Here is a 49429-nt window from a genome sequence, read left to right on the forward strand (position 1 = left end):
AAGCAATAATATAAAAGACCAGCGCCGGGATGATCATATTCGACAGATTGGTAAGCACAAATGCCATATAAAGGCTCCTGATAGGCTGATTCCTTATCAGTATATGCCGGGTTCCTTCAGATCAGCACCGTTCTGGCATCTCCGGTGAGCGGATTTCGTTTCTCATAATCAAACAGCAGGAAGCCCGGCTTCTCCCACCTTTCGCAGATCTTCTCCGGACAGTTCTCCCACACCGGATAAAAGAAAGCTTCCATATGGGTCATTTTCATCACCTGTTTAGCATGATAGCCCTCATATCCCGTAAGGATCTCCGGCTCCTTCTCTTCCTTTTCATAGAAATCCGCCATTTCCCTGTAATAACAGGTCTGATCAGCCGCAAAGGAGGGCCTGCTCTTGGCATTTTCCCGAAGATAATAATCACAGGTCAGAAGCTCTGTATAAAGGTCTGCTTTTTCCGGCTCCCTTTCCATGGCAAAATCAAGAAGCACCTGATAGCGGTAGCTCCTTGCCGGTGTATTAATAAAATAGCCCTTTTCCTCGTAGTAATCTGCGAGCCTGGAATACATCTGAAAGGGTCCTGAAAAAGCCTGTTCCAGCACCAGCAGTGTTTTCCGGAACTGATTGGAATTGTAATAAAGCTCTACCATTTCCTCGATCCGTTTGAGCCGCAGGATCGCGTCAAAGCTGAGCCACTTCGTATAAAGCACCTCATAAGGCGGTGTACTCTGATAGACGATCCCGTACTGCTCCGTCATGTGATACATGGGCGAGCCCTTCAGCACCTTCAGGAATCCAAGCTGAAGCTGCTCCGGCTTCATGGCATAGACCTCATCAAAAGAGCGCCCAAAGCTTTCATAATCTTCATAGGGCAGTCCGGCGATCAGATCCAGATGGATATGGATATTGTAAGGCTCCCGGAGCCTTGCGACCACTCCGGCGATATGTCTCGTATCCGCATACCTGTTGATCTCATGAAGTGTCTTATCATTAGTCGTCTGAATACCGATCTCAAGCTGCACAAGCCCTGGCCGCATCGCAGCAAGTGCTGCAAGCTGCTCTTCATTCATGATATCTGCAGCCACCTCAAAGTGGAAATTTGTGACACCATTGTCATGTTCCCTGATATAATTCCAGATGAAAAGGGCATGCTCCCGGTTACAGTTAAAGGTTCTGTCCACAAACTTTACCTGCGGTACCTTCTTTGCAAGAAAATAAGAAAGCTCCTGCTCCACTTTTTCATGACTCCTGAGGCGCACCTTTCTTTCTATGGAAGAAAGACAGTAGGTACACCGGAACGGACAGCCTCTTGAGGTTTCATAATACAGGATCCTGTTCTCATATTCCTGCAGATCAGTATACAAAAAAGGAAGCTCATCCATCGACAGCTCCCTTCTGCTTCCTGTAAATCCGTCTGGCAGAAGTAATCCCTTTACTCCATGATAATCCTTCTCATCCCTGTAGCAGGAAAGCAGCTCACGGAAGGTTTCCTCTCCTTCTCCTGTCATGATCCCTGTCACATAAGGAAACTGCGCAAGCACTTCATCTCCCTCAAAAGAAACCTCCGGTCCTCCAAGCCAGATATCCCGGCCGGGCAGTACCTTGTGGATCTCCGGTAAAAGCTCCTGCACCATCCTGAAATTCCAGATATAGCAGGAGATGCCGACCGCATCCGGCCTTCTCCTGTAAATATCGGAAAGGATCTGCTCCTTCAGATGATTGATCGTATACTCCGCCAGTTCAACGGTATTTTGATATTCCTCCCCTGCATACAGCTTCAGATAATGAATCGCAGGGTTGGAATGGATATATTTGGAATTAATTCCAACCAGTAAAAATTTCATATTACAGACTCTTGATAAACCGGTCGAATGCCTCCTGTCCCTCTGCAGTCCTCTTATAAACGCCTGCATCCTCAAGAACCTGCATGAACACCAGACCGATTTCCTTTTCTATGACAGTATCGATATTTTCCTCATCTATCTTATCATACTTTGCAGAAAATTCCTCTACCCAGTCTGCATGTTTTGCAAGAACCTCATCCTTACGGATATCCTTTCCTGTCAGCACAGCTTCCTTTAAGGCTTCCATCTCACCCTTCAGCCTTGCCGGAAGTACGGCAACTCCCATCACCTCGATCAGACCAATATTTTCCTTCTTGATGTGATGCAGCTTTGCATGGGGATGATACACACCAAGAGGATGCTCCTCTGTAGTAATGTTATTGCGGAGTACCAGATCCAGCTCATATCTGTCATCTCTCTTTCTGGCAATGGGTGTGATCGTATTGTGCTTCTCTCCGTCTGTCTCTGCAAAGATAAAGGCTGCCTCATCGCTGTAGCCTCTCCAGGCATCCAGGATCTTATCTGCCAGTGCAATGATCCTCTCTGTATCCTCTCCGGAAAGGCGGATCACGGACATGGGCCACTTCACAACGCCTGCTGCCACATCCTCAAAGCCGGGAACACTAAAGCTTCTCTCCACACCAGCTCTTGCCATGGCAAACTCATAATGACCGCCCTGGAAATGGTCATGGCTTAAAATAGAGCCTCCCACGATCGGCAGATCCGCGTTGGAGCCAAGGATATAATGCGGGAACTGCTTCACAAAATCAAACAGCTTGCAGAAGGTATTGTGATCGATCTTCATCGGCACATGCTGTCCGTTAAATACGATGCAGTGCTCATTGTAATATACATAAGGAGAATACTGGAATCCCCACTCACTTCCCTGAATAGTGATCGGGATGATCCTGTGGTTCTGTCTGGCCGGATGGTTCAGTCTGCCTGCATAGCCTTCATTTTCGCGGCAGAGCTGACACTTCGGATAGCTTGACTGCTTCGCATTCCTGGCTGCTGCAATAGCCCTTGGATCCTTCTCCGGCTTGGAGAGGTTGATCGTAATATCCAGATCTCCATATTCTGTAGAGGCGATCCACTTTTTATCTTTCCTGGTACGGTATCTGCGGATATAGTCCGTATCACAGCTGAATTTGTAATAATATTCGGTAGCCTTCTTCGGGTTCTCTGCATAGAGTGCGCGGAAGGTGCGGATCACTTCACTCGGTCTTGCGACCAGCATGCCCATGATCTTCGTATCAAACAGATCCCGGTAAACCACACTGTTTTCTTCCATCAATCCTGCTTCATATGCATAATCCAGCATTTCGGCAAGGATCCCCTCCAGATCTTCTACAGAAACACATACTTCTTCCTCACTGTCATCGATCTCCTGCAGCTGAAAAAGCTCTAACAGTCTGTTGATGGTATAGATTTTGTCCTCCTCCGGCACAAGTCCGGTCAGGATCCCATATGCTGTCAGCTTCCTGATATTGTCAAAAATCTTTTTCTGTTCCATTTCTTATCTCCCCTGCCTTATAAAACTACCGGGCCGTCTCCAATCTCTACTACATAAAAGTCTGCCGCATAGCCGATCTTTGCAAGATAGGCATCACCGACCTGTTTCTTAAAGGTATCGATCGCATCATCCTCTACGATACTTACAGTACAGCCTCCAAAGCCTGCACCCGTCATACGGGATCCGATCACACCGGGCACCTTCCATGCTTCCTCAACCAGTGCATCAAGCTCGATACCGGTTACCTCATAGTCATCACGAAGAGAAACATGAGAAGCATTCATAAGCTGTCCAAACTGTGCGATATCATTGGCCTCCAGTGCCTTTACTGCCTTCAGCGTTCTCTGGTTCTCATAAACTGCGTGCTTTGCCCTTCTGACCCTTGTTTCGTCCTTGATCGCAAACTTATATTCTTCAAACTGCTCTTCACTCAGCTCGCCAAGGCTCTTGATATCTACTACCTTCTGCAGCTCTGCCAGTGCTGTTTCGCACTCGCTTCTTCTTTCATTGTACTTGGAATCCCCAAGTCCTCTCTTCTTGTTGCTGCAGGCGATCACGATCTTCGCATTCTGTAATTTCACCGGCACATAGGCATAGGAAAGATCAGCTGTATCAAGGAAGATCGCATGCTCCTTCTTACCCATGGCGATAGCAAACTGATCCATGATGCCGCAGTTGACACCGTTGAATTTATTCTCAGAGAACTGGCCGATCAGTGCCAGATCCTGATTGCTTACCTGGAAACCGAAGAAATCACGCAGGATTGCTCCTGTCAGCACCTCTACGGATGCAGAGGAAGAAAGTCCGGATCCGTTGGGAATATTACCATTTAACAGAATGTCCATCCCCTGCGGGATCTCAAAGCCTCTCTCCCCGAATGCCCACATAACACCCTTCGGATAGTTGGTCCAGTCTGCCTCCTTCTCCGGCTTCAGACCGTCAAGGGAAGAATCGATCACACCAAGCTGTTCAAAATTCATAGAATAGAAACGGAGTCTTCTGTCATTTCTCACCCTGGCGGCAGCATAGGTTCCGATCGTCAGTGCACAGGGAAAAACATGACCTCCGTTATAGTCTGTATGTTCTCCAATCAGATTTACACGTCCCGGTGCAAAAAACACCTTCACGCCATCTGTATCCCCAAATACTTTTCCAAATTCCTTTAAAACTGTTTCTTTCATTGCCAACCCTCCATTCACCTTTGTACCCTTATGGTAAATTAATACCAATAAAAAAAACAGACAGGTTTGTTATACAAACCTGTCAAAATGTTAACCGTTTATTTTATTGACCTGATTGATAAAATCCTCGATCTGCTTCAGATATTCCTGATTCTTCCTGGTTTCCCCCTTCTGCATCTCCTTACGGTATGCTGAGGGTGACATCTGCTTTAACTGCCGGAATGCCTTGGAAAATACCAGCGGATCCGTATAGCCGCAGGAAAGGGCGATACTTTCTACCGGAAGTGCCGTTACCTGCAGAAGCTCCGCCGCCTTAGTCAGGCGGAATACCGAAAGGAACTGCTGGGGTGACATTCCCATGGCTTTCTTAAATAATGTATAGAGATAGCTCCTGTTAATACAGACGTAATCGGCAACATCCGTGATCTTGATGGGATTGCAGTAATTCCCGACAATAAAAGCAACAGCCCGTTTCACATAGGTATCTGCCTTGTCATCCTCTCCCCTTTCTTCAACCGGTGCACTCTCTGCAATCAGGGAAAGGAATAGCTGAAGCTGTCCATTTCTCCGGAGCTCATTGGATACTCCAAAGGTATTGTGCTCCAGCATATCCTTCACAGACTGATAAATCTCTTTCCCTTTATCTGTCTTAAATACCGGGCTTGTCAGGGACAGTCCCATGGAATTCAGCACATCCTGTGCCAGAGAGCCATAGAATCCCACCCACACGTACGTCCAGGGATCTGCTTCATCCGCCTGGTAAAAAGCAAGCTCCTCTGGTGGGATCAGAAAGCCGTAGCCCTGCTCCAGCGGATATTCCTTGCCGCCAAGCTGAAGCCTTCCCCTGCCACTAACGATATAGTGGATCAGATAATGGGGCTTTAAGGCCGGGCCAAAGCTGTGAAGTGGCTCTGTCCTTGACAATCCGCAGCAATTCACATATAAGCTTCCGCTTTTTTCTCCGGTGAACTCACGCTGATATGCTTTTTCCACACCCGGCTCCTTTCTGTAGCCCTCATTCTGTTCTGCTTCCCTGTTATCTTCTTGCTGCCGCTAGAAGCTCATCCACAGTCGTAAATGCCATACCAGTCACAGTATCTGCACATCCGTAATAGATTGCGATCCTTCCTGTATCTGCATCTGTCAGTGCTGCACAGGGGAAGGTTACGTTCGGCACATCACCAACACACTCATAATATTCGTGAGGCGCCAGAATATATTCTTTGGATCTCGCCAGTACCTTCCATGGCTTCTCCAGATCCAGAAGTGCCACACCCATACGGTAAACAAAGCCATTGCAGGTCGTGATAACTCCATGATAGATCAGAAGCCAGCCCTCATCAGTCTTGATCGGGATAGGCCCAGGTCCTACCTTGGTGCATTGCCATGCAGACTCATCTCCGGGGATCGGCCCCATGATATGTCTGTGATGTCCCCAGAATTCCATGTCCTTACTGAAGCTGACGAAAATATCACCAAAAGGAGTATGTCCTGTATCACTGGGTCTCGAGAGCAGTGCGTACATACCATTGATCTTCTCCGGGAACAACACACCATTCCTGTTATAGGGAAGAAATGCGTTTTCAAGCTGTACGAATTTTTTGAAATCATAGGTATAGGCTACGCCGATCGTCGGTCCATGATAGCCGTTGCACCATGTGATATAATATCTGTCCTCCAGGAAGCAGACCCTCGGATCATAACGGTATTCCCTGTGAAGGATCTCCTCATCCGCTCCCTCGAAATGGATCGGCTCATCCTCGATTTCCCAGTGAATGCCGTCCCTGCTTCTTCCCGCAAAAATATCCATACTGATAGATCTGCTGTCACAGCGGAATACCCCTGCAAAGCCATTCTCAAATGGAACTACCGCACTGTTAAAAACACTGTTGGAAACCTTATTTCCGTTTCTTCCGATGATCGGATTTTCGCTGTAGCGCCATACCGGCATGGTATATCCTTCCGGCTTGTCCTGCCATGGAATATTTGGCAGTGATTTTCCAATAATCTTACTCATACGTATTCCATCCTTTGGTAATTCTTCTGTTTATTCTGTTACCTTAAGTTCTCCCTGCCACAGTTCCCTGTCCTGATCCATTAGGACAATACGGAACATTCCGGGTTCTACTACCTTATTCATATCACAATTATACAATGCAAGCTCATCAAAGGCAATCCGTATTCCTGCCTCTTTTTCTTCTCCCGGTTTCAGGCGGATCTTGGTAAATCCCTTCAGTTCACGGACACGGCGTACTACAGAAGCCTGCAGATCTGTGATATACAGCTGAGGAACGCAGAAGCCTTCCCTGTCCCCTGCATTTTTTACCTTAAACTGCAGTTCCACTCCTGTTTTATGAAGCTGTTCTTCTGTTATTTCCTTTTTCTCCAGCTTTACACCTGTATAGGTATATTCTGTATAATCAAGCCCATATCCAAAGGAAAACAACGGACTCTGCTTCTCATCCAGATAATGCATTGCCTGATAGGAGCTCTTGTAATTATAATAAACCGGCAGCTGTCCGTTTGCTCTCGGAAGGGATACCGGAAGTCTTCCGGACGGATTTACAATACCACGGAGGATCTCCGCAATGGCCTGTCCGCCGCAGGGTCCTGGATAGAAGGATAAAAGAAGAGCATCCGACTCCTTTTCCACTTCATTGATTATCATGGGACGTCCGGCTATAACAACAGTGATCACCTTTTTGCTCTTTGCCCGTACTGCGCGGAACAGCCTCATTTGGGCTTCCGGGATATTCAGCTCTGACCGGTCCATGCCTTCCCCGCAGTCCATATATAAGTGATCAGAAAGTCTGGCTGCACCGTTTGCATCAAAGTCAGCCGCTGTAAAGCGGCTGGATGAAGAACCAAGAACCACAACGCTCACATCACATTTTTCCGCTTTTTCTTCTGCTTCCAGAAGCATTTCCTCTGTAGTTTCTGTCAGGTCACTTCCCTTTGCGAAAAGGATCTCTGCTTCCGGATACTGTTTATGAATTCCCTGATAAACAGTAGTTACCGAGTTTTCCCTGACAGGCGGTGTATAATCACCAAGCTGGCTGTAAATATCATCTGCATTTGGGCCAGTAACCAAAATACTTCCGGCATTTTCAAGAGGCAGGCTGTTTTCCCTGTTTTTCAACAGAATCACAGATTCTCTGGCAAGATTCAATGATTCCGGATACTCCTCATAAGAAAACTCCGGCAGCATATTTTCCTCAACGAATGGATGTTCAAAGATACCCGCTTCAAATTTCAGCTTCAGGACACGGCGTACCGCCTGATTGATCTCATCCTCTGTGATCAGTCCTTTTCCTACCGCCTCTTCCAGATGGCTGTAGGCTTCGTCCAGAAGCCCGACATCTACACCTGCCCGGAGTGCAAGTCCTGCTGAAACGGTTCCATCACCTGTCATTTTATCAAGCTGATCGATTGCCAGTGCATCTGCCATAACAATGCCATCGAATCCGAATTCATTCCGCAGCAGCTCTGTCAGCAGCTTCCTGTTTGCATGACAGTAGATACCATCGATCTCATTATAGGCAGCCATGACACCCCTTACACCGGCTTTTACTGCACCCTGCATGGCCGGCAGATGGATTTCTCTGAGTTCATGCTCTCCAATTCTTGCTGCACTGGCATTTACGCCACCAGTTGATTCTCCCTGTGCAGCAAAATGCTTGGCTACCACCTGTACACCGCCTTCATGGAGTCCCGTGATCGCTGCTGCCGCCAGATTGCTGCTTAAGAAAGGATCCTCACCATAGCATTCCTCAGATCTTCCCCATCTGGGATCCCGGAGCATATCCAACATGGAGCACAGCGCCAGGTGGGCACCCATACCTTTCAGCTGACTGCCACAGACACGATATGCTTTCCGCAAAAGTTCCGGATGAAACGTTGCACCAGCAGCCAGATTAACCGGAAGAAGATATCCGTCCAGCGCCTGATGCCCGTGAGGACATTCCGAGCTCATCATGACCGGAATATGAAGTCTAGAATGCTCCATTACGTACTTTTGGATCTCATTATACAATTTTATGGCCATTTCTCCGCAAAGACCGTTTTCATAATCTCTCTCCGACCAGGGATCCGAACGGTACAGCCCGTACAGGGCTCCAAGTCCTCCGCAGTTCTCCACCTCTTTATAAAATTCATCCTTCAGGGTAACAGTATCACCCTTTCTGTCATAGATCCGGAATCCATAAAGCTTCTGATTCAGCTGTCCTGCTTTTTCTTTCAGTGTCATTTCCGCAAGCAGCAGGTCAGCACGTTCTCCTGCACTTTTACCGGTATCCATCCATGATCTGTTTTCGCTACTATTTCTGTTCATTTTTCTATATCCTGCAGTTCTGCTTCCAGCAGTTCTCTCCTTTTAAATATCTGTTTTTACTTTTTCATCGCCCAGCCTGTTTACCCTTTCACTGCGCCATCTGAAAATCCCTTGTAGATCCATTTCTGTGCAAATATAAATCCTACAAATACAGGTATACTCACCACGATAATTCCTGCTGCGATCACACTCCATTCTGACGAGTAAGGACCAATAAAGCGGTACAGCACTGTTGACATGACACCTTTTTCTGTTGCCGGCAGATACAGAAATGCTGTATAAAAATCATTATAAATATATGTAATTTTAATAATGCAGGCAGTTACAATCGCCGGTTTTAACATCGGGAGCAGAATATTCCAGTAAATCCTGAAGTAGGAACAGCCTTCCATTAATGCAGACTCATCTACAGAAATGGAAATCTGATTCAGATACTGTCTGTAAAGATACAGGCTTACAATATCTACTCCGGAATATAGGATAACAACACTGAACAGATTATTGACAAGACCTACTCTGGCAAAATCCTTGAAAATGATCAGATGTACGATAATGCCTGGCACGAAGGAAGCCATCATATAAAATCTGTCAATAAATCCCTTTCCCTTAAACTGGAAACGGGACAGGCAGAAGGCAACCATTGTACACAATACAGTAGATATGATGCAGGCAAATACTATAATAAAAATAGTATTTGCAAATCCTCTGAGCAAATTTCCCTTTATCATTACAGTTGCATAATTGCTGAAATTCTTAAAGTTTTCTGGAAGCTCCATGCTGCCCGTGGAGAGATATTCAATTTTCGTTTTAAAGGAAGCCAGAAAAACACCGATCAGAGGATAAATGACAACAAATGCCACAAAGATCAATATGATGTATTTCAGGATAGCTATACTGTATTTTTTTACTTTATCACTCATATGTATTCTCATTCTCCTCCTTGAAAACAATATTCTTAAACACCATAACAACAGCTGCTATCACCAGCATACAGATTGCCATGGCACAGGCCTGTCCATATTTGTTATAGCTGAATGCTGTCTCAATAAGTGTTGTGGAAAAAGAGTTCGTTCCATTCTTTCCATTCGTGAGAACATAAGGAATGTCAAATACAGAAATAGAATTCACAATGGAGAAAGTCGCCATCAGTCCGACAATCATTTTGATATTCGGATAAGTAATGGCTTTGAACATTGCCCATGCCCCCGGCTCCGTCAATTGCTGCTGCATCATAATATTCCGAGGAAATAGACTGCATAGTTCCAAGATAGATCAGAAAGCTGTAGCCCACATTTTTCCACAGGAAAATAAATGCCAGTGCAAAATTGCAGGTTTTAGGATCTGAAATCCATACCTTAATATAGTCACCAAAACCTGCCACATTCATCAGCGTATCCAATCCACCACCGATCTGATAGAACATACGGAATGCCATAGCTACCGCTACACCATTCATAATGAACGGGAAGAAAATGATTCCTTTAAAAAAGCCGCTCCCACGCAGCTTCTTGTTCATGATCACTGCGAGAAACAGTGAGAGCACCTGCTGCAGAAGCCCTGCCAGAAGATAATAACCTGCCGTCACAAATACATTTCTGTAGGATTCTGTTGTAAAAATATTTTTGTAATTATAAACGCCCACGAAATCATACGGTGACACAGAACCCTTCCAGTCCGTAAAGCTGTAATAAAACATGGTAATGATAGGATATACTGTAAAATACAGAAGAAAGAGCATCGGAATTGTTAAGAACAGAATCAATATCTTTCTTTTCTGCCATTTTCTTTTGGATCCCAGTTTCCCTTTTTCTTGTTTTGCCAATTGCTGTACCTCCATCCTGTTCCGACTTTCTCACTATTTTTTTGTCTTTTTTATACTATATTGATATCATATAGTATAATGAATGGGAGAGCGTATACCGCCCTCCCATCAGGCTATCATGTGCTGAAGCTGCTTACTGGAAATTCTTTCCCCAGAGCTCATTCAGCTTATCATATTCAGGCTCTCCACCATTCATAACCGGCAGCATAACATAATCAAGAAGATATCCATCGAAAGAGTAAACATCTATCTCAGCAGTTCCTGCCATTTCCTGAATCTTAGGATCCTTTGCAGGAGAAGTATAAGTCTCTACATAATCAAGATCCTGCAGGAACGCAAGATCAGGCTGGTTTTCACCACCGTCAATCATGATTTCATTCATACCAAGTGCCAAGGCCATATTCTCACAGAAGAATGCACAAAATTCCTTTGCAAGCTCAAGGTTTTCAGAATTCTTATTAACACCCATAAACAGATCCTGCGCAATTCTCATTCTGAGCTTATTGTCCGCACTTACATCATTCTTGTAAGGGAAAGGAATAAACCCAATAGAATCAGCGGAAAGACCAAGTTCTTCTGCATGCTCCTGTGCCTGGGATAATGCCCATGTACCTGTAAATATAAATGCAGTTTTCCCTCCGCCAATGGATGTCAGTGAAGAATCCCACTGATCTGCTGTTACAACATCAGCTTCTACATATCCCTTCTTTGCAAAATCAGCCAGAATATCATCAGCTTCTCTTAAAGCACTTCCTTCAGCCCACGGAGTCTGATCTGTCAGAATCTTATTTGCATAATCATCATCACCAGACATGGTGATTGCCAGATTGTCCCAGTAACGCATGGTCCATACAGAACCTGCATTTGTGTAAATACCCGTAATACCATTTTCTTTACACTTTTCGAGATCTGCATACAGCTCATCGAGAGTTTTGGGAACCACGCCATCACAGTATGTATCCAAAACTGTTTTATTGTAAAGAAGTCCTTCGTATACGATACCGATCGGAATGCCATAGCTCTGGCCTTCATACTGCATATAGTCACCATAATAGTATTTTGATGCCATTTCTGTCGCATCTCCTAGAGGTGCAAAATAATTTGGCAGCTCACTTGCCAGCAGAACAGAAGGAACAAGGATTACATCCTCATATTGTCCACCAGTCAGTCTGGTAACCTGCTGTTCATCACTTGCACCTGACAGTGTTGTAAATTTTACTTCTTTTAATTCAGGGTGAAGCTTCTTGAATTCATCCACAACAGGAACAATATTTTCTTCATAGAAATCTTCCGGATAATGGAATGCAAGAGACAAAGTAACATCTCCTGCTGCCGTACTGTCATCTGCTGCCTCTGTTTCCTGTGTTTCTGCTGCAGTGCTGTCAGTTTCTGTTGCTGTACCGGTACTGCTTCCGCATCCGGCAAGTGTTGTCATAACCATTGCTGCAGTCATAATCGCTGCAATCCATTTTTTCTTCATTATGATGCCCTCCCTTTGGTTCATTTTTATTTGGATTGACTTTATTAAACACCATATCAGTCCCTTTTTCCTCTTTCATGTTGACTATGTTTTATGGTATATTGATCTTTCCTTTTTTTGAATTTCCTATTGATAATTTTTATGTGAACACTTATTTTATAGGTAATCTTTTTTATTGAAGGAGAGAATGATTCATGCTACCTATCTTTCTGAAACTTGCAAAAGAAGAATATGATTTTGGTCCCCGTGCCCTGTACCAGACAAGTGTTGCTGATACTTTTCCAGATCATTATCATGATTTTTATGAGGTCTTTCTGGTAACTTATGGCAAAGCTGTTCACAGCATCAATAATTCCCAGCAGCTCCTGTCCCAGGGAAGTCTTGTCTTTATACGCCCTAATGATGTCCACAGCTACGCTGCCATTAACTATTTTGATTTCAAGATCATTAACATCGGGTATTATATAAGTGAAATCGCCCCCGTTCTTTCATACCTTGGCATTTCCCCTTCTGTCATTGACTCTCCTCTGCTTCCTATTCACCTTAAAATAGAAGGAAAACAGTTTGATCATCTGCGTGATATGCTTTTAGAGCTCGCTTCCCTGTACCCCAGTCAAAAATGCCGCCCCTTATTCCGTTCCTTCGCTTCTGAGCTCTATTATCCTCTGCTTGGCGCAGAAACAGAATTTGTCCATACAAGAACTCAGCTGATTCCGGACTGGCTCTACAAGCTGGATATTGAAATGAGCAAACGTCACAATTATATCCAGGGGCTCCAAAGGCTCATGGAATTATGCAACTATTCCCAGGCCCACGTGATCCGCTCCTTTCAGAAGTATTATAAAATGTCTCCCACGGAGTATATCAACAGTAAGCGTATGGTATATGCCTGTGAGCTGATCCTTTCTAATAAGTACAGCATTACTGAGATCTGTTATCAGTGCGGATTTAATAATCTGAGTCATTTCTATAATGTATTTCACTCTATTTATCACTGCACTCCAAAGGATTTTGCCGCAAGGCATATGTAACAGAACTTATCAATACAGCATAATAAAAAGCGCATAGAGTAAAGGTGAATTTTTTACTTCTGTTATACACTGAAATCAGTCTCATTAATCTATTTTTCAGAACTGCAGGATAACAGAATTATATGACAGGAGATCTATACAATGAATAGAAAACATATCCAAGATACCTTTGATTATTTTTTACATTTTACCGAAATTTACCGCACAAATGAGAACAAGTATCTCCGGGAGGCACGCATACTGAAGCTTCAGATTCCGCACATTCTACAGGATTTCCAGAAGGGAGATCTTCTTGCTGGCAGTATTCACCACACCTTTATTGGCTTCAGTCCGCAATATGGCGGCAAATACATTTACTTTTTTGAAGAGGATCAGGCAAGAAAACTTCTTGACGATAATAGGGAATTCCTGTCCCGGATTGATGAAATAGAAGCTGCCATTGCTTACTGGCATACAGAACGTACTCTGTACAAGCTGAATGATCGTTTTGCATCAAAGCATGGTCATCTCGATCCATATCAAAAGGCTGTACACAGACTGGGGGAAGAAGGGCGCCTTGGCGTTTCCAGCATTCCTGATGGCCGTCTTGCCCTCACCATACCCGATCTGGACAAGCTTCTTCAGCTTGGACTTCACCATCTTTATGAGGAAGTTGCACTGAAGGACCAGACAGATCCTTTTATCCAGGCTCTGCTGATCACGATTACTACAGTTGAGGATGCCATTGATTTCTACAAATATCAGCTCTGCAGCCTTTTGGAAAAGGATCCCGATAATACAGAGCTGCGCCGTATTTACGCTGACCTCAGCCGCATCCGTTATCAGAAACCAAATACTTTTTTAGAAGCCCTGCAGCTTTTCTGGATCTATGCTGTGATATCTGACCTGATGAATTATGGCCGTATGGATATTTATCTTGGCGATTTCTATGCTGCAGATCTTCAGCAGGGCATTATTGATGAAGAAACAGCTATCAGCTATCTTACTGATCTTTATGGAAAGATCAGGCGAATCGGCAAGATCCATGACGCCCGCATCATCCTTGGTGGTCTTGGACGAAGAAATCCCCAGAATGCAGATCAGCTTGCTCTTCTCCTTATGGAAACCACCAGGCGGACAAAAGAGGTTATCCCACAATTGACATTACGATGCTACGAGGGTATGAACCAGACTGTTTTTGACAAAGCCCTTCAGGTAAATGCCGAAGGCTGCTCCTTTCCGATCCTGTACAGTGACGATACCAATATTCCCGCTATCCAGAAAGCCTTTCAGGTAAATCTGGACGATGCCATGAGCTATATTCCGGCCGGCTGTGGTGAATATATTCTGGAGGGACGGAGTGTGGGGACTCCAAACAGCTCCCTGAATCTGTTGAAAGCACTGGAGCTTGCCCTTCATCACGGCAGAGATATGTATTATCAGGTACAGGCCGGTCCCGACACTGGTGCTGTAGAGGATTTTGCAACCTTTGAAGATCTCTGGGATGCCTTTACTGCACAGATAGATCCTGAGCTTACTCTTGTAGCCTTTGCAGAAAAAGACTGTTACGATATCATTGCCGAAAATGCCGGGTGTCTTCATCTGAGTCTTTTGATGCACGACTGTCTGGAAAAAGGTAAACCTCTTTTAGAAGGTGGTGTCCGCTATTTTCACGGCATGACTGAAATCATGGGTATGATATCTGCCGCTGACAGTCTTACTGCAATCAAAACCCTTGTTTATGACAGGCAGATCATGAGTTTAAAACAGCTTGTAAGTATACTGGATGCCAATTTTGAAGGCTATGAAAAGGAGCGCAGGCTTATGCAGTCCTGCCCCAAGTACGGAAACGACAATGATGAAGCCGACCGCATGGCAATCCGTGTCTTTAACTATATCGCAAAGGCCAGCCTCGCCCTTACAGATCAGACCGGCCTTGATAAATACATGATGGTCAGTGTCAATAATAGCGAAAGCGCTGTCTGGGGCAATGTCACCATGGCATCTGCCTGTGGAAGGAAAAATGGAGAAGCTCTTGCCAATGCCAACGGGGCTTCTATTGGCTGTGACAGAAGTGGTGCCACCGCACTTTTAAATTCCATGCGCAAATTTGATCACTCACTGCATGCCGGCGTGATTAATAACATCCGTTTTACAAAAGAACTGTTTACAGACCAGTTTGATAAAATGAAACAGCTTATCCAGGCATTTTTCATGAATAATGGCAGTCAGCTGAATCTGATGGTAATTGGAAAGGATGACTTGATCAAAGCCAAGGAGCATCCCGAGAAATATCAGAACCTGATTGTCAGGATCGGTGGCTTCAGTGCCCGCTTTGTAGAACTGGATCCCATTGTACAGGAAGAAATTATCAGACGTACTACGTTTGCTTCCTAGATTGTGAGGAAATATGGGTATTATTTTTGATATACAGAAATTCTGTCTCCACGATGGTCCTGGGATCCGCACCACTGTTTTTCTAAAGGGCTGCAACATTCGCTGTCTCTGGTGTCATAATCCGGAATCGTTCCAAAAGCAGCCGGAACTTTCCTACACAGCTTCCAACTGCATTGGCTGTGAGCGCTGTACTACTGTATGTCCGGTTCATGCACACTCTTTTGATGAAAACGGACATCATATAGACCGTTCTCTGTGTACTGCCTGTGGCACCTGCGTACAGGAATGCCTAACAAATGCCCTGAAGATTTTCGGCATGGAACGCAGTGTACAGGATATCCTTTCAGAAGTGGTAAAGGACCGGCCTTATTTTGAACAGAGCGGTGGCGGCATCACAATCTCTGGCGGAGAACCTACTACGCAGTACGATTTTCTGCTTGAGCTTCTCACCGAAGCAAAGAAAGAAAATCTGCACATCTGTCTGGAAACCAATGGCATCGTTGCACCGGCACGATTTCGGGAGCTTACCCGTTATGTGGATCTGTTCCTGCTGGACTATAAAGCTACTGGTGCTGGACTCCACAGGCGGCTGACAGGTGTTGATAATCACCTCATGCTGGAGAACCTTGCATATATGAATGAGATCCATCATCCTCTCATTCTCCGCTGCCCCATTATTCCCGGCTGTAACGATACAGAAGAGCATTTTTCTGCTATACGTCATTTACAGGAATCCTACTCCTGTATCCAATCCTGTGAGATCATGCCCTATCACTCCCTTGGCAGCTCCAAATGGGAACAGCTTGGCAGGGATTATTCCCTTTCTGACCTTCCTGATGCCAGTATGGAGCAGAAGGCTTTCTGGAACTATGCTGCCAGCAATCCATCTATGTGCTGACAGATTATCATGGACAGTCAGTCACGATCTGGCTGTCCATCAGGTTTATTTTTTCCTCTTGTTATTCTTCTCCTTATTCTTTATACTGTTATTAAAAAGCTTTTCGCAGGAGATTAACAAAATTATTATGAAACATTACTATAAATATTTTCTTCCGTTCTTCCTCATTCTGGCATTCCTTGTTACTTTCCTTACAGGCTGTGCTCCCTCCGCTGAGATGCTTGCGGCCGCACAGGATAAATATACAGAACTTGTACAGATCCATAATGAAGTAGTAGAAGTCCATAAGGAAGTAGATGATACCTCCTATGATGATGCTCTTTCCGTCCTGCAGGATGACCTGAATACCATACAGTCCTATAACCTGAAAGACATGTCAGAGGAGGAGATCACCCTGCTGATGTCCACAATGGATACGCTGATCGCATCCTATCAGGATTATCTTGCACAGCTTGGAAATACAAAAAAAGAAGAGGATGCCGCCGAACTGACAGCTATTCCTCTTTCTCTGACCAATAATACTTCTTTTTCCTTCGATCTGATCTCCCTCTATCAGAAGGACAGTGCAGGAGCCCGTATCAATATCCTCTCCGGACTTGAAAGTCTTTCTCCGACCCAGTCCCTGACAGGACTCCAGATCAAACGAAATGCAGAAAACACACCCTGGATGCTTACACTGGAAACCACAGAAGGGGTTACCTACGATATCGAGCTTCCTGTGGAAACCTACACTGAAGATGGTGTCCACCTTTATCTGGCCTATGATTCCGAAACCGGCAGCATCACCGTCTGACCGGTTTCCTTTTTATCTGCAGCTTATGCCTCTTCATCCGTGGCCGGACTCTGACACCGCCTGTTTCTTCTGCTGTCCTCCACTACACCATGGTCTTCAATAGTTCTACTTCTTTCTTGGTCTCATCCAGCATGTCGCTGATCTGCTTGGTTCCCTGGATCATACCATCTGTCAGGGTTCTTGTATTCTCGATATTTGCCAGCAGCTCTTCACTGAATGCACTTAAGTTCTCCACGTACTGTACGATCTCATGGTTGCTGTCCTTGACCTGACCCATACCGGTAGTCTGTTCTGCCATGTCAGCTGAAACCTGGTCAATGTCCTTTTTGATCCTTGCAAAGGCCTCACCTGTCTTCTCCACAAGCTCTGCCTGCGCCTTATTCGTCTCCACAAGGCTGCCTACACTTCTTCCGGCAGCATCTGCCTGCTCTGTAAGCTGTGCCAAAATGTCCTTGATCTGCTGGGTTGCCTGCTCTGTGCCTGCTGCCAGATTCTTGATCTCATCTGCAACTACCGCAAAGCCCTTGCCAGCTTCGCCTGCATGTGCAGCCTCTATACTTGCGTTGAGCGCAAGAAGCGTGGTCTGTGTCGTGATACCGGCGATCATCTGCAGGATCTTATTGGCTTCCTCGATCTGTTCAAGCAATGTGTTCATGGTCGCACTGACTTCGCCGCCCGCACTCTCTGTCTGAGCTGACGCTGCCCGGAGCTGTCCGATATCCTGATTGCCTTCTTCCGTGATCTTCAGTGTGGTCTGGAATTTCTCACTGATCCTGTCCGAAATCTGTACTGCATTGTCCGTCTGCACACCGATATTTTCTGTCATTTCAAGCTGCTTCTGGATCGTCTGTGCCAGGTCATTGGCTCCGGTCACGATCTCTTCGATCGCATTTTTGCTGTTTTCACCCTGGGACTCCATATCCTTGGACTGCGCATCAATAGCAGTGATCTTTTCGATCAGCTCACCGGTGGTGGAAGTCATATTCTCCAGGATCTCCCCGGTATGCTCTTTTTCCTCAGAAATCTGCGCCATCTTGAAATTGCTGATCCTCTCCAGATTTCTGGAGGATACGATACAGAACACATCCACAAGAAGCACTGCTGCCAGGGCAATTTCATAATTGATGATGGAACTGCTGTCTGCCCTGCCGTTTCCCACTTCTTCCACAATATAAAATACATTGATAGCAACTGACAGTGATCCGGCTCCAAGACTGAACTTTCCATTCTGGAAAAGTGTGATCGCCGTCAGCATGGGAAGAATGTAAACAAATGCGATGATACTGTCTGATGTAAACATTGCATAGGCATACAGGATCAGGTAACCGCCCATTCCTATGTATTTGATCGCTGCACTTTCCTTATTCTTCACAAAATACAGGATCATGCATGCAAGAAACGGGATCATCATAATGGTACAGAATACCGCCAGATAACCAGGTGTCCTGTTACCCTTGATGTACTCCCCGATATACGCCAGAAGCAGAATGCCGATCACGGATCCGTAACATACCAGAAACCTCTGATTTACAAGCTGCTTCTCACTGAATGCATGCTTTTCTTTTAAACTCATTTTTAACCCATCCCCTTTGAAATTTTAGTTATCTCTATTGTAAGAACATCGTACCCTTATGTCAATTTTTCTGTACCTTTTTCCTATAATCTACAATCTTTTATTCAATTTTTTCGTTGACTTTCAGGTTCTTCTGTGGTATGATAACATCTGTTCGTGAGAATTGTAATAACATATCTGATATGCGGGTGTAGTTCAATGGTAGAACACCAGCCTTCCAAGCTGGATACGTGGGTTCGATTCCCATCACCCGCTCTTTGCATGCACTTTTTTATCCTGATACCCATATACATTCAGCAGGTATTCATGGCGCTCCCGGCGCATTTGTTTACTCTGCACCATCCAAAAGAAAGGAAGCATTCCTATGAAACATAATTTACGTGTTACCCTGCCTGTCCTGACAGGCGCTGCAGTTCTTTCTCTGTCAGCCGCTCCTCTGCTTCCGGTAAACGCAGCGCCTGCTGCGCAGACAATATCTGCCGGTGCGGTTTCTCAGATTACAGACTATTCCGCTGTGTTTGACGCTGATTATTACTATCAGACCTATCCGGATCTGCAGGCCTCCATTGGCAATGATCCTGCTGCCCTGCTTTCTCATTTCATCAAAACCGGGATGGCAGAAGGACGGAACGGCAATGCCCAATTCAATCTGAAGGCTTATATGTGTCAGAACCCTGATCTGATGGCCGTTTACGGTACAGATCTTCCCTCTTATTACCGTCATTACATCACAAATGGCAAAGCAGAAAACAGAAAGGCTGTTTTTGATGCCGGTAAAGGCTTAGCAGAAGGTGTTCTTGGCAGCTATACCACGACCTTTGATACCACAGAGGCCCGCGCCACCAATGTTATCCTGTCCGCTTCCCGTATTAATGGACTTGTGATCCCTGCAGGCGGACGTTTCTCCTACAGCACTTCCGTAGGTACGAGAACCACTGCAAACGGTTATGTGGAAGCGCCTTCCTTTGCCAGCGGCAGAGTGGTTACCAGTGTAGGCGGAGGTATCTGTCAGGTATCCTCTACTCTGTATGCAGCCATGGTAGTTGCTGATATCCCGGCTGCTTCCCATTATCTGCATTCCCTTCCTGTTGACTATGTTCCAAGAGGACTGGATGCTGCGATCGTAGAGGGCTACAAGGATCTGTCCTTTGTCAATCCTTACAGCTATCCCATTATGCTGCAGACTTCTTCAGACAACGGAGTTCTGACTGTAAGCATTCTGAAGGCTGGCTGAATTTTTGATTATTAAATAGGAGGTATACCTGTGAAAAAAAATGAGAATCTGAAAAGCCTTTCTTTGAATGAAATAGAATATTATAAGGTACACGGAAGAAATATTTCCGGTCAGTGTCCTCTTCCCCTGTTTTTTAACGGAAGCGGTATTGAGGTCAATGTAACCGGTTCTGAACTGTGGATCGATCTAGAGGTAGACTGTGATTTCCACGAGCCCTGGATCTATACAGCACTGAATAATTCCTTTATGAGCCGCCAGATGCTTCTGCCCGGTTCCTATTCCATCTGTCTGTTCCGCAATATGAGTCCGGACAGTGTCAAAAACATGAAATTCATGCGTGAGCTGCAGTCCATGACAGAAGACGATGACTGCCACATCCTTGTAAAAGGCTTTCAGACAGATGGCTTTTTCCTTCCAACCTCCGAAAAACGTTATAAAATAGAATTTATCGGAGACAGCATCACCTCCGGTGAAGGTACCTATGGTGCCAAAGAGGATACGGACTGGCTTGCCATGTATATGAGCAGCAGCCGGAATTATGCCGTCATGACTGCCAATGCCCTGAATGCTGACTATCATCTCTTTTCCCAGGGTGGCTGGGGAGTTTACTGCGGCTGGGACAATGATACAAGGCACAATATCCCTTCCCGCTATGAAGCCCTGTGTGGTCTATGTGGCGGAGAATTCAACGAATCCCTCGGTGTATCCAAACCCTACGATTTCCGTAGCTGGGTACCGGACGCTATTGTAGTAAATCTGGGTACCAATGATGCCAGTGCTTTTGAACAGCCCCCATTCACCATTCCAGAAACCGGTGAAGTCTGCAAGCAGCGCAAGAATCCAGACGGCACCTATAACAGGGAAGACCTTCTGAAGTTTGAACAGGCTGTCATTGATTTTCTGAAGATACTCAGAAAGCACAATGAATCTTCGCATATCGTATGGGCTTACGGCATGCTTGGTTATGATCTGACTCTTGCTATCACAGAAGCTATGAATACCTACCGCAATGAAACCGGCGATTCCAATGTTGCTTTCCTGCAGCTTCCCGATTCCACACCGGACAACCTCGGTGCACATGCACACCCGGGACCTGCCTCCCATGAACGGGCTGCAGCAGTCTTGACCGAATATTTTAAAAAGAAATGGGAAGTCTGATGACTTCCCATTTCTTTTCTTCTCGTTTTTTTAACCCCTGCTGGGCATCTCAGCTTCTTTTTTCTCTCCATGCCCCGCTTGATTCTCTTCTTTCCTTTTTCTTCTCAATTTTTCACTCTCTGCGGGGCACCTCAGCTTCTTTTTTCTCTCCATGCCCCGTCCGAAGCTCTTCTTTCTCTTTTCTTCTCAATTTCTCACTCTCTGCGGGGCATCTCAGCTTCTTTTCCTTCTCCATGCCCCGTCCGGTTCTCTTCTTTCCCTTTTCTTCTCAATTTTTCGCTCTCTGCGGGGCACCACAGCTTCTTTTCCTTCTCCATGCCCCGTCCGGTTCTCTTCTTTCCCTTTTCTTCTCAATTTTTCGCTCTCTGCGGGGCATCTCAGCTTCTTTTCCTTCTCCATGCCCCGTCCGGTTCTCTTCTTTCCCTTTTCTTCTCAATTTTTCGCTCTCTGCGGGGCACCTCAGCTTCTTTTTTCTCTCTATGCCCCGTCCGATGCATTGGTTTTCAGATTATAAAGCAGCAATGCCAGCAGGATCAGCACATACCCAACCAACTTCAAAAAACTCATACCTTCTCCACCGACCGCAATCCCCATCACACTGGCTGTCAGTGGATTCACTACCGTAAATACTGCTGCTGTTTCTGCGGGCAGATATTTCTGTCCCACTGGCTGGAAGGTAAATCCAAAGCAACTGCACAAAAGCACCAGAAGCAGTAACATTACCCACTGCTGACTGCCCTGCGGCAGGCTGAAATCTCCGGAAGCCAGAGCTACGATCAAACTGAGAAGCCCCATCACACCAAGCTGCAGCATACCTACGGTCACAGGATCTGCATCCTGTGTTACTTTTTCTGTCGCCATGATACAGGCTGCGTATGTCAGTGCTGCAAGTATCATCAGCACGATGCCGAGACCTCCGCCAGAACAGCTGCTTTGTGTCAGAGACAAACATCCAACACCGATAACTGCGAGCAGGGCGCACAGCATGGTTTTCTTCTTTGGCAGAGTTCTTGCCAGGATCGCCGCATAGATCGGAACCATTACGATCGCCATGTTTTCGATCAGGGAACTGACACCGGAATCAATAAGCCGCAGGCCATACATTTCAAATATCATGCAGACCGTATACAATACACCCAGGATCAGTCCGCCTTTCAGGCTGTTTTTACTGCAGGCAAGCAGCTTCTTATGGAAGATGACCGCCAGCACCAGAAACGCCAGAATAAACCTGACTGCCAGAATATTCATGGGCGACATGGTATTCATCAATATTTTTGAAAAGAGGAAAGAAGTTCCTCTGGCAACAAATACTGCCGTTAAAAGTAATTTTGCACTTATAGGTTTCATCCTACGCTACCACCCTATGCTCCAGCCATTTCCTGCTGTGAAATCTTCCAAAGAATATGATGCTTCTGACACCCCAGTCTGTAAACATACCGATCCATACCGCCATTGGTCCAAAGTGTAATGCCCTGACTAGAAAGATACATAGGCTCACACGGCAAAGCCACATAGTAATGGTCGATACAATCATACTGAATTTCACATCTCCTGCTGCCCGCATTCCATATCCGGGGATAAAGGATCCTACCCAGAAAATAGGTTTGCAGACCGTGATCCATCCTACCATATAAACACACAGTGCTGCGCTCTCTGGCTCCATGGCTGCGATCACTGTGACCGGCCTTGCTGCCAGATATACCAGAACACAGCTGATGATCAGACAGATCTCAGCCCATACGCACACCTTTCTGATATAATATACCGCTTCATCCTTCCGTCCAGCACCGATACACTGTCCTACTACTGTCATCAGCCCGATTCCCATCCCCATAGGCGCTATCCCATTCAGGTTCTCCATAATATTAGCCATAGCCTGTGCTGCAATTGCTGTGGTTCCCATGGTGGAAACGCTGGACTGGATCGCCAGCTTACCGAACTGGAACATACTGTTCTCTACACCGGAAGGAATTCCGATGGCCAGAATACTTAAAATCAGCTGCCATTGCGGTCTGATCTTAACATAATGATTCACTGTGATCGTCTGCCCCTCCCTGTGAAGAAAGGCCAGTACTACCACCGCACAGAATACACGTGAAAGAAGTGTCGACAGTGCCGCTCCGGACACTCCCATATGGAAGCCCCAGATAAAGACAGCATTTCCGATGATATTCAGGAAATTGGAGATCACAGAAACTGTCATGGGCAGTCTGCTGTTTCCCTGTGCCCGGTAAATGGCTGCACCGGCATCATACAGTCCAATAAAAGGAAAAGACAGTGCTGTATAATAAAAGTAGATCACAGCAGCATCCATAACATCCGCTTCTACCTGTCCAAAGACAAGGTGCAGAAGCTCCCGGTTACTGATCATGCAAAGTACCGTGATCACTGCAGAGATAAGAAACACAACAAGCAGCACCTGCTTAGCTGCCCTTTCCGCTTCCTTTGGCTTTTCCTTCCCGATATACTGGGAACAAATGATACAGCCTCCTGCTGCAAGTGCGGAGAAGGCCTGGATTACCAGTACATTGATAGAATCCACCAGGGAAACCGCTGACATGGCAGCGGCTCCCACATTACTGACCATGATGGTATCTGCTGTTCCCATCAGGGAATTTAAAAGCTGCTCCACCATCAGGGGAACCAGCAGTGCCCACAGGGCACGGTTGCTGAATAATCTGTTATGCGATCGCGAACTGACTGTTGTACAGTTTTGCATAAAAACCACCTTCTGCGAGCAGTTCTTCATGATTTCCCTGCTCGATAATATGACCGTCTTTCATGACCAGTATCACATCTGCATTCTGGATCGTCGATAACCTGTGGGCTACAATAAAGCTTGTCCTGCCCTCCATCATCGTTGCAAATGCTTTCTGGATCTTCTGTTCTGTTCTTGTATCAATAGAAGAGGTTGCCTCATCCAATATCAGCACAGGAGGCAGGGAAAGCATCACTCTGGTGATACAAAGGAGCTGTTTCTGCCCTCCTGACAGGCTGCCGCCATCCTCTCCGATCACGGTATCATAGCCATCCGGCAGCCTTCTGATAAAGCTGTCCGCATGGGAAGCCTTTGCTGCTGCAATGACCTCCTTATCTGTGGCATCCGGTCTTCCTACTGTGATATTCTCCCGGATCGTTCCTCTCTTAAGCCACGTATCCTGCAGCACCATACCAAAGGAGGTGCGCAGGGATTTCCTTGTAATATCCCGGATATCCGTACCATCTACGGAAATACTTCCTTCATTGACATCATAGAAACGCATCAGCAGATTGATCAGTGTCGTCTTACCGCAGCCCGTAGGCCCTACGATAGCGATCCTCTGCCCCGGCTCTACCTGAAGATTCAGATCCTCGATCAGCCTCCTGTCCGGTGTATAGGAAAATGCCACATGGCTAAGGTCAATGGCTCCCTTTGCATCTGTCAGCACCCTGGCATCTGCAGCATCTGCGGTCTGAGGCTCTTCCTCAATCAGTTCAAAAATACGTGCCGCACAGGCAAGTGCACCCTGCAGCTCTGTCACGACACCGGAAATTTCGTTAAAAGGCTTGGTATACTGGTTTGCATAAGAAAGCAGGCAGGTAAGCTGTCCTACTGTCAGTCTGCCGGAGATCGCCGCCATGGCGCCCGTCAGTCCAACTCCCATATAAACCAGACTGTTGACAAATCTCGTGCTGGGATTGGTAATGGAAGAAAAGAAGATTGCCCGCAGGGAATACTTTTCCAGCCTTCCGTTGATTTCATCAAAGGCTTCCAGTGTTTCATCCTCTCTGTTATAGGCCTGGACCACCTTCTGATTACCTATCATTTCATTGATCAGGTTGGTCTGTTCTCCTCTTGTTTCTGACTGCAGCTTGAACATGCTGAAGGTCTTTTTGGCTATAAAGCTTGCCACAAGCAGGGAAACCGGTGTGATCACAACAACAACTACAGTGATCCCCACATTCACAGAAAGCATAAAGAACAACGTACCGATGATCGTCACAACACCGGTAAACAGCTGGGTAAAGCCGATCAGCAGACCATCTGCAAACTGGTCTACATCCGCAATAACACGACTGACAATATCTCCCTGTGAATGACCATCCAGATATTTCAAAGGCAGCTCCTGGATCCTGCAAAATGCCTTTTCCCTGATATCCTGGATCATACTGTAAACGATCCTGTTATTGCAGATTCCCATCAGCCACTGTGCCAGTGCAGTAAGAACAACTACCACTGCCATCTTTTTCAGGATGGTAAACAGTGCCGGCCACGGACTTCCTGTCCCCTCTGCCGGGCTGATCAGACTGGTCAGCCAGTCAACCGCATTTCCTGTCAGCACCGGCAGATATAAGGTAAGTGCTACAGAAGCTGCAGCCATCAGGATCGTAAGAACGACCAGCCATCGGTATGGCTTCATATATTTTAAGACCTTGATCAGGGTCTCCTTCTGTTTTTCATTTTTTTCTGTCTTTTTCATATTACTCACCCTGACCTGCCTTCTTTTCAAACTGACTGTAATAGATTTCCTGATATACCTCGCAGCTCTTAAGCAGCTCGTCATGGGTTCCCATTCCCACTGCCCTGCCGTCATCCAGCACGATGATCGTATCCGCATGCATCAGGGAAGAAGCTCTCTGGGAAACAATAAATACGGTAGTGTCTCCTGACATTTCCTTCAAGGCCTTACGGAGTGCTGCATCCGTTGCATAATCCAGTGCGGAAGCACTGTCATCGAGGATCAGGATCTCCGGCTTCCTTACCAGTGCCCTGGCAATAGAAAGACGCTGCTTCTGTCCACCGGAAAGGTTCCGTCCTTCCTGCTCGATCATTTCATCAAGACCGTCCTTCTTCTGCCGCACGATCTCTTCTGCCTGTGCTGTCCTGAGCGCTTCATAGATCTCTTCATCAGTAGCCGCTTCATTCCCCCACTTCAGATTATCCCGGATTGTTCCCTGGAACAGCACCGCCTTCTGCATGACAACACCGATCTTATCCCGGAGGGCAACGGTATCATAGCTTCTCACATCTCTGCCATCCACTCTCACCCTGCCGCTTGTCACATCATAAAAACGGGGGATCAGGTTCACCAGGGAAGACTTACCAGAGCCGGTACCACCAATGATGCCGATGGTGTCTCCCTTTCTGGCCTTAAATGTAATATCTGTCAGAGCTTCCTCGCCGCCCTCATAATACCGGAGTCCTACATGCTCGAAAACAACGCTGCCCGTTTCTTCTTCACTGCCGATATTCACTGAATCTGCTTCTTCCGGTTCCTCTGAAGAATACTCCTTCAGTCCTGCTGGCATTACCAGCACTGTCTCGATCCTGTTTCCACAGGCAACTGCCTTGGTCATAGTGATGATCAGGTTTGCCAGCTTCACCAGCTCTACCAGGATCTGTGACATATAGTTGATCAGTGCTACCACCTCGCCCTTTGACAACACACCTGCATCCACCTGCAGGGCTCCTGTATAGATCAGGGCGATCAGACCTGCATTGATCACCACATAGGTCAACGGATTCATCAGCGCCGAGATCCGTCCTGCTGTAGTCTGGATCTTCTTTAGTGCATCATTCTCACCGTCAAACTTACTGATCTCTGCCGGTTCCTGTCCAAAAGCACGGATCACACGGACACCGGTGAGATTCTCTCTTGTAGTTCCAAGCACCCTGTCAAGTCCGCTCTGTACTCTTTTGTACAGCGGAATACTTACCAGCATGATGCCAAATACGATCACGGACAGTACCGGGATCACAACTACGAAAATCAGGGCAGCCTTTACATCAACCGTAAAGGCCATGACCATGGCACCAAATACAATGAATGGCGAACGCAGAAACAGGCGCAGTACAAGGTTTACACCTGACTGCACCTGATTGATATCACTAGTGATCCTTGTGATCAGCGTGGCAGTTCCCTCCCTGTCAAGCTGGGAAAAGGACAGCTTCTGAATGTGTTCAAATACACCATGACGGAGCTTTGTAGCAAATCCAACAGCCGCTTTCGCTGCGAAATACTGTGCCGTAATGGAACAGACAAGACCGATCAGACCAAGTGCTGCCATGATCAGGCACATTCTTCCTACATAGCCCTTATCTCCCTGCGCAATTCCCACATCGATCATGGATGCCACAACAAGCGGTACAATAAGTTCAAAAGAGGCCTCCAGCAGTTTAAACAGAGGCCCCAGAATACTTTCTTTTTTATAATCTTTAAGATAGACAAGCAGCTTTTTCAATTTCTTTCTTCCTTTTTTAGTCCAGATATGCGTCATATTTTTCATTGGTATCATTCAGGAATGTGACCGCTACGATACCGGGACCTGTATGGGCACCGATCGCACAGCCGATCTGGGATTCCAGAATATCCTTTACGTGATAACGCTCCCTAAGCTGTTCTTCTACGAAATCAGCGGATTCCCTGTCCTTTCCGTAGACAACGGCTACCATCTGGTTCTCCAGGTTTTTGCCCTTCTCCCCAACCATATCAAGGATCCTCTTCTGAGCCTTCTTCCAGCCACGGACCTTTTCTACAGCACTCAGGGAACCATTTTCATCTACAATAATGATAGGCTTGATATCCAATACAGTTCCTGCAAGGAAAGAGGTTCTGCTGAGCCGTCCTCCCTTAAACAGATAATCAAGCTGCATCACTGTGACTGCGTGCTCCATATGCTCACAGAAGAAGTGTGCCGCCTCAATGATCAGCTCCTTCGGCGCCCCGTTTTTCTGCATCTGCAGGAGCTTTGTCACAACAAGTCCATAGCCTACGGAAGCACACCTTGAATCAATGATCGTCAGCTTAAAGTCCGGATATTCCTCCTTTACTTCATCATAGGCAAGATTTGCTGCATTAAAGGTTCCTGCTATTCCTGTGGAAAAACAGATATACAGAACCTCATCCCCACGCTTTGCATAGGGCAGGAAATGCTCATGGAACATATACTGGTTGATATGATAGGTTTTAATATCCTTACCGGAAGCCTGGATCTCATAAAATTCCTCCGGGAAAATGGTTTTGCCATCAAAGTAATCAGTTCCCTCAATCGTGACCGGTGTAGGCATTACATATAAATTGTACTTGGTAATGACACTTTCCGGAATATCGGAAGCTGAGTCTGTAATAATCTGAAAAGCCATATTTTTTCTCCTTTTGGCATACTATATGTGCAATTATAGCAAATATCCTGCCGCCGTACTACTTATTTTTTCTTAACCTTGTGGAATCACCCTGTGATCTGTCAGGAAAAAAGTAAATTCCCCACTGTCCAGAAGCTGCTCCTGATCATTCAGGATCCGTACCTCATAAACAGCCAGATGCTTTCCCATCCGCAGCCTTCTGGCCTGACATACCACATAAGACAGATGATCTGCCGGCAGCATAAAATTCAGGGAGCCATTGACTGTGGTCGCAAAATATCCACCCATGCACGCTCCGAGTCCTGCCGTGATATCGCAGAGGGAATAAAGGCATCCTCCATGAAACATCCCGTAGGGATTGGTCAGTTCCTCCTTATAAGGCATTTTCGTACAGACATAATCTGCCGATAAGCTTTCCACCTCAATGCCAAGGTGCTGCATATAGGCATTCTGCTGCACTACTTCTCTCATTGCCTGTTCCAGCTCATTCATCTTCTGTCTCCTTTATACCGCATAACCTTCCAGTCCTTATTCATCCTTCAGGAGTGCCTGGTAAATCTCTCTTTTTCCTACGCCTCTGTCCGCCGCCACCTTTTTCATGGCGCTCTTTCTGTCTATACCCTGCTTTTCATAAAAAGCCATGTGCTCCTCTATGCTCATGGATTCCCAGCTTTTCTGCTGCTCCTCCTCGATCTCCTTCCGGCTCTTTCCTTCAATCACAAGGACATATTCCCCTTTGGGTTCATTTTCCTCATAATAGTCTGCAGCCCCTTCGAGAGTTGTTGGCATAATGGTCTCAAATTTCTTGGTCAGTTCCCGGCAAAGCGTGATCCGGCGCTCCCCCAGCGTTTCCAGAAGCTCAGACAGTGTCCTCTTCAGATGATGGGGAGCCTCATACAGGATCATGGTCCGTGTCTCTCTGGCAAGCTCTTCCAGCACAAATGCCTTTTCCTTTTTATCCGTGGGCAGAAAGCCCTCAAAGCAGAACCGCCTTGTGGGAAGTCCGGACAGTGTCAGTGCTGTAATGCAGGCACAGCACCCGGGAAGGGATGTCACCGGCACACCTGCCTTCTGGCACTCTGCTACAAGCACCTCCCCGGGATCAGAGATCGCAGGTGTCCCTGCATCTGTGATCAGTGCGATATTTTTGCCTGTAAGAAGCTGATCCACCAGATAATGAGCCTTTTCTACTTTATTGTATTCATGATAGCTGGTCATGGGAGTTCTGATCTCAAAATGATTCAGCAGACGGATACTGTTTCTGGTATCCTCTGCTGCGATCAGATCTACCTCTTTTAATGTCAATAACACCCGCTCTGTCATGTCCTGCAGATTTCCGATAGGTGTTGCACACAAATACAGGGTTCCGCTCATGGTCACTCTCCTTAATATCCGTAAACTGTGTAAATCTCCTCTGTGTAAACCCCAGGCTTCTCATAAACGATCAATGGCTTTTCTACGGTCAGTCTCGCCTTTCCGCCCCGGTTTGCTTCGATCAGGACCATATTGGGCTCCTTATCTGCAAAGGGATACACCAGCTTCATCCGCTTTGGCTCAAGCCTGTACTTCCGCATCAGTACCATGATATCCACCAGCCGGAAGGGTCTGTGCACCAGATAAAAATTACCGCCGCTCTTAAGCAGCCCTGCTGCCTGTGAGATCACATCCTCCAGATTACAGAGCAGCTCATGCCTTGCGACCGCCTTGGGTCCACCTGGATTGGTAAGTCCGTGATGCTCTGTCATATAAGGGGGATTACAGGTCACAACATCAAAGGAAGCAGCGCCAAAAAGACTCACTGCTTCTTTTAAATCTCCGGTTACGATTGTAATCTTATCAGTAAGACCGTTGAGCTGTACACTACGTCTTGCCATATCTGCACTTTCTTCCTGGATCTCAAGTCCTGTCAGATGAGCAGCCTTTGTCTTGGCCTCCATCAGGATCGGTATGATCCCTGTTCCCGTACCAAGATCGATCACCCTGGCACCTTCTCTGGCACGGGCAAAACCGGAAAGCAGAACCGCATCCATCCCGAAACAGAACCGACCCGGATCCTGGATGATCTTATAGCCGTTTCTCTGCAGATCATCCACTCTCTCATTTTCCTTCAAAAGCTCATCAGTTGTCATCAAGCTTTGATTTTCCTTCCTGTTTTTCCAGCTTCTCCAGTGTCTTCAGTTCTTCATCCTGTACATCCACCTTATTGTTTCTGCGCTTTCTCTTAAACCGCAGCTGTTCTACCTTATATTCCTGAATCTCCTTCTCGTCACCTACATCTACGATTACCTTGACAAGCTGGCGCAGCACGTTGACACTTGCTACTTCTCCCTTCAGTCCGTCATCTGTAGTAACATGATCACCCACATTCGGCAGTCTCCGGTTCAGCTCCTCATAGGTTTCCTCCTCATGCTTTAAGCAGCACATCAGTCTACCGCATACGCCGGAGATCTTGGTAGGATTTAAAGAAAGATTCTGCTCCTTGGCCATCTTGATGGAAACCGGAACAAACTCTGACAGATGTGCATGACAGCACAGCTCCCTGCCGCAGATACCGATTCCGCCAAGAATCTTGGTCTCATCCCTGACACCGATCTGGCGAAGCTCGATCCTCGTCTTGAAAACAGATGCCAGATCCTTAACCAGCTCTCTGAAATCAATTCTTCCATCTGCTGTAAAATAAAAAAGTACCTTATTATTGTCAAAGGTATATTCTGCATCGATCAGCTTCATTTCAAGACCATGTTTTTTGATCTTCTCAAGGCAGATCTTAAAGGCCTCTTTTTCTTTAAGCTTATTACCAGCCTCCTGCTCATCATCCCGTTCTGTGGCAATACGCAGTACCGGCTTCAAAGGCTGTACTACCTTGTCATCATCTACTTCTCTGGGATTTCCTACTACAGTTCCGTATTCAATCCCCCTTGCAGTCTCTACAATCACATGATCATTTCTTTTAACAGACAGCTTGCCGGGATCAAAAAAATAGATCTTGCCTGCTGTCCGGAATCTTACACCGATTACTTTTTTCATAAATCTATCAACCTCACTAATTCTCTTTAATGGTAAGCAGCAGAAGCTCCATGGTCAGATCAAAGTTTACATTGGCATTCAGTCTCTGCTTGGACTTTTCCAGTTCTTCTATGATGGTTTCAATCCCTTCGTAGGTACTGGTATCTGCTACTTTTCTAATATACTGTATCTCTTCCCGGAAAATCAAGTGATTTGCATCATGTGTAGCCTTAAAGAGCAGCACATCACGATACCAGATGGAAAGAATATCCAGGTAATCATTGATATCCAGCTTGTATTCCGTGATCTTTTTGATAGCAGTCACGATCTCATGAATCTCCATATCCTGGATATTCCGAAGAAGGGAAACTGCCTCTTCCTTTACCTTGTCAAATTCTTCACTGGAAGCAAGCAGCTTTGCTTTTCCCACATTTCCCCTGGCAAAAGCAACACAGATATCTGCCTTATAGTCCGGGATCTGCATGGTCTTCATCAGATAATCCTTGACCTGTGCATCTCTGACAGGCTTCATATTAAGCTGTACACATCTGCTCAGGATCGTGGGAAGCAATGCATTTACATTACTGGCAAGAAGCAGGATCACACCATATTCCGGTGGCTCCTCCAGTGTTTTCAGCAGGGCATTCTGTGCCTGTACTGTCATCTTTTCCGCTTCATTGACAATATAGATCTTCCATTTGCCGCTGTAGGGCTTGATCGCCATATCATTGTTGATCTGGGTACGGATATCCTCTACGCTGATCACATTGGGCTTTTCATGAGTCAGAAAAATAATATCGGGATGATTACCACTCTCTGCCTGCACACAGGAATGACATTCGCCGCACGGATCTGCTCCCTGTCTGTTTTCACACTGCAATGCCTGTGCAAAGATTTTTGCAATGAATTCCTTGCCAGAGCTTCTCTCTCCGTTAATCAGATAGGCATGGGAAACTTTTCCGAGCTTTACCGCATTTTCCAGGTGATCTCTCAGCTGCTCCTGTCCTACAATATCCTCAAATCTTCTCATAGCCTGTTCCCCCTATGTCAGTATATCAAGCAAAAGACCTCTGATCTCCCCAATCCTAGAAAGGATTGCCAGATGATCCTGTTCTTCCTTCATCAGCTCCTGTGCCAGCTCATCCAGATTCTCATCCACCAGCCGGATAATACCATATACTCTGTGACGTCCCTTCCTGTCCAGAAAGTTTTCCCTGCTGAAGGAATGGGATCTGTTGATGATCTCATTCATAAAATCCTTGATCAATCCCCGGTATTTCTTCATATCCCGGACATCCCTCTTCCTGGCAAGCTTATTTCCCTGCATGGTAATCTCTTCCATCAGCGTAGTCAGTCTTGCCTGCAGCTCCTTTTCCTCAATATGGCTCACAAGGGTGAAGCGGAAGGCATCATCCGTCTCCTGCACTTTCTGAGGTGCTTCCGGCCTGGCAGCCTGGCTGACCTGATTCACTTTTATGTCCATTCTGCTTCCTCCTTCCCCTGCTCAGCCTCATGCTTTGTCAGCTTCGCCTGCTCTACCCTGAAATATATTCCTCTATTTCTGCAAGACAATGTTCCAGATTCTCGTTGGAAAACCGCTTCGTAACCCCGGCTTCCCGAATCTTTTCCTCAGAAAAATCTTCCGCATCAGACAGATATCTCCGGCACAGCTCCTCATATTTCGGGGTTTCCTGTCTCCATTCCCTGTCAAGTGCCCTCTGCAGCCTGACACCGTCATCTACTTCAAGAAGAACCGGTATCACCTTTTCTTTTCCAAAATATCCTGCTGTTTTTATGTAGGATTCCAGTGTCCCTATGATCAGATAATTTTCATTCTCAAGGTCTATATGACCATCATCCACAGTAAAATAGCGCCACAATCCATAACAGGTATGATAAGCTCTTGCCTCTACAACCCTGCCTTCATCCTGAAGCTTTAAAAAACCTGCCTCGTCTGTAAAAAAGTATTCTCTTCCTTCTTTTTCGCCGGCACGCATGGGTCTTGTCGTATACGGAACTATCTTCTTAAGCTGCAGAGAGCTGCTTTTTAGCAGCTCCCTGTAGATGGTATCCTTTCCCGTAGAGCTTTTCCCCATTAAGTATACCATTTTTCCCATGTAAATTAAACCTCTACAACACGTATCATATTTGTTCTTCCGGATACACCAAGAGGCACACCTGCCGTCAATACAACCTTATCCCCTTTTTTGATATATCCCTCCTTCTCTGCAGCATGGACAGCCTCATCAAACAGATCCTCTGCCGTGCTCTCCCTTGCGATCCAGATCGGTGTAACACCCCATGCCAGATTCAGCTGTCTGCAGGTTCTAGGGCTCACAGAGCAGGCAATGATCGGACAGGAAGGCTTATATCTTGCGATCATACCTGCAGTAAATCCAGAGATCGTTACGGTAATGATCGCTGCTGCCTTCAGATCCATGGCTGTCGTACAGGTTGCATGGGAAATCGCAGTTGTCGTATCAATATCATCAATATCTTTTCTTCTTCTCAAACGGCTGTTATAGTCAATATCCTCTTCGGTTCTTTCGGCGATCTTTGCCATAGTCTTTACCGCTTCTACCGGATAAAGTCCTGCTGCACTTTCTCCCGAAAGCATGATCGCTGTAGTTCCGTCATAGATCGCATTGGCAATATCCGTAGCCTCAGCACGTGTCGGTCTTGGATTCTTGATCATGGACTCCAGCATCTGGGTTGCCGTGATAACATGCTTTCCTAGTGCTTCTGCCTTCTTGATCATCTGCTTCTGGACGATCGGCACCTCCTCCATAGGGATCTCCACACCCATGTCGCCTCTCGCTACCATAATACCATCTGCTGCCTCCAGGATCTCATCCAGGTTTCTTATGCCCTGCATATTCTCAATCTTTGCAATGATCTTCATGTGGCTTCCATGCTCTTCAATGATCTTACGTACCTCCAGGATATCCTCTTTACATCTGACAAAGGATGCCGCCAGAAAGTCAAAATCCATGTCACAGCCAAACATGATATCACTGCGGTCCACATCACTGATATAGGGCATGGAAAGGGCTGCTCCCGGTATATTTACACCCTTGTGGTTGGAAATGGGGCCACCGTTTACTACGCTGCAGATGATATCTGTCTCATTGATCTCATCTACCACCATCTCAATCAGACCATCATCGATCAGGATCGTTGTTCCTACGTTGATATCATCCTTCAGTCCCTTATAAGTAATTGTTACTTTTTCATTATTTCCGAGGATCTCTTCTGTGGTCAGGATAAACTTCTGTCCGGATACAAGCTCAGTCTTTCCTCCTTCAATGTCCTTCAGGCGGATCTCCGGTCCCTTGGTATCAAGAAGCGTGGCAACTGGCAGCTTTAACTCACTGCTGACTTTGATCACACGATCAAATTTTGCCTTGTGCTCCTCATGGCTTCCGTGTGAAAAATTAAATCTGGCTACATTCATTCCTGCCAGCATCATCTCCCTTAATCTCTCCTCGCTCTCGCTTGCGGGACCGATCGTGCAGATAATTTTTGTTTTTCTCATTTTAACTCCTCCTGCTTTCTTCTTTTACACAACAGATCTTGTAATGATTCCCGTCATTTTCCATGTCATTTTGATGAGTAATTCCCTGCAGGTCAAAGCCCTGCTCTAAATACTCCCTGATCATACGGATCAGAGTTTTATCTATTTCCTCACCGGGTACCAGCACAGGAATCCCCGGTGGATATAGCATTACGAAATCAGCTGCCGTTCTTCTGTCTGAATCTCCAAGCAAAACTTCTTCTGTCTCAGCCCGGAAGACCTCTTCCATTCTGTAGCTCTGCTTCGGTTTATATTGCTGATAAAAAATACTGACTGATGCCGGCTTTTCTTTTGCCGGATTCTTTCCTGGCTCCTGCATCTGCCGCTCTATTTCCAGGTCGATCTCCCGCAGGGCATCCGCCAGCCTTTCAAATCCTTCCCTGTCATCCATCACAGACAGCAGGGCGATCACGTAATCGTACGCAGCCATTTCCAGTTCAAGATGATACTTCCTTCGAAGCTGCTCCATAAGAAAACTGCCGCCACAGCCGCTTCCCCTGACAGAGATCAGAAACCGGAAAGGCTCCTGCCTCCTGCAAACCGCCTCATCCATCACAAGCCCGGCCTCTCCTTCCACAGAATGCTCTGTCATATCTGCAGGATAGATCCTGATATGTTTCAGATCCCTGCAGCGTTCTGTAAGCCTTTGCCGGTACTTAAGGATCCTTTCAAAGGGTGCTTCCCCTTCCTTCTCCAGATAGGCCATACAGAAATCGATCCCTGCCATCAGCAGATAAGAAGGACTGCTTGTTTCATAAACAGCCAGATATTTCTGAACCAGTTCAGGATCCACCAGTTTTCCATTCACATGAAGCAGCGCCGTCTGTGTCGGTGCCGGAAGCATCTTGTGTACACTGTGGATCACCAGATCAGCTCCCTCTGTCACAGCGCTTTCCGGCAGCCTTCTGTGAAAGCCGAAATGTGCTCCATGTGCCTGATCCACGATCACTGGGATTCCATAGTGATGAGCCGCTTCACAGATTCCTCTGACATCAGACAGAATCCCGTCATAGGATGGTGATGTGACGAGAACAGCACATACCATGGAAGAAATTTCTTTTTCCGGTATATTCTCCCTCTGAACCAGCTCCTGCAGGCTTCTTTCCACCTGCTTTGCAGAAATGCCACCTGAAATCCCATAAGCTTCTATCAGTTCCGGAAAAAGATACTCCGGCTGCAGGTGGTTCAGCATGATCCCATGATATACTGCCTTATGGCAGTTTCTCGCCACAAGGATCCTGCTGCTCCGTCCTGCTACAGCAGAAATCGCAGTAAGCAGGCCACAGGTACTTCCATTTACCAGAAAATATGTCTTTTCGGAATGATACAGTTTTCCTGCTCTCTCCTGTGCTTCCTTCAGGATCCCCTCCGCATGATGAAGGTTATCAAAGCCGTCTATCTCTGTAATATCAAGAGGGTATACCCTGGATACCGGTGATCCCATTTCTTTTCGTTTGTGTCCCGGCATATGAAACGGATAAAAATCACTCTCTCCGTAACGCTTCAGTTCCTCTGCAAGCAGGTTCATTTGGCAACTCCCACTCTGACTCTGCCAGGCCTTTTCCGGATCTTCAGGGTTTCCAGAAGGGAACAGTATTTGTCTGCCGCAGTGACAACCCAGGCCTCCCTGCAGAGCGGCGGTACTACCGTCAGCGGCCACATATGTTTCTTGATGATATCCTCTTCCCTTCTCGTCAGATGATATTCCTTTCTGGCATTTTTAAGTGCAATACCCGGATGATAGAAGCCATGCAGCTTCTGGTAATTCTCTCTGTTCTTATCATGCCAGTCATACAGGAAATAATCATGAAGTAATGCTCCGCGGATCAGATCCCTCTCACTGCATCCAAGGCCAAGTGCTTTGTTGATCTGGATGCTCTGTTTTGCTACATCGAGGCAATGTCTGTAAACCGGCATGGTTCCATGCTGGATATGATGTCTTGTCTTCTGAAAATTCTCAGAATGCAGAATATCGGAAGCATTTTCTTTGAGCAGCCGGTAGAATTTCCGTCTTTGCTCATACTGCTTCCTGTACTTTTCCATTCTTCTCTGGTGTCCTTCTTTTAAACTTTCCAATGCTGCTCTCCTTCTATCTGAACGGTTGCCCATTACACCTAATTAGTTATTTTACCATAGATAACGGATGAAGTGTGAAAAATGCTTCTATTCTGTAAAAAATTTAACATTCTTTTTACTTTCGATCACTCCGGTCACCTTTTTCCACTCTTTCTGCGTTTCCGGAAGCATCTCCCTGATCCTTTCCTGATCCTCCTCTTTTCCCGCCTGTTCCAGTGCAGCAAACATTTCTCCGAGGGCATCCGCACCAATCCCTCTTGCTTCCCCCTTCAGTGCGTGTACAATAACAGTAAACTGCCTGAAATCTCTGACTTCTTCTAATTTCTTCTCCTGTTCTTCTCTCTGACCTGCAAACAGATCCAGCAATCCATAATAAAATTTTCTGTCACTGTCCGCATATTTTAATCCTTTTTCCGTATCAATTCCTGCATTCCCAAGTGCCTGCATATAGCCTGCAAAAAACAGGCCTTTCCTTATCACCCGATACAATGATTCTGATGTAAAAGGCTTCGCAAGATAGTCAGAAAATCCTTCCCCCTGATACAGCTCTCTTGCTCCCTGTGTTGCATTTGCTGTCAGTGCAATCACCGGCGTTTTCTTATTTTCCCCATTTTCATCTTCCTTTATCCGGTGAATCGTTTCAATACCATCTAACTCCGGCATCATGTGATCCAGAAAGATCAGGTCATATGTATGCTCCCTGCAGCAGGTTATGGCTTCTTTTCCACTGGAAACTACGGTAATATCCGCCTCTGTCTTCTTCATCAGCTGCCGGAATACCATCAGATTCTTTTCATTGTCATCCACAGCAAGGATCCGTATTCCCTGAAGTGCAATCTCTTCCTTCTGTTTTTGTCTGTTATTGCTCTCTGCTATCTTTTCCGGGTCTGCCTCAAGATATGGGATCCTTACAATGAATGTTGTGCCCTTTCCTAGTTCACTGTACAGTTTTAATGTTCCATCCATCGCATCCACAAGCTGCATAACAATAGCCAGACCAAGGCCAAGGCCTTCTTTTCTGACATTCTGGGCACTCCTTCCTCTTTCAAACGCTTCAAATATCCTGCTCCTGTCAGCTTCTGCGATCCCCATTCCGGTATCCCTTATCACAAATTCCAGAAAAGCATTTTCTTCTTCATAAACCTTCTCTGCAGTCAGCGAAATAGTGCCCTTGTCTGTATACTGGACAGCATTTGACAAAAGATTGATGAGAATCTGTAAAAGTCTTCTCTCATCCCCCATAAGCCAGATACTGTCACTTCCTGAAATTCTGTTCTCTGCCTGAAAACACAGTCCCTTTTCTTCTGCCTGGTGTCTCCCTACCTTTTCAGCCTGGACGAGCATTTCAGACAGATCATAGGGCTCTATGGCCAGTTCCTGATTTTCTTTTTCGATTCTGGACATTTCCAGAATCTCCTCTACCATGGATATCATGGTATTTCCTGCTGTCTCGACCTCAAGTGCATAATCCCTGATCTGTTCATCCTTACTTTCCCGCAGGATCATCTCACTCATACCCATGATCGTATTCATAGGTGTCCGCAGCTCATGACTCATCTTCATCATAAATCTGGTTTTTGACTCATTCGCCTCACGAAGCTGTTCCATTGTCTTCAAATGCTCTGTCTGATCAATAAACCAGAGCATACAGCCACCCTTTTCTCCGTTTTCGATAATATCCTCCGGCCGGATCTCAAAGGTCACATTCCCTCTCTTCAGGATATGGCTGCCATCAAAAAGAGCATCCAGGATTTCCTTCTGACGATAGATCTGATCTCCTTCCTTAAGTCCCGGATAGATCATATTCATTCTCTGATTGATATAAATAATGATATTGTCTTTATCAAGAACAAGAAGGCCCTCATCTCCATAGTTAAAAGCGTTATCTACCGCTGCCTGGAGAGAACCGAAATATCCATATCGGAGCATGGCGACCATCATACAGAACATCATAACCGTTACGACAAAAACAACAGGATTATAGCTGCCAAATACACCAAGTCCCTTCATGATCATTTCAATGCACATGACCCCGATTCCTGTAATCACATAACGGATCCTTTTTTTCTGCAGGCTTGTGCTTCCTGGATACCGCACTGAACACATGATAAAAAGTCCAAGAAATACTGCTGCCAGATCTATGTAGTGCAAATACCAGATAATCCCATCTGTCACTACTATCCTGTTATACATGCCATCCTGGAGGATCTTCATTGTTTTATAAAAGTATGTGTGATGCTCTGCAGTGAACACTCCAACAAGTGTAATAATATTTACGGTCAATTGCATCATATAGATCCATTTGGGTATGTGCAGCTTGACAAATTCCGATACAAACCATAAAAGTGCCATCAGAAAGGCTGTCTGTCCAAAATACTGGACACAAAGTCCTGAAAGTGCTGCTTCTACCGTATCAGCATGGATCAGCTCCAGATGGATCCCTACAACAAACACGATCGTTCCCACATCATACAGGATAAATGCCAGCTGTGCCCTGGAAGGCTGCTGGTTAATGATCACTGCCAGCATAAAAAACATCATGACAAATGCTATGACATCCACTATCTGAAATACATAATACATCGCTATCCCCTTTTCCGCCATTCACTTTCTATTGCAGTCTGTTAACGCTCATTATAGCCTGTAATAAATTCAATGACAACAAAAAGAACCTGCCGGCTGCCCTTATGGTGCAAACCTGCAGATTCCTTTTTCACTCATACATACCTGAGATATTCTTTTTAGTACAGTTATTTTTCCTTTACGACTTCCTTTAATACCCTAAACAGCTCTCTTGTCTGCTGTTCTGTATATTCTTCCAGTGGCTTTCTGGTCTTTTTGGTCTTGATGATTCCCTGATAAGCAAGCACAGCTTTATACGCTGCAATGTTATTCACACTGCACAGTGCCTCATTCAGCCTGTTGGTAAGCTGCTGTCTTTCTGCTGCCAGCTTGTAATCATTCTTTTCCAGTGCTTCCCACACAGCTTCATAGTACTCAGGGATTACCTGGGAGCTTCCGGAGACAACACCGTCACCGCCCATGGAAACCACTGCTGTCAGGAGCTGATCCGGACCCGCCAGTACACTGAAGGTGCCATCACTGATCCGCATCATCTGCTGGATCCTTGTCATATCCGGATAGCTGTATTTGATACCGATGATATTCGGGCACTGTGCTGCTGCCTTCTCTGCAGCTGCTACAGAAATATCATTCATGGCATACTGCGGGATCGCATATAAGTATACCGGAAAATCCTCCGATACGCTCTTTGCCACACTGACAAAGAAATCTACCAGTCCATCTTCACTGATCTTAAAGAAGGAAGGTGTTACTACGGCAATGCCATCCGCACCTGCCTCTACCGCATGCTTTGCCAGCTCTACGGTATCCTTCAGATTCCATCCGCCTACATGTACATAAACAGGAACTCTGCCTGCTGTCCTTCTGATCACAGTTTCTGCCACAAGCTTACGCTCTTCTACAGTAAGATACATCATCTCACCAGTTGTACCACAGGGATAAATTGCCTGCAGTCCTCCCTTAATGCAGTGCTCAACCAGATTCTCAAGAGATTCTGCATCTACCTGATCATCCTCTGTCAGAGGAGTTACCACCGGGACTACAATACCACTCAGTTTTTTCATATGTTGTCCATTCCTTTTTATATTACTTCTGAAATCTTAACAGCACGTTTTTCTGCTACACTCTTCTCTACTGCCAGTGCCAGATTCAGTGCCATCAGACCATCCCTCCAGCCAACAACCGGCTCTGTATCATTCAGGATCGCCTGTGCAAAAGCCTTGACTGACTGATAGTTACCATTAATGTAGAAATCCTTCAGTGCCAGCTTTCCAAGGTTGGAATAATTGGGTCTTAAAATTTCTACCGGAACTGCCTGCTCGGTTACCGCCTGGGTTCCCTTATTGGCAAGTCCTGTATCAGAATTACAGATAATGGACGGCTTCTGCCACATAAAATCTCTTCCGTTGTCTGCACTGACCATATTTCTGTCACCACGTACTTCTACGCTCTCCATGCCATAGCCACATACCCAGGATCCCAGAGATCCCAGCATCATAGTCCCCACACAGCCGTTCTCAAACTGCATGGTCACGGCAAAGGTATGCTGACCCGGCTGCTTTTCATAGCGATAGGCAAATACCTCATCCACTTCACCGATCAGGTACCTTGCCAGATCAAAGAAATGGCAGGAACCTACACGGAGCAGATCTGTTTCGTTGGTACGATAGCCGCCGATAAACTTTGCTGAGAATGCGGAAGGTGCCCCAAAGCCTTCAGAATCGATCGCCCCCTTCATATCATGATAAGCCAGGTTGAAACGCTTATTGAAGGATACACCGATCTTCTTATTATTCTTCTTTGCTGCTTTGATCAGCTTCTCAATATCTTCTTTCTCTGTTCCAAGCGGTTTTTCAGTAAATACATGCAGTCCGGCTTCCACACACTTCAGCGCCAGAGGTGCCTGCAGCTTTGCGATCGTAATAACAAAGGCACAGTCAGCTTCCACATTCTTTAGCATTTCGTCCATATCCTGCCATGATCTTGAAAGACCAAACCGTCTTGCAGCAAAATCTGCACGATCCTTGTTCATATCACAGACACCAACAACCTCAATCTCATCAATATAGGAAATGGCATTGTGGATCATATTGGTGGCCTGTTCGCCACATCCGATCAGAACGGCACGCACTTTTTTGTCTGCTTTTTCTATTCCTTCATACAAAAACATGGTTCTTCCCTTCCTTCCTGCATCCATTCTCCTGTTTCTTCTTATTTAACAGGAAGCTTTAAAACGATCTTTCTGTAAGCATCGCCTGTCTCGTTGACCTTGCCTCTGCAGCGGTGTGCATCCTGAGGAAACAGAATGTAGAACATGCCCGCAGTTGCCAGATATCTCTTGCCTCCGCCATAGTAAAAACGAAAATCCGTCTTCTCATCATACTCTTCTCTGACCTCAAGCTGGGTAGCCTCTTCCCACTCAAAGATCTCCTGTCCGGAGAATACAAACTGTACATCCAGGAATTTCTTATGTGTTTCCATCTTGTCACCGCTGATATCGGAAGTCTCACCTTCCTGTACCATAGCATACATTTCGCTGTCTGTACGATAGGTTCCAACAGGCTTGTCTAACAGTGTTTCTACAAATTTCATGCCTTCCTCAAGTCCGGGAACAGCGTCTACATAGGTTTTATAATTCTTGTAATAATCCAGTATCATATCTCTTCTCCTTGTATAATTACTTGTTATAAATAAGACCTGCTTCATCGAAAGCTGCCTGCAGGAAGGAACGGATCTCGCCCTCTCTCTTCCATAGGTCATCTCCCATATGGGTTCTTACTTCTACTCCAACATGTACATCCCTGATCCCGGCCGGTGTCTCAGCCTCTGCTGCTGTGCGGAGCATCTTTGCCGCGCCCTGAAGATCCAGGTAACCCCAGTTCTTGTATTCCGGTGCATTGCCAAGCTCCATATGCCAGTCACCATAGCAGGGATTGGACGGATCAGTCACACAGTTGCAGATATGGAACTGTGCCATGTAAGGAAGTGCTCTCTTCATGGACTCCTCCAGATCAATTTCTGCCAAAGCTTCATGGGCGCTGTCCCAGTGAATATAAAAATTGGGACATTCCTTCTTCAGTCCCTCAAACCAGTCGATAACCTCATGGATCGGACCCATAAGCTGCTTCTTGTGTACGTATCTGTCAAGCGGCTCCAGCGTCAGATGCATGTTCTGATATTTGGATGCTTCCTGCGAAATTTCACAGAAGGATTCAAAAAGTGCCTTCTTGGCATCCTCTCTTTTCTCCGGTGATACATCCGGGCCAGAGGGCAGGCCTACATGATAGGCTCCGCTCTCTGCCGCCTCGGCAAGCAGCTCTTTGACATAAGCGACTGCACGCCTTCTTTCCTCCGGGTCAAGGGCTGATAAATTGTCTCCCTTTTCATTGATATTGGGAGAGGCCCAGATGGTAAGCTGATAGTCACGGTCTTCCACGATCCTTCTTACCAGCTTCTGGTTCTCTTTTTTGAAGATAACCGGCAGCTCAATTCCTGTATAAAAAGGAATCTTTGCCACATCAGGAAGGATCTTCTGTACAAAGAAGTTCTCATCCGTTACCGCCGGCATGAAAATCTCAAGCATATGTAATGACGGTGCCAGTTGTTTCATTGATTAACCCTCAACTTTCTTATTCTTTTTCTTCTGGAACAGATTGCTGATAAAAGGCCATCCGATCGCCAGAAGGATCAGTACGATCAGTCCGATGGAAATCGGACCTGTAAACAGCTGTAAGTAGCTTCCGTTGGAAAGCATCAGTGTACGACGAAGGTTTGTCTCGCACATATCACCAAGCAGAAGTCCAAGGATCATCGGTCCAAGAGGATAATCATACTTACGGAAGAAGAATCCGCAGATTCCGGCAATGAACATAACGATCACATCGGTATAGTTCCTGTTCATGGAGTATGCACCTACACAGCAGATCAGAAGAACTGCCATTTGAATGTACTGGCTCTTGATGGACAGAAGCCTGATACATGCCTTTGCACTGAGCAGCCCAAGAGGCAGGATGATCAGGTTTGCAATGATCATGATGATGTACAGCCTGCAAACGAAGGGAGCACTGTTGGAAAGAAGGGTAGGTCCTGTAACCATTCCATACATGGTCAGTGCACCAAGCAATACTGCTGTGTTTCCATCTCCCGGAATACCGAGTGCCAGTGCTGTTGTCAGGGCACCACCGATAGATGCGTTATTGGAGGCACAGGTGGTAGCAAGCCCTTCTACAGAACCATCTCCAAACTCTTCGGGATGCTTGGATACTCTTTTACATACATCCCAGGAGATCAGTGCAGAAATATCTCCGCCGGTACCGGGCACGATACCTACCAGGACACCGATCACAGAACCGATCAGTCCGGGAATTGTCATACGCTTATGCTCCTCCTTCGTAGGAAGAACTCTCTCTTTATCTTTCAGATCGACAATGTCTTTCTTGTTATCATCTTCTTTTTTATGTTCGAAAATCTGGAACAGCATCTCTCCTACACCGAACAGACCGATCATCACGGGAATGAATGCGATACCATCCATCAGGGAAATATTATTTCCTACAAAACGCTTGCTTCCAAGAAGTGGATCCAGTCCTACAGTTGCAAGAAGCATTCCTACAAATCCTGTAACAAGTCCCTTGGCAAGTGATGCGTGGGAAACACTGATCATCATGGAAAGTCCAAAAAGCGCCAGCCAGAAATATTCAGGTGAACCAAAGTTCAGTGCCAGTCTGGCAAGTGGTGCACAGGCAACCATCAGTGCGATGGTGGAGAACAGACCACCGATCACGGAGTAGATGGTGTTGACACCAAGAGCGAAGCCTGCACGGCCTCTCTGTGAAATTTTATATCCGTCAAAGGTTGTTGCTATTGATGCAGGTGTTCCTGGCGTGTTGATCGCGATCGCCGAAATACCACCGGAAAAGATAGCGGAATTATATACACCAAGAAGCATTGCAAAGCCATAAGTCGGATTCAGTTTAAAGGTCAGGGGAGTGATCAGTGAAATTGCCATAACAGAGGTTAATCCCGGCAGAGTTCCAACTACCATTCCTACTGCAACGCCAAGCAATATGCACAGTAAGCACATCGGATTCATGACGCTTTGTATTGCTGATAAATAATCCATATTAATACCTCTCTGCCTGTTATATTTTCATAAGCTAAACGATTTGATCCGTAAATGTCCTCCATCAGTGGATTGTCAGATTTACCTTCAGGAATATGGAGAACATCACATACAGCACACCGGTTACTGCCACAGAATAAATAACAGAGAATAAAAGCTTTTCTTTAAAGATCATGCACTGCAGGAACATGAAGATCATACCTGCAATAAGAAAGGGAACAAATTTCCAGAGAACCAGAAACAGTGCCAGGTCTGCAAAGATCAGAACCGCTCTGATGCAGCTCTGCTTACTGTCCTCACTTGCAAAGGTTCCTGCAAATGCCTTTTCCGGTTTCCTGACAGACTGAACGATCAGGATGATTCCCAGGATCATGATGATAATGCAAATTGCTGAAGGAAAAATTCTTGATCCCGGGTCTCCTGCCGGCGCTGTTGCCGGCAGTGTTGTATTTGCTATATAGAGTATAATTCCGGAAATAATGATGAACAAAAGTCCGATCACTGTATTTCCTGATAATTTTTTCAACATAGAAGACCCTCGTTTCTTATAATGACTACTGTGCTACGATACCAAGGCTGCTGATCAGCTCTGAATAATATGTGAAGTCGCTGTCTGCCATCTTCTTGAACTCTTCCGCACTATAGTATGTGCTGTCGCATCCTCTTGTCTCACAGAAGGACTTGTACTCATCTGTCTCAAATACTGTCTTTAAGGAATCCTGAAGAGTTGTCAGTGTAGCTTCATCAACATCCTTAGGTGCAAGGAAGCCAACCCAGCATACAACGTTCAGATCATAGCCCTGCTCTTTGGCGGTAGGAACATCAGGCATTGTTGCACTTCTGTCTTCGCCGAATACACCAAGGCACTTCAGATCGCCGGAATCAACATAGGAATAGCCTTCGCATGTACCAACAACTGCTGCATCTACCTCGCTTCCAAGAAGAGCGGTAAGGGCGCCTGTTGCTCCGTCATAAGGAACATGATTTAAGGAAATACCAGCCTTGTCAGCCATTGCGCAGGCTGCAATGTGCCAGATAGAACCAATACCAGAGTTGGCAACCTTCACTACATCAGGGTTCTCTTTACAGTAATTGATGAAATCCTCCATATTATCATAAGGGGCATCCTTGGGAACATATAATGCCGCTGACCAGGACATTCCACATCCAAGAAGGCTTACACTGTCAGGATTTAACTCTGCATAGCCAAGTGCCTGGATCATGGAAAGTTCTACAGGTGCGGTACCAATGGTGTACCCGTCCGGCTTGGAGTTCTGTACATACTGCATACCAACGGATCCGGAGCCACCTGTCTTATTTTCAACTGTTACAGACCAGCCAAGCTTGTCCTGCATAACCTGTGCTACTTCTCTTGCAAGAGCATCACTTCCGCCACCTTCCTTTGCATGGCATACGATATTTACTGTGTCTGAAGGAAATGCTGCACTTTCATTTGATGATCCGCAGGCTGTAAGACCAAGCATCATAACCCCTGCCATTGCTCCTGCTAAAATTCTTCTAAAATCTCTCTTTTTCATACCTTTACCTCTCTTTTCTCTTAGTTTGTATTTTGTTATTATTATCTGCTCCTGTGCAGATCATTTGCTGTTTTTCAATCTTCTGTGCATCTGTACTCTGCCATGGTGGCAACACCATGATTGGCAGCTACTACGATGCTTTCCTTCGCATCCCCTATCACAAAGATCTGTGCAGGAGCCTGTCCCTCGTCCAGGACTGTTTCTTCTTCGATCTGTGTTCTGCCTTCGCCTTCACAGGTAAAGGTGAACTTCCGTAAGGTCTTGTCCCCGGCTCTGCTTCCTGTGATCAGTGCAGGCCTTCCAAAGAACTGTCCGCCCCAGAGCACATGTCCGAAGCTTAAGGGAATCTCAACCATTCTTTCCATTCCTGCGCCCAGCTTCTTGAATACTACGGCTTTGTTTCCATGGAACTCTTCGATGATTGCAAGTTCTTCTTTGCCATCCCCGTCCAGATCCATATAAACGATATCACTGGTAGGAACACTCAGCAGATGCTCTACATTCCATTCACCGTCTTTACAGGTTGCCCGGAAAACACCTTCCGTTCCTCCAAAGTAAAGATCATCGAAGCCCTCTTTGTTCCTTGCTACAAACATGGCATGGTGCTTTGTTACACCATCGTAGATCTGCTCCATCTCTACCTTGTCTTTTGTGGGATCATACTTTCCAATCTCCATGGTTCCTGATGTTGACCAGTCATCCTGATCTGTCTTGCTCTTGCAAAGCTTTCCGGCTGCCAGATAAACACCATCCTTTTCCTGCAGCAGTGAAATTCTGTGAACGTAAGGAATCTCTGCAAGTACGGTTCTTTTGCTGACCTCATATCCGTCATCCTTCTTCTCCAGATCAGCCTTGATCACCTTGGCTGTTGCAGAATCAAATACCGGATAGAACTCTTCGATGAAAAGCACTGCATTTTCGCCTTTTACATCCAGGATCGCCATGACGCCGCCCTGTCCTCCAAACAGCTCTGTAGCCTTTTGCGTGACCGGATCTACCAGATATACTCTACCGCCACGGTTTTCAGATGCTGCTGCATAATACTCTTTCCCATCCAATGTGACATCTGTGACAGCGTATAAGCCAGGCACATCCTTGACTAACTCACTCTTTCTGCATTCCAATCTGTCATCACTCCTCTCTTTATAAACTCGTGTAAATATTTTGCAAAAATAATAAATTAACCGCTTTTCCCTTCCACCAGATATACTGGGATATCCTTGACCTGCTGTCCATCATTGTTCCCATCCTCTACCAGAAAATCAACCACATATCTGGCGATATCCTTTTTGGAAAACCCGACTGTTGTAAGCCTCGGATCTACAATCTTGGAGGACGCTGTGTCATCCATCCCTGTAATCGCTATCTTTTCCGGATCATATAACCCCGCTTTCTTAAGATGGTTCATGATAAGCACTGCCAGATAATCATTACCGGCAACAATTCCCACCTTCCCATATTTCTCAAGATTATCACCACAGATCTGTACAGCTCTGTTCAGGATATCATCATAACGATCATTTTCGTAGCTGATCAGGCTTTCATCCACCTGATAATTATAAGCAAGCAGCGCATCCTCGTACCCACGATAGCGGTAATCTTTTCTGCTGAACTGATGAACCTTTGACTTGTAGGGAGGGAAAAAGGCGATTCTTTCAAACCCTCTCTGGATCAGTCTCTCTGTCAGCAGATAAGCAGCTTTCACATAATCAACACGGAGACACCTTACACGGCTTTCTAGCTCTCCATAATGACGTGCGCCGTAAAGCGCAACAGGAATACCACTCTTTGCGATCTTATTGATCTGTTCTGTACTGTAAATACTTGTTGCAAGAAAAATTCCATCCAGTCTGTGGTCAACAAGCTGACTTAAGAATGCATCCTCCTGATGGCTGGTACAAAGGAAAAGATTATAGCCCTTGTCATATGCGTATTTCTCACTGAAATAAGTGATCTCTGCAAACAATTCACTTCGGATATCATCACAAACAAGACCAAGTATATTTGTCTTTTTTGTCTTAAGGCTTCTGCCAATGTAATTCGGATGATAGTGAAGCTCCTCTACTGCCTTGAGCACCGCCTTCCTCTTCTCCTCACTGACATAATTCGAATTGTTAAGTACATATGAAACTACTGATGGGGATACGCCTGCCCTTTCGGCAACTTCATTTCTGGTAACCATTTCGACTCCTGTTGTTGTTTATTTACTCGTGTTTATATATTATATATCACAGAAGAATTTTTGTGTCAACTGAACATATTTAATAAATAGAATCGTCTGTTTTTGTGAAAATTCACTATTGTCATCTTTGAAATGCTGATTTTCCCTTACAGATTTACCTTCCGTATATGTTCTGTTTTCCTGATATTGTGGGATTTTTATTTTACTGATATGTGTGGATTTTTCTAATTTTCCGAAATGATTTGTTGTTTTTTGTTCCAGACATAAAAAAAGCGATTCTTACGAACCACTGAAATGAAGAATATAACTATGAATTTTTAAACATTAAAAATGCCCAGAACCGGAATCGAACCAGTGACACGAGGATTTTCAGTCCTCTGCTCTACCAACTGAGCTATCTGGGCATAGACTTAATACTTAATAAGTCAAGTAGCGGGGACAGGATTTGAACCTATGACCTTCGGGTTATGAGCCCGACGAGCTTCCAGACTGCTCCACCCCGCGATATTTAGTTGATGCCTTTCGGCTAATGGGTGGAGGTGGATTCGAACCACCGAAGCAAATTGCAGCAGATTTACAGTCTGTCCCCTTTGGCCACTCGGGAATCCACCCATTATGATATGAAATTCACATCACAAGCCGATGATCGGACTCGAACCGATAACCTGCTGATTACAAATCAGCTGCTCTGCCAATTGAGCCACATCGGCATATAAATGGGACCTATAGGGCTCGAACCTATGACCCTCTGCTTGTAAGGCAGATGCTCTCCCAGCTGAGCTAAGATCCCATATATATAATACCGAGGAAAAATCCTCTGTAAACGACCCGGATGGGGTTCGAACCCACGACCTCCGCCGTGACAGGGCGGCGCTCTAACCAGCTGAGCCACCAGGCCATAATATCATACCTTCAAAACCGAACATCAAATCTCATATCTTTCCGCAATTCCTGGATAAGCCCTCGACCGATTAGTACTTATCAGCTGAATGCAT

General features: G+C 45.9%; 45 protein-coding genes and 7 tRNA genes (1 of these 52 only partly in view). 7 read left to right on the forward strand and 45 right to left on the reverse strand.

Features of this window, described 5'->3' with window-relative positions; genetic code table 11:
- The 11 genes from OCV77_RS01475 to OCV77_RS01525 all read right to left on the reverse strand — a co-directional run.
- Positions 1-67, reverse strand: the 5' portion of a protein-coding gene (locus OCV77_RS01475) for a spore maturation protein (protein WP_118797192.1). The gene continues 467 nt to the left of window position 1, outside the view; only the first 67 of its 534 coding nucleotides appear in the window; its start codon is at positions 65-67; its stop codon lies beyond the left edge, outside the window.
- A gap of 49 nt (positions 68-116) precedes the next feature.
- Entirely contained in the window at positions 117-1841 is a 1725-nt protein-coding gene (locus OCV77_RS01480) for a B12-binding domain-containing radical SAM protein (RefSeq protein ID WP_262572652.1), read from the reverse strand.
- A 1-nt stretch (position 1842) separates the two neighbouring features.
- Entirely contained in the window at positions 1843-3354 is a 1512-nt protein-coding gene (galT, locus tag OCV77_RS01485; protein WP_262572653.1) for a UDP-glucose--hexose-1-phosphate uridylyltransferase, read from the reverse strand.
- 17 nt (positions 3355-3371) lie between these two features.
- Positions 3372-4535: a galactokinase gene (locus OCV77_RS01490; protein ID WP_262572656.1), complete on the reverse strand. Its 1164-nt coding sequence runs from the start codon at positions 4533-4535 to the stop codon at positions 3372-3374.
- 90 nt (positions 4536-4625) lie between these two features.
- A complete protein-coding gene (locus OCV77_RS01495; RefSeq protein WP_262572659.1) occupies positions 4626-5528 on the reverse strand; it encodes an AraC family transcriptional regulator in 903 nt (300 codons plus the stop codon).
- A 43-nt stretch (positions 5529-5571) separates the two neighbouring features.
- Positions 5572-6552, reverse strand: coding sequence for a glycoside hydrolase family 130 protein (locus OCV77_RS01500; protein WP_262572661.1), 981 nt, complete (start codon positions 6550-6552; stop codon positions 5572-5574).
- 30 nt (positions 6553-6582) lie between these two features.
- Positions 6583-8865, reverse strand: coding sequence for a glycoside hydrolase family 3 N-terminal domain-containing protein (locus tag OCV77_RS01505; protein ID WP_262572663.1), 2283 nt, complete (start codon positions 8863-8865; stop codon positions 6583-6585).
- Positions 8866-8945: 80 nt separating this feature from the next.
- Positions 8946-9785 (reverse strand): carbohydrate ABC transporter permease, encoded by an 840-nt coding sequence (locus tag OCV77_RS01510; protein ID WP_262572665.1) that lies wholly within the window; start codon positions 9783-9785, stop codon positions 8946-8948.
- Entirely contained in the window at positions 9778-9993 is a 216-nt protein-coding gene (locus tag OCV77_RS01515) for a hypothetical protein (RefSeq protein WP_262572667.1), read from the reverse strand. Before OCV77_RS01515 ends, OCV77_RS01510 begins: the two co-directional genes overlap by 8 nt.
- Positions 9971-10687, reverse strand: coding sequence for a carbohydrate ABC transporter permease (locus tag OCV77_RS01520; RefSeq protein WP_262572669.1), 717 nt, complete (start codon positions 10685-10687; stop codon positions 9971-9973). Before OCV77_RS01520 ends, OCV77_RS01515 begins: the two co-directional genes overlap by 23 nt.
- 133 nt (positions 10688-10820) lie before the next feature.
- A complete protein-coding gene (locus tag OCV77_RS01525) occupies positions 10821-12167 on the reverse strand; it encodes an ABC transporter substrate-binding protein (RefSeq protein WP_262572671.1) in 1347 nt (448 codons plus the stop codon).
- Positions 12168-12361: 194 nt separating this feature from the next.
- On the opposite strand from OCV77_RS01525, the gene OCV77_RS01530 reads away from it, so the two are divergent.
- The 4 genes from OCV77_RS01530 (at position 12362) to OCV77_RS01545 (ending at position 17265) form a co-directional block, all read left to right on the forward strand.
- The gene (locus tag OCV77_RS01530; protein WP_262572673.1) at positions 12362-13198 is read left to right on the forward strand and encodes a helix-turn-helix domain-containing protein; all 837 of its coding nucleotides are present in this window, start codon (positions 12362-12364) and stop codon (positions 13196-13198) included.
- A gap of 141 nt (positions 13199-13339) precedes the next feature.
- Complete coding sequence (locus OCV77_RS01535; RefSeq protein ID WP_262572675.1) at positions 13340-15574, forward strand: pyruvate formate lyase family protein; 2235 nt, start codon at positions 13340-13342, stop codon at positions 15572-15574.
- A gap of 13 nt (positions 15575-15587) precedes the next feature.
- Positions 15588-16472, forward strand: coding sequence for a glycyl-radical enzyme activating protein (locus OCV77_RS01540; protein WP_262572677.1), 885 nt, complete (start codon positions 15588-15590; stop codon positions 16470-16472).
- Between the two features lie 127 nt (positions 16473-16599).
- Positions 16600-17265 carry a hypothetical protein gene (locus OCV77_RS01545; RefSeq protein ID WP_262572679.1) on the forward strand — a complete coding sequence of 222 codons (666 nt, stop codon included), beginning with the start codon at positions 16600-16602 and terminating at the stop codon, positions 17263-17265.
- Positions 17266-17347: 82 nt separating this feature from the next.
- On the opposite strand, the gene OCV77_RS01550 is transcribed toward OCV77_RS01545, so the two are convergent.
- Positions 17348-18838 carry a methyl-accepting chemotaxis protein gene (locus tag OCV77_RS01550; protein WP_262572681.1) on the reverse strand — a complete coding sequence of 497 codons (1491 nt, stop codon included), beginning with the start codon at positions 18836-18838 and terminating at the stop codon, positions 17348-17350.
- 184 nt (positions 18839-19022) lie between these two features.
- Here OCV77_RS01550 and OCV77_RS01555 point away from each other — a divergent pair.
- The 3 genes from OCV77_RS01555 (at position 19023) to OCV77_RS01565 (ending at position 21230) form a co-directional block, all read left to right on the forward strand.
- Positions 19023-19093: transfer RNA gene (locus OCV77_RS01555), tRNA-Gly, on the forward strand.
- A gap of 109 nt (positions 19094-19202) precedes the next feature.
- Positions 19203-20072 (forward strand): VanW family protein, encoded by an 870-nt coding sequence (locus OCV77_RS01560; protein ID WP_262572682.1) that lies wholly within the window; start codon positions 19203-19205, stop codon positions 20070-20072.
- Positions 20073-20102: 30 nt separating this feature from the next.
- Positions 20103-21230 carry an SGNH/GDSL hydrolase family protein gene (locus OCV77_RS01565; RefSeq protein ID WP_262572684.1) on the forward strand — a complete coding sequence of 376 codons (1128 nt, stop codon included), beginning with the start codon at positions 20103-20105 and terminating at the stop codon, positions 21228-21230.
- Positions 21231-21260: 30 nt separating this feature from the next.
- Here OCV77_RS01565 and OCV77_RS01570 read toward each other — a convergent pair whose 3' ends face one another.
- From OCV77_RS01570 to OCV77_RS01730, 33 genes are all read right to left on the reverse strand, one after another.
- Entirely contained in the window at positions 21261-21383 is a 123-nt protein-coding gene (locus OCV77_RS01570; protein WP_262572687.1) for a hypothetical protein, read from the reverse strand.
- Between the two features lie 60 nt (positions 21384-21443).
- Positions 21444-21629, reverse strand: coding sequence for a hypothetical protein (locus OCV77_RS01575; RefSeq protein ID WP_262572689.1), 186 nt, complete (start codon positions 21627-21629; stop codon positions 21444-21446).
- A gap of 78 nt (positions 21630-21707) precedes the next feature.
- Positions 21708-22577: a DMT family transporter gene (locus OCV77_RS01580; protein ID WP_262572690.1), complete on the reverse strand. Its 870-nt coding sequence runs from the start codon at positions 22575-22577 to the stop codon at positions 21708-21710.
- 1 nt (position 22578) lies between these two features.
- Positions 22579-23949: an MATE family efflux transporter gene (locus OCV77_RS01585; protein ID WP_262572692.1), complete on the reverse strand. Its 1371-nt coding sequence runs from the start codon at positions 23947-23949 to the stop codon at positions 22579-22581.
- Positions 23912-25690, reverse strand: a complete 1779-nt coding sequence (locus OCV77_RS01590) for an ABC transporter ATP-binding protein (protein WP_262572694.1) — start codon at positions 25688-25690, stop codon at positions 23912-23914. The genes OCV77_RS01585 and OCV77_RS01590 overlap by 38 nt, the downstream gene beginning before the upstream one ends.
- A gap of 1 nt (position 25691) precedes the next feature.
- Positions 25692-27452 (reverse strand): ABC transporter ATP-binding protein, encoded by a 1761-nt coding sequence (locus tag OCV77_RS01595; RefSeq protein WP_262572697.1) that lies wholly within the window; start codon positions 27450-27452, stop codon positions 25692-25694.
- 16 nt (positions 27453-27468) lie between these two features.
- Complete coding sequence (locus tag OCV77_RS01600; RefSeq protein ID WP_118797166.1) at positions 27469-28353, reverse strand: DegV family protein; 885 nt, start codon at positions 28351-28353, stop codon at positions 27469-27471.
- A gap of 72 nt (positions 28354-28425) precedes the next feature.
- Positions 28426-28845, reverse strand: a complete 420-nt coding sequence (locus tag OCV77_RS01605) for a PaaI family thioesterase (protein ID WP_118797165.1) — start codon at positions 28843-28845, stop codon at positions 28426-28428.
- A gap of 36 nt (positions 28846-28881) precedes the next feature.
- A complete protein-coding gene (gene rsmI, locus OCV77_RS01610) occupies positions 28882-29727 on the reverse strand; it encodes a 16S rRNA (cytidine(1402)-2'-O)-methyltransferase (protein ID WP_118797164.1) in 846 nt (281 codons plus the stop codon).
- 11 nt (positions 29728-29738) lie between these two features.
- Positions 29739-30482, reverse strand: coding sequence for a tRNA1(Val) (adenine(37)-N6)-methyltransferase (locus OCV77_RS01615; protein ID WP_262572766.1), 744 nt, complete (start codon positions 30480-30482; stop codon positions 29739-29741).
- Entirely contained in the window at positions 30472-31380 is a 909-nt protein-coding gene (locus OCV77_RS01620) for a PSP1 domain-containing protein (protein WP_118797162.1), read from the reverse strand. The genes OCV77_RS01615 and OCV77_RS01620 overlap by 11 nt, the downstream gene beginning before the upstream one ends.
- Before the next feature lie 16 nt (positions 31381-31396).
- The gene (holB, locus tag OCV77_RS01625) at positions 31397-32389 is read right to left on the reverse strand and encodes a DNA polymerase III subunit delta' (protein WP_262572701.1); all 993 of its coding nucleotides are present in this window, start codon (positions 32387-32389) and stop codon (positions 31397-31399) included.
- 12 nt (positions 32390-32401) lie between these two features.
- Positions 32402-32842: a YaaR family protein gene (locus tag OCV77_RS01630; RefSeq protein WP_118797160.1), complete on the reverse strand. Its 441-nt coding sequence runs from the start codon at positions 32840-32842 to the stop codon at positions 32402-32404.
- A 52-nt stretch (positions 32843-32894) separates the two neighbouring features.
- Positions 32895-33476 (reverse strand): nucleoside/nucleotide kinase family protein, encoded by a 582-nt coding sequence (locus OCV77_RS01635; RefSeq protein WP_262572703.1) that lies wholly within the window; start codon positions 33474-33476, stop codon positions 32895-32897.
- 5 nt (positions 33477-33481) lie between these two features.
- Positions 33482-34894 (reverse strand): pyruvate kinase, encoded by a 1413-nt coding sequence (gene pyk, locus OCV77_RS01640; protein ID WP_262572706.1) that lies wholly within the window; start codon positions 34892-34894, stop codon positions 33482-33484.
- 1 nt (position 34895) lies between these two features.
- Entirely contained in the window at positions 34896-36461 is a 1566-nt protein-coding gene (locus tag OCV77_RS01645) for an aminotransferase class I/II-fold pyridoxal phosphate-dependent enzyme (protein ID WP_262572708.1), read from the reverse strand.
- A complete protein-coding gene (locus tag OCV77_RS01650) occupies positions 36458-37009 on the reverse strand; it encodes an HD domain-containing protein (RefSeq protein WP_262572711.1) in 552 nt (183 codons plus the stop codon). The genes OCV77_RS01645 and OCV77_RS01650 overlap by 4 nt, the downstream gene beginning before the upstream one ends.
- A gap of 87 nt (positions 37010-37096) precedes the next feature.
- Positions 37097-39592, reverse strand: a complete 2496-nt coding sequence (locus tag OCV77_RS01655; protein WP_262572713.1) for an ATP-binding protein — start codon at positions 39590-39592, stop codon at positions 37097-37099.
- A 167-nt stretch (positions 39593-39759) separates the two neighbouring features.
- On the reverse strand, positions 39760-40656 hold the full coding sequence (locus OCV77_RS01660; RefSeq protein WP_262572715.1) for a dihydrodipicolinate synthase family protein: 897 nt from the start codon (positions 40654-40656) through the stop codon (positions 39760-39762).
- Positions 40657-40673: 17 nt separating this feature from the next.
- Complete coding sequence (locus tag OCV77_RS01665; RefSeq protein WP_262572718.1) at positions 40674-41789, reverse strand: Gfo/Idh/MocA family protein; 1116 nt, start codon at positions 41787-41789, stop codon at positions 40674-40676.
- Positions 41790-41803: 14 nt separating this feature from the next.
- The gene (locus OCV77_RS01670) at positions 41804-42250 is read right to left on the reverse strand and encodes a NanQ anomerase/TabA/YiaL family protein (RefSeq protein WP_118797153.1); all 447 of its coding nucleotides are present in this window, start codon (positions 42248-42250) and stop codon (positions 41804-41806) included.
- Between the two features lie 19 nt (positions 42251-42269).
- Positions 42270-43202 (reverse strand): sugar phosphate isomerase/epimerase family protein, encoded by a 933-nt coding sequence (locus OCV77_RS01675; RefSeq protein ID WP_262572721.1) that lies wholly within the window; start codon positions 43200-43202, stop codon positions 42270-42272.
- Positions 43203-43205: 3 nt separating this feature from the next.
- Complete coding sequence (locus OCV77_RS01680) at positions 43206-44714, reverse strand: tripartite tricarboxylate transporter permease (RefSeq protein WP_262572723.1); 1509 nt, start codon at positions 44712-44714, stop codon at positions 43206-43208.
- Between the two features lie 64 nt (positions 44715-44778).
- Positions 44779-45243 (reverse strand): tripartite tricarboxylate transporter TctB family protein, encoded by a 465-nt coding sequence (locus OCV77_RS01685; protein WP_262572725.1) that lies wholly within the window; start codon positions 45241-45243, stop codon positions 44779-44781.
- Positions 45244-45268: 25 nt separating this feature from the next.
- Positions 45269-46252, reverse strand: a complete 984-nt coding sequence (locus OCV77_RS01690; protein ID WP_262572727.1) for a Bug family tripartite tricarboxylate transporter substrate binding protein — start codon at positions 46250-46252, stop codon at positions 45269-45271.
- Positions 46253-46326: 74 nt separating this feature from the next.
- Complete coding sequence (locus OCV77_RS01695; RefSeq protein ID WP_262572729.1) at positions 46327-47376, reverse strand: hypothetical protein; 1050 nt, start codon at positions 47374-47376, stop codon at positions 46327-46329.
- 56 nt (positions 47377-47432) lie between these two features.
- Complete coding sequence (locus OCV77_RS01700; protein WP_118797148.1) at positions 47433-48434, reverse strand: LacI family DNA-binding transcriptional regulator; 1002 nt, start codon at positions 48432-48434, stop codon at positions 47433-47435.
- A gap of 331 nt (positions 48435-48765) precedes the next feature.
- Positions 48766-48838: transfer RNA gene (locus tag OCV77_RS01705), tRNA-Phe, on the reverse strand.
- A gap of 26 nt (positions 48839-48864) precedes the next feature.
- A tRNA-Met gene (locus OCV77_RS01710) sits at positions 48865-48938 on the reverse strand.
- Positions 48939-48964: 26 nt separating this feature from the next.
- A tRNA-Tyr gene (locus OCV77_RS01715) sits at positions 48965-49046 on the reverse strand.
- Between the two features lie 25 nt (positions 49047-49071).
- Positions 49072-49144, reverse strand: a tRNA-Thr gene (locus OCV77_RS01720).
- 7 nt (positions 49145-49151) lie between these two features.
- Positions 49152-49224 (reverse strand) — tRNA-Val (locus tag OCV77_RS01725).
- A gap of 34 nt (positions 49225-49258) precedes the next feature.
- Positions 49259-49332 (reverse strand) — tRNA-Asp (locus OCV77_RS01730).
- Positions 49333-49429: the final 97 nt, after the last annotated feature.

The sequence above is a fragment of the Suilimivivens aceti genome (assembly GCF_025567405.1).
Taxonomy (GTDB): domain Bacteria; phylum Bacillota; class Clostridia; order Lachnospirales; family Lachnospiraceae; genus Suilimivivens; species Suilimivivens aceti.

What these genes read in the sequence shown, in the direction of transcription:
- OCV77_RS01480 (WP_262572652.1), bottom strand. Translation starts at nt 1,841, where the DNA reads ATGAAATTTTTACTGGTTGGAATTAATTCCAAATATATCCATTCCAAC.
- galT (WP_262572653.1), bottom strand. Translation starts at nt 3,354, where the DNA reads ATGGAACAGAAAAAGATTTTTGACAATATCAGGAAGCTGACAGCATAT.
- OCV77_RS01490 (WP_262572656.1), bottom strand. Translation starts at nt 4,535, where the DNA reads ATGAAAGAAACAGTTTTAAAGGAATTTGGAAAAGTATTTGGGGATACA.
- OCV77_RS01500 (WP_262572661.1), bottom strand. Translation starts at nt 6,552, where the DNA reads ATGAGTAAGATTATTGGAAAATCACTGCCAAATATTCCATGGCAGGAC.
- OCV77_RS01505 (WP_262572663.1), bottom strand. Translation starts at nt 8,865, where the DNA reads ATGAACAGAAATAGTAGCGAAAACAGATCATGGATGGATACCGGTAAA.
- OCV77_RS01510 (WP_262572665.1), bottom strand. Translation starts at nt 9,785, where the DNA reads ATGAGTGATAAAGTAAAAAAATACAGTATAGCTATCCTGAAATACATC.
- OCV77_RS01525 (WP_262572671.1), bottom strand. Translation starts at nt 12,167, where the DNA reads ATGAAGAAAAAATGGATTGCAGCGATTATGACTGCAGCAATGGTTATG.
- OCV77_RS01530 (WP_262572673.1), top strand. Translation starts at nt 12,362, where the DNA reads ATGCTACCTATCTTTCTGAAACTTGCAAAAGAAGAATATGATTTTGGT.
- OCV77_RS01535 (WP_262572675.1), top strand. Translation starts at nt 13,340, where the DNA reads ATGAATAGAAAACATATCCAAGATACCTTTGATTATTTTTTACATTTT.
- OCV77_RS01540 (WP_262572677.1), top strand. Translation starts at nt 15,588, where the DNA reads ATGGGTATTATTTTTGATATACAGAAATTCTGTCTCCACGATGGTCCT.
- OCV77_RS01545 (WP_262572679.1), top strand. Translation starts at nt 16,600, where the DNA reads ATGAAACATTACTATAAATATTTTCTTCCGTTCTTCCTCATTCTGGCA.
- OCV77_RS01550 (WP_262572681.1), bottom strand. Translation starts at nt 18,838, where the DNA reads ATGAGTTTAAAAGAAAAGCATGCATTCAGTGAGAAGCAGCTTGTAAAT.
- OCV77_RS01560 (WP_262572682.1), top strand. Translation starts at nt 19,203, where the DNA reads ATGAAACATAATTTACGTGTTACCCTGCCTGTCCTGACAGGCGCTGCA.
- OCV77_RS01570 (WP_262572687.1), bottom strand. Translation starts at nt 21,383, where the DNA reads ATGGAGAGAAAAAAGAAGCTGAGGTGCCCCGCAGAGAGTGAAAAATTG.
- OCV77_RS01575 (WP_262572689.1), bottom strand. Translation starts at nt 21,629, where the DNA reads ATGGAGAAGGAAAAGAAGCTGAGATGCCCCGCAGAGAGCGAAAAATTG.
- OCV77_RS01580 (WP_262572690.1), bottom strand. Translation starts at nt 22,577, where the DNA reads ATGAAACCTATAAGTGCAAAATTACTTTTAACGGCAGTATTTGTTGCC.
- OCV77_RS01585 (WP_262572692.1), bottom strand. Translation starts at nt 23,949, where the DNA reads ATGCAAAACTGTACAACAGTCAGTTCGCGATCGCATAACAGATTATTC.
- OCV77_RS01590 (WP_262572694.1), bottom strand. Translation starts at nt 25,690, where the DNA reads ATGAAAAAGACAGAAAAAAATGAAAAACAGAAGGAGACCCTGATCAAG.
- OCV77_RS01600 (WP_118797166.1), bottom strand. Translation starts at nt 28,353, where the DNA reads ATGGCTTTTCAGATTATTACAGACTCAGCTTCCGATATTCCGGAAAGT.
- OCV77_RS01605 (WP_118797165.1), bottom strand. Translation starts at nt 28,845, where the DNA reads ATGAATGAGCTGGAACAGGCAATGAGAGAAGTAGTGCAGCAGAATGCC.
- rsmI (WP_118797164.1), bottom strand. Translation starts at nt 29,727, where the DNA reads ATGAGCGGAACCCTGTATTTGTGTGCAACACCTATCGGAAATCTGCAG.
- OCV77_RS01615 (WP_262572766.1), bottom strand. Translation starts at nt 30,482, where the DNA reads ATGACAACTGATGAGCTTTTGAAGGAAAATGAGAGAGTGGATGATCTG.
- OCV77_RS01620 (WP_118797162.1), bottom strand. Translation starts at nt 31,380, where the DNA reads ATGAAAAAAGTAATCGGTGTAAGATTCCGGACAGCAGGCAAGATCTAT.
- holB (WP_262572701.1), bottom strand. Translation starts at nt 32,389, where the DNA reads ATGAGAAGATTTGAGGATATTGTAGGACAGGAGCAGCTGAGAGATCAC.
- OCV77_RS01630 (WP_118797160.1), bottom strand. Translation starts at nt 32,842, where the DNA reads ATGGACATAAAAGTGAATCAGGTCAGCCAGGCTGCCAGGCCGGAAGCA.
- OCV77_RS01635 (WP_262572703.1), bottom strand. Translation starts at nt 33,476, where the DNA reads ATGGGAAAAATGGTATACTTAATGGGGAAAAGCTCTACGGGAAAGGAT.
- pyk (WP_262572706.1), bottom strand. Translation starts at nt 34,894, where the DNA reads ATGAGAAAAACAAAAATTATCTGCACGATCGGTCCCGCAAGCGAGAGC.
- OCV77_RS01645 (WP_262572708.1), bottom strand. Translation starts at nt 36,461, where the DNA reads ATGAACCTGCTTGCAGAGGAACTGAAGCGTTACGGAGAGAGTGATTTT.
- OCV77_RS01655 (WP_262572713.1), bottom strand. Translation starts at nt 39,592, where the DNA reads ATGTATTATGTATTTCAGATAGTGGATGTCATAGCATTTGTCATGATG.
- OCV77_RS01660 (WP_262572715.1), bottom strand. Translation starts at nt 40,656, where the DNA reads ATGAAAAAACTGAGTGGTATTGTAGTCCCGGTGGTAACTCCTCTGACA.
- OCV77_RS01665 (WP_262572718.1), bottom strand. Translation starts at nt 41,789, where the DNA reads ATGGATGCAGGAAGGAAGGGAAGAACCATGTTTTTGTATGAAGGAATA.
- OCV77_RS01670 (WP_118797153.1), bottom strand. Translation starts at nt 42,250, where the DNA reads ATGATACTGGATTATTACAAGAATTATAAAACCTATGTAGACGCTGTT.
- OCV77_RS01675 (WP_262572721.1), bottom strand. Translation starts at nt 43,202, where the DNA reads ATGAAACAACTGGCACCGTCATTACATATGCTTGAGATTTTCATGCCG.
- OCV77_RS01680 (WP_262572723.1), bottom strand. Translation starts at nt 44,714, where the DNA reads ATGGATTATTTATCAGCAATACAAAGCGTCATGAATCCGATGTGCTTA.
- OCV77_RS01685 (WP_262572725.1), bottom strand. Translation starts at nt 45,243, where the DNA reads ATGTTGAAAAAATTATCAGGAAATACAGTGATCGGACTTTTGTTCATC.
- OCV77_RS01690 (WP_262572727.1), bottom strand. Translation starts at nt 46,252, where the DNA reads ATGAAAAAGAGAGATTTTAGAAGAATTTTAGCAGGAGCAATGGCAGGG.
- OCV77_RS01700 (WP_118797148.1), bottom strand. Translation starts at nt 48,434, where the DNA reads ATGGTTACCAGAAATGAAGTTGCCGAAAGGGCAGGCGTATCCCCATCA.